This window comes from Chryseobacterium arthrosphaerae (assembly GCF_001684965.1).
Classification (GTDB): domain Bacteria; phylum Bacteroidota; class Bacteroidia; order Flavobacteriales; family Weeksellaceae; genus Chryseobacterium; species Chryseobacterium arthrosphaerae.
Genome location: NZ_MAYG01000023.1, coordinates 345639 through 400016, shown reverse-complemented (window position 1 = coordinate 400016; position 54378 = coordinate 345639). Strand labels below are relative to the sequence as shown.

Genomic DNA, 54378 nt, shown 5'->3' with positions numbered 1-54378 from the left:
CTCCCGCTAGCGTTCATCCTGAGCCAGGATCAAACTCTCCATTGTATGTTTGTCTGACTCACTCAAAGTTTTTAACGCTTTAGTTTTTCCTTACTTGGTTGTTATATTGTATGTCAATGATCTTTATATCTTCCGCTTTTTAACGTAGCAATCTTTTCTGTCAGTGTCGCTCCGTATTTGCGAGTGCAAAAGTAAAACTTTATTTTGATTTGACCAAATGTTTCTGAAGAAAATTTTAAAGTTTTTTAAGTAACCTTAATTCCTTCCCAAACCTCAATCTTTCTACTCTCCTGCGCTCCCTTAATTGGGACTGCAAAGATACAAACTTTATTTTAACCCGCAACTTTTATCTGATAAAAATTAAAAGTTTTTTTTTCGCCTGTCTCTCTTGAAAAGTATATCGTTTCTGCTTATCTAAAAGCTCTTCTGCGCTTACTGAATGTCTTTCGTTTTTCAGTGGGGCAAAGATAACAACTTATAATAAAGCAAAACAAGTTTATTTAACATAAATTTCATATTCCGGTAGGTTTTTTCGCTAAACGGCTGACAGGGAGGTAGAAAAATTTTAAACAAATGTTTGAGGAAGGGGTGGGAGGGTGAGAGAGGGAGAGAGTTGGAGGGAAAATAAGGGACTGAAAGGGGGTTGGAGTATATATAAGATGGGTAATGAGAGATAGCTGCGGAAGTTCTATTTATATTATATTAGTTTTTGGTTATGTGAAAACTGGGTTGGGATGCCTGCAGCATGACAAAGGGAGTGGATATACTTTGCGTGTGGTGATTTGTGTTTTTAAGTGTTTTTAAGTGTTTTTAAGTTTGGGCTAAAGCCAATGGATGGGAGCTTTTTTATAAGAACGGGCTAAAGCCCGTTCCTATTGAATATTGTATGCCTTATTACTTATTACTTATTACTTATTACTTATTACTTATTACTTATTACTTATTACTTATTACTTATTACAACACCTCCTCCCCTAACCCTGATAGAAACGGTTACCCCGCAGCATAGGCTGGAAAGCTGCCGGATTGATGCCTGGAAGCCAAAGGCGTGAGGAGTATGAGTGGATAGCAGGATGAAGCTCCTGAAAACAAAATTTTTTATTTTCGTACCACTCAAAAAAATCATAAAAAATAAATACTGCAGGATAGTCCTTAATACAGGACTTTTATTGTTTTTCCAATCATCATAACAGACGTAATCGTTATAAAAAAGCAGAAAACATTTTTTTGATTGCTTACATTTGTAACACATTCCGGATGTTATGGAATGAAATGAGTTTACTATATGATTGACAGAAAATATAAAGAAACAGTTCACACTGACCCCAACAATTACGAATATATCACCATAACCCACGATGAGAACAGAGTCAGAATTTATACTTTAAAAAACGGGCTTAAGGTTTTCCTTGCCCAAAATTTTGACGCACCCAGAATTCAGACTTTTATTCCGGTAAGAACGGGAAGCAATAATGATCCGGCCGACAATACAGGATTAGCCCATTACCTGGAACACATGATGTTTAAAGGAACTTCCAGGATCGGAACTCAAAACTGGGAAAAGGAAAAAGAACTTCTGGACCAGATTTCTGCCCTCTACGAAGATCATAAAGCGGAACAGGATCCTGAAAAGAAAAAGGCCATCTATAAAAAGATCGATGAAGTATCCCAGGAAGCCAGCCAATATGCCATCGCCAATGAATATGACAAGGCCATCTCTTCCCTGGGAGCTACCGGAACCAATGCCCACACCTGGTTTGACGAAACGGTATATAAAAATAATATCCCGAACAATGAGCTTGAAAAATGGCTGAAAATAGAGAAAGAAAGATTCTCCGAAATGACCCTCCGGCTTTTCCATACGGAACTGGAGTCTGTTTATGAGGAATTCAACAGGGCACAGGATAATGATACCCGACTTGTAAGCTACGAACTGATGGATGCGCTTTTCCCAACCCATCCTAACGGCCAGCAAACAACCCTCGGGAAGCCGGAACATTTGAAAAATCCTTCCATGAAGGCTATCCATAAATATTTTGATGAATATTATGTTCCTAATAATTATGCAATGGTTCTTGTTGGGGATCTTGATTTTGAAGAGACTATTCAGCTCGTAGATCAGTATTTTGGAGTGTTACCTTATAAAGAGCTTCCCAAAAAGACGCCTGTTATAGAAAAGCCTATTACAGAAATTGTAGAAAGAACGGTAAAAAGTCCTACCACTCCACGGGTTCAGCTGGCATGGAGAACAGATAGCTACGGTACAAAAGAAGCTATGCTGGCTGACGTGGTTGCCAATATCCTCAGTAACAGAGGAGAAGCCGGTTTATTAGACCTTCATATTAACCAGACTCAAAAAATGCTTTGGGCACAGGCTTTTTCTGTAGGGCTTAAACAGTACGGTTATTTTTCTATTGTTGCTGTTCCTAAGGAAACTCAAACCCTGGAAGAAGCAAAGCAGATGGTTCTGGAAGAGATTGAACTGATCAAAAAAGGGGATTTCCCGGACTGGATGCTTCCTGCGATCATCAATGATTTTAAACTTCAGAGAATGAAAGGCCTGGAAACAGCAGAGGGACTGGCTACAACTCTTTATGATTCTTATATAAAAGGAAGAACCTGGGAAGAGGAACTGAATGAAATGGATGAGTATGCCAGCTTTACTAAGGAAGATATCATCCATTTTGCCAATACTTTTTTCAAAGACAATTATGTTGTCGTTAATAAGGAAAAAGGAATCAATGACAGGCTTCTACGGGTTGAAAATCCTGGTATTACTCCTGTAAAGATCAACCGTGATGCCCAGTCTGAGTTTTTAAAGGAGATTTTATCGGATGTCACTGAAGATATAAAGCCTGAATTCATCGACTATCAGAAGGAAATCACAACTGATGAAATTAAAGGAAAGAAGCTAAGTTTTGTAAGAAACAAGTACAACGATATTGCGCAGGTACATTTTATTTTCCCTTTCGGAAGTGATCATGACAGGGATTTAGGAATATCTACCCAACTGTTACAATATCTTGGCACAGACAGTCTTTCTCCTGAGGATCTGAAAAAGGAATTCTTTAAAATCGGGATCAGCAATGATTTTAAAACCAGCAATGACCAGCTGCTGATTTCCCTGAGCGGGCTGGAAGAAAACATAGAGAAAGGAATTGCTCTTCTGCAACACTGGATGCACGCTGTACAGCCGGATCAGAACATCTACAACCAGTTTGTAGGAACTGTCCTGGAGAACCGTCAGGCCATGAAAAAAGATAAAAACCGCATCATGACTGCCCTGACTAATTATACAAAATTGGGCAGTACCTCACGTTTTACGGACGTGATTTCCAAAGAAGAGCTTGAAAGCAGCCAGCCTGAAGTTTTTACCGACAGAATGAAAAGGCTTTTCAAATACCCTTATCAGGTATTTTTCTATGGAAAAGATTTTGAAAATTTTAAAGGTTACATCGGTCAGTATATCGAAACGGAAAGCCTCAGTATTCCTGAACCTAAACAATATCCTGAGCCGGCTACGGGAGGCCATGTTTATTTTACCACTTACGATATGGTTCAGATGGAAATGAGTAAGATAGGAAAAGGAAACGAGGTGAATCCCCAGCATTTTGGAATGATCAACGTCTTTAATGAATATTTCGGCAGAGGATTGTCTTCGATTGTCTTTCAGGAAATGCGTGAAAGTAAGAGCCTTGCCTACTCCGCTTATGTTTCTTATGCAGCCAATGCGGAACTGAAGCATCCTGACTATATCACCACCTACATTGGGACGCAGCCCGACAAGCTGATGATTGCCGTGGATACTCTGAATGAGCTGATGAACGAGCTTCCGGAAGTGACCATTCAGTTTGAGAATGCCAGAAATGCTGCTCTGAAACAGATCGCTTCCACCAGAGTTACCAGAAATAATATATTCTTCAATACTTTACGATTAAAGAAACTGAATATCTACCACGATTTCAGAAAAGATATTTATGAACAGATCCAGAAGCTGACGTTTGAAGATATCAGACAATTTTATGAAACGGAAATCAAATCCGTCCGGTTCAATACGGCCATTATCGGAAAGAAAGAAAATCTGAATATGGAAGCGGTCCAAAAAATGGGAACCTTCAAAGAAGTAGATCTGAAAGATATTTTCGGACACTAGAATAAAAAACGCCTGATCAGTTCAGGCGTTTTTTTATAAGTTTATGTCATCATGCAATCTCCGTCACCATCCTGGTACCGGGGATCAAAATTCTCCGGCAGGCTTTGTAACAGCTGCCTGTGAAAAAGGTATTCTCTTTTAAAATCACGTTTATAGATTTCAGGGAACGCTTTGGATTTTTCTATAGCATTATTAAGCCCGGTCTGATAGCTGGTGAAAGCTTTCACCTTATTTGTAACAATGAAGTAATTTAAAAAACGGACTGCTTTATCCGGTTCAGAATTTGAAAAAAGGTAGGGAATTTTAAGATATCCGTCACGAAGCTGTAATAATAAGCATGTATCAAGCTTGTTATTTTCATCGTAAATCTTTACCCAAAAGTACTGAAAGACCTCAGCAAAACTCGAGAAAAGATATCTGTTGTCTTTTGTCCCTTCCAGAACCCACGGATTGTCTATGAACGTGTTGATGGCTTCTGCATCACGCTGACCAGGGAATTCAGCTATAAAATCAACACTTTCCGGATCAATACGGTCAAGAATTTCATAATGAAAATCCGGTTTTTCTGTTGTAATATTTTTAATTGAAATTAAAGAGTTGGCTGCTGCATCCATCAAATTGAAAAGAGGTTTCAGTTTTTCTGTGCCCGGTTTTTTCTCAGGGATCATTTTTGCAGCATCGGTCCTGAAGTAATACCGTTTTCCTTCTTTCGGAAAGGCATAATCAAAAACACCCATAATATTATAAAGGGCTTCTGCTTCTCTGGTAAATTCCGTGATGGCAATTCTCCCTTCGTAATCTTCAAAAACTTTCTTCAGCAATTTTTTGGCAGGCCTTTCTTTTCTGAACGCAGGGTTTACATATAAAGTACTGAGCCATGCGTAGCTGATCTTTTTACCATTTACATTAAAACAGTCCGGGAAGCATCCTACATAGCCTGCCAGTTTATCTTCAGAGAAGGCAAGAATAAGGAGTGTATCTTCATCTGATGCCTTTGGATTTCTGATCTGGGATAAGGCACGGTGTTTTGTAACCGGAAGAAAATCGTACTGCTGAAAAGCACCGGACAGCACAAAGTCTTCCAGTTCTTTCCTGTTGAATGTTTTCAGCTGTATCATTTTCTTATAATGGTATTTTTATTCATCAGTTTTTTCAGTCTGAAGTAGGCGATTTCTTTTTTCAGTATGGTTTCACCAGTCTCCCCCATTTCCATTGGTATTCTCTGGAAATTTTTCCTTACACTGTCCAGCTTTACCCCGGCACATCCAAAACTACAATAGATTTCTTTATTTTTAAAAAGTTCTTCGAAGAAATCCTGTTTTACCTGGAAATCAGTGAACGGAAAGGCAAAGGTTTCATACAGGAATCCATTTTCTTTTAAATACACAAAAGTCTGATGGGTAGTTTCCATCTGTTCTTTCAGAGAAAGCTCCCCGTATTTCGGATGATCCCAGCTATGGGATGCGATCCCGAATCCTTTATCCGTAAGTATTTTTAATTCTTCAGTACTTAAATAAGGTCTGAATTCTCTCGAATAAGCTTTAAAATCAAATTCAAGTTTTTCAGCAAGAAGATCCAAAATATGTTTTTCCTGATAAGTAACCTTTAAAATCCTTTGTCGAATAGCTTCTGCCGAACTATTATTCTGAAGAGACAGAATATGAGCTATTTCGGGATTTACGATGCTCTTTTTCTCCAGAAGATCAATAAGCAGGCTGGCTTTACACCTGAACATCATGTCTTTATTGTCAATAAAAGCGGGATTTATAAAGTTGCAGGCATAAATTCCTTTACGCTCCAATATAGGCGCTACCGTATCATAAAATTCCCTGAAGCCGTCATCAAAAGTGAGCAAAGCTATTTTTTTTCCTGATCTGAAGTTTCCGGAAGTAAAGTCTTTAAACTCCTGCCAGTCTACAAACTGAAAGTATTTCGAAATATAATCAAGATCATCTTCAAACTGCCTGGTATTTTTATACCGGATCACATGCCTGATATGGGGCAGCTCCTGATCCGAAACCGAGTGATAAAGTGGCAGGCAATACTCCAACGGAAAAGATTTCCCGATATTATCTGTTTCAAAGGCGGTCAATACGTTGATGATCCTATCTTTCATCTCTTAAAAATAAAAAAGAATCTATTCAAAACTCAATTCAAATAGATTCTTAAAGGTATAACTTTTATAAATTATTTTATCACTTTCATTTCATCTACAAGCCATTTGGAATCGGCAAATTTTTCAACGATGAAAAGGATGTATTTTGTATCTACCATGATGTTTCTGCTGAAACGGGGGTCGTAATTGATATCACTCATTGTACCTTCCCACTGTCTGTCGAAGTTAAGACCTACCAGGTTTCCGTTGGCATCAAGAGCCGGACTTCCCGAGTTCCCTCCTGTAGTGTGGTTGGTAGCAGTAAATCCTACCGGAACATCTCCCGTTTTATCTTTATAGATTCCGAAATCTTTTTTGTTATAAAGATCGATCAGCTTTTTAGGAACATCAAATTCGTAATCTCCAGGAACATATTTCTCCATTACTCCTGCCAGGTGGGTCTGGTAACCGTAAGAAACAGCGTCTCTCGGTGTAGAACCTTTCACTTTTCCATAGGTTACACGAAGGGTAGAATTGGCATCCGGGAAGAATTTTCTGTCTTTATCAGTTGCCATCTGCTGTGCCATAAATTTTTTCTGCAAAGCATCAATTTTGGTCTGAAGAGCAGTGTATTGCGGATCAGCAGTTTTCATATATCCTTCTTTCATAGAAACGTACAGCTGATACACAGGATCTTTTTTCAAGGTTTTGATCAACTTATCCTGATTGGAAAAAGCTTTATCAATATCAGCATTCAAAGCAGCTCCGTTTACAGCAGTTCTTCCTGTAATGATAGAGTTCTTAGACATATCCTCCATCAAAGGCATATTGGCAGCCTCATCTTTGTATTTACCGAAACCTGCCGGTAAAAACTGTGGTGCAGTTTTATTCACATATAAAGCCAATAACTTAGCTGTTACCTTTGCATCAAGCTCTGCACTGTAATCTTTATAGAATGAGGTTAACTTTGTTTTTAATTTGCCAAGCTCCTTTTCATCCATTCTGCCTGCTTCCACAGCTGCTACAAAATCATAATAATCACCTGCCAGCTTCAAAGTCTCTGCATTTCTTACCACTTCGGTATAATATGCATTGTTTAAAGCATAAGGAGCCTGCTCGTTGTAGTATTTGTTCAGCTGATCCAAAGTTGTTTTGATCTCAGGATTTTTAGCTACCAGGGATCCTTCATACATTACTTTTTTCTCAACAGCATTGGATTTTTTCAATCCTTCCACTTCGCCGATCCATTTTTTCCAGTAATTGGCTACTGAGGCATATTTTGAAGCATATTTGATACGTGTCTCATTATCCACACGCATTTTTTCGTCCAGAGTTTTCAAAGCAACATCACGTACGGCAATTCTGGCAGGATCAATTTCTTTCATGATCTTTTCTACTGCTATTGCCGGAAGATATTCCGTGGTTCTTCCAGGGAATCCGAATACAAATGTAAAGTCATTTTCATTCTTATCTTTGATAGAAACCGGAAGGTAGTGCTTTGGAACGTAAGGCACATTATCTTTTGAGTACTCTGCAGGTCTGTTGTTTTTATCTGCATAGATTCTGAACATTGAGAAATCTCCCGTATGTCTTGGCCAAACCCAGTTATCTGTATCGCTACCGAATTTCCCGATGCTTTGAGGCGGTGCCCCTACAAGACGGATATCTTTATAAGTTTCGATCGTGTAAGCATAGTACTTGTTTCCATAGTACATAGGTTTTACCATGATTGACTGGTAAGATTCTATTTTCTGAGAGTTTTTATAAACCTCGATATTGTTATTGATCTTTTTAGTAAGCTCAGGCTCCGTAAGGTTATCCGTTCCTTCTAAAATCTGATCTGTTACTTCTTTTATATCTACGATAAAATCTACTTTTACTCCCGGATTAGGAAGTTCTCCCTGCATATTTTTAGCCCAGAAACCATTAGACAGAAGGTCATTCTGTACTGTAGAGTGTGCCTGAATCTGGCCATATCCACAGTGGTGATTGGTCAGCAGCAATCCTTTAGGAGAGATGATCTCTGCGGTACATCCACCGTTAAACTGTACTACCGCATCCTTTATGCTTGGTTTTTGAGGGTTGAAAATATCTTTAGCGGAAATCTTCATTCCCAAATCCTTCATTTCCTTTTCATTCAGCTCTGTAGGAATCCACATTCCTCCATATTGTTGTGCAAATGCCATTGCAGCTGGCAAAAGAAATACAGATAAAAGTATCTTTTTTGTCATAATCAAAATTTTGCCCCAATTTACGAAGAAAAATAGGAATAGACTTCATAAAACGGGTGGAAAAGTTACTGATGGGGATTTTTTTGCCCAACTGATGAAAAGAGATCTGAATTAAAACCGGAGCCCTATAAGTAGTAACCCGAAATCCGCCACTCATTACTCATTACTCCCCCACCCTCTGGCTCGATTTTTGCGTATTGCTAGGTACTTAATAAAAACATCCTTAAATTATTTATTATGATGAAAAACAAAATGCTTATCCTTGGAATTGGAGCTGCCTTATTCCTTGCTTCCTGTACAAAAGACAAAAAAGACGGACAGGTAGGTGAGCCGGCAGATGTTGTAGCAGATTCTACCGCTACTGCGCAACCCACTGCAACTGACAGTACACAGGCAGTAACGAGTGCACAGGGGGATACTTCTGAAAATGCATTAGACTGGAACGGTACTTATGAAGCTACAGTTCCTTGCGCCGACTGCCCGGGAATCAAGACTTCACTGACATTAAACAATGATAAAACCTTCAGCATTACTGAAGAGTATATCGACAGAAAATCAAAAAATGAAGACAAAGGATCTTTTACCTGGGATGCTACAGGAAGTATTATTACTTTAAAAGGTAAAACTGCCAATTACAAATACAAAGTAGGTGAAGGCATGCTGATCCAACTGGATATGGACGGAAAAGAAATCACCGGTCCCAACAAGGATCTGTATGTATTCAAGAAAAAATAGGAAATAAAGGCTTCGGCCTTTATTTTTTTGCAGTAAAGTTAAATGTAACAGATTGGGATCATCTGTTTAAAACTGATAAGCTGTAATTTTCGGGTCATCTACAAGCCGTCTGATGACTTCTTCATGATGAGTATTCTTACCCGTCAGCCGCCAGACAACAGTAAGACTTCCCTGAGAGTACAGCTGCTTAATCATCAGATATTTTAAATGGTGTTCTTTGAAGATATTCTCACAATATCTGATATCTCCCGAACTGATAATCGTAATTCTGTATTCCCTTACTTTATTATAGTTGTCTATAAAATTCTGAAGATACGTTAAAGCGCTTAAAACAATAAGCACCAAAGCGGTTCCCAGCAGGGAAAAGTATACATAGCCTGAGCCTACAGCCATTCCTATTGAAGCGGTTGCCCAGATGGTAGTTGCAGTGGTGATTCCTTCAATTTTATTGTCTCCTTTAAAAATCACTCCCGCTCCCAAAAAACCGATCCCGGTAATAATATTGGCTGCAAGACGGTCCGGATTCTCCACACCTATTTTGATGGAAAGGATTGTAAACAGACAGGCGCCAAAACAAACGAGAATAAAAGTCCTCAGCCCTGCAGACTTATTACGGTACTCCCGCTCAGCACCAATAAACAGCCCCAGTATGACGGAAATAAGGATGAGCAGTAATTCATTTTTTACAAGGTAATGGTCCTGAAGAAAATCCATTTTTTATAATTTAAACACAGAATAAAATTACAATAAAAAATTTTATCCGTAAATTCAGTCATCCAACGCTGTTTGGGGATAAGAAGATTTTATTTGACTGAAAAACTTTCGTAATATTACAGTCTCAATTACATGATACAGGGGTATCAATAAACATAAACATTCAATATATTTTCCAATGGATAAAGAAATTTCACACTTCTGGTTAGGGTATTTTAAAGATGAAGAGGACTTTTACAGTTTCGTAGAAGAGGATGAAAATTATTATATAGACGAAGAAACTGAAGACCAGTATGTTTCAAAATTTGCAGAATCACAGGGGATCAAGTGGTTTGATGATGATTTTATGGAATATGGTTTTGAAGATGAAAATCTGGGACTTTACGAGAAATTTTCTGAATATTCCTATGCAGACGAATGGCTTCCGGTTCTTGAAAGCAGACTTAATGAAATGAATCTGGACACTCCGGTCAATGCCATTATTTTCGCCAGCAGATTTGCTATTCCTAACCCGGTTTCTGTGGATGGGGAAGAAAACAAGCTTTACTATATGGGGGAAATTGAATTCAATACTTAAAATCTGAACTTCAGTTCATTCCTATTATAGCAATGTTTCTTATCTAAAAGCCGAAATTTCATCAGGTTTCTCACAAAATTCATGAAAACATATTCCTCATTACAAATCGGTGATTATCATACTCTTCATTGTGAAGACGATCTTCTGATTAAAAAAATCAATGCTGATAAAATCGTTTGTGCAGTAATGGACGGCTGCTCAACTGCTATGGACAGTCATTTTGCCTCGACACTTTTTGCTAAAATTTTACGAAAAGCAATTGTTGAAGCAGGTTATAAAGAATTATATGAGAAAGAGGTTCAGCGTAATGTAGAAGAAGAACTTAAAGAGATTGTGAGAAGCGTATTCAAAGAACTCCTGTTTATTAAGAATCATCTAATGCTGAATGAGAAAGAACTATTAACAACTTTAATCATTCTAATTTACAATAGAACAGCTGATAAAGGAATCGTTTTAGCAATTGGTGACGGTGTTGTTTGTATTAATGGGAAAATCACTGAATTTGACCGTGATAATAAACCTGATTATTTAGCTTATCATCTTCATGAAGATTTTGACCATTGGTATGACTCACTACAACAGAAAATTTTTTTCGACCGCATGGAGGATATATCTATAGCCACCGATGGAATCCTTTCTTTTTCAAAAATAAAAAAAACAGACTTTGATGGAATCGTCAATTGTATGGAATATTTAATGATCACTCCGTCTGATGATAATACTGAAGAAATGCTTAACAAGAAAATCAAGACCTTAGAACATCAATACGGAGTAAAGCCCACAGATGATCTTGCGATAATACGGTTAATAAAAAAACAAGATATTTAATCTTCTTGCCGCTACATTTTATTAGTACATTATTGGGTAAAAATAAAAACAGGCTGCTTCATATAAGGCAGCCTGTTTTTTTATTTTGATAATGTTCTTATGATTAATGAGCTTCCAGCCAGTTGTCTCCCACTCCTATTTCTACCAGTAACGGGACCTGTGTTTTTAAAGCATTTTCCATTTCTGTTTTAATTAATTTTGAAGCGGCTTCAATTTCATCAGCCGGGGCTTCAAAGACCAGTTCGTCATGTACCTGAAGTAACATTTTGGTTTTCAGCTGCTGTTCTTCAAGTTCTCTGTCGATTTTAATCATGGCAATCTTTACAATATCTGCAGCACTTCCCTGAACCGGGGCGTTGACAGCATTTCGTTCGGCATGGCCTCTTACAACAAAATTATTGGAATTGATATCTTTTAAGTGGCGTTTCCTGCCAAGGATGGTTTCCACATATCCTATCTGCCGTGCTTTATTTACCTGTTCTGCCATATATTCTTTCAGCTTCGGATAGGTTTCAAAATAGGCTTCGATCATTTGTTTGGCTTCTGTACGGGATAATCCGGTCTGCTCTGCCAAAGCAAAAGCTCCCTGTCCGTAGATAATTCCAAAATTTACTGTTTTGGCCTGGCTTCTCTGTGTTTTAGAAACTTCTTCTAAAGGAATTTTAAAGAGTTTGGCTGCAGTAGAAGCGTGAATGTCTTCCCCATCCTGGAAGGCTTTGATCATATTTTCCTCACCCGAGATCTCTGCAATAAGGCGAAGTTCTATCTGGGAATAATCGGCAGAGATAATTTTCTTTCCTTCTCCTGAAACAAAGGCTCCACGGATCTGCTGGCCTCTCAGTGTTCTGATCGGAATATTCTGCAGATTCGGGTTTACACTTGCCAGACGTCCCGTAGCGGCTGTCGTCTGTGAGAAATTGGTGTGTACCCTGTTGTCTTCTTTATCGATCTGTGAAGGTAAAGCATCCACATAGGTAGATTTCAGCTTCTGGTAGGTTCTGTATTCCAGGATATGCTTGATGATCTCATGTTTGGATGCCAGTTTCTGAAGTACATCTTCTGAGGTAGCATATTGGCCTGTTTTCGTTTTTTTAGCTTTTGGATCCAGCTGCATCTTCTCAAACAGGATTTCTCCCAGTTGCTTTGGAGAGTTCATATTGAATTCTTCTCCGGAAAGTTCAAAAATAGTGGCTTCCAGCTGCTTCAGGTCATTTTCAAGATCAATACTTTCCTGAGCCAGCCATTTTTCATCCAGCGATATTCCTGCCAGCTCCATTTTTGCCAGCACTTCCATCAGAGGCATTTCTATATTGAAGAAAAGGTCTTCCAGGTTTTCTTTTTTCAGCTGCGGAGCAAACAATTCATACAGCTGGAAGGTTATATCTGCATCTTCTGCAGCATAATCGGTCTGGGTTCTCAGGTCTGCGTCTCTGAAATTCCCTTGTTTTTTTCCTTTCTTTCCGATGATGGTTTCTATAGATACCGGTTTATAGTTCAGGTATACTTCTGAAAGGTAATCCATACCGTGTCTTCCATCCGGATTCAGCAGGTAATGGGCAATCATTGTATCAAACATGGCACCTTTTACGGTGATGTCATACTGCTTTAATATTTTATAATCGAATTTCAGATTATGAGCGATTTTCAGCAGGTCTTCCTTTTCGAAAAACGGTCTGAAAATTTCCAGTGTCTGTAAAACTTCGCTTCTGTCTTCAGACAAAGGAATGTAATAGGCAAGTCCTTTTTTGTAGGAGAAACTCATTCCTACAAGCTCTGCTTCAAGCTCATTGAGTGAGGTTGTTTCTGTATCAAAACAGACCGCTCTCTGCTTCAGAAGGTTATCAACCAGTTTTTTCTGGGCCTTTGGATTGTTGATGAACTGGTACAGATGATCATTCTGTTCAATGGTAGATTTTGTAGAGGTAGCCTGATCCAGTTCTTCGAAGTTGGCAAAAAGATCAAGCTGCATTACCTGTCCTTTTACTTCTGTTCCCGCCGGAGTCTGCTTCACTTCTACTTCACTTACGATAACGGTTTCTGTGGCAGCCGGAGCAAAAGCTCTGTACAGGTTTTCGTAGAGTCTTCTGAATTCTATTTCATCAAAGACCTCTTTTACTTTTTCAAAGTCCGGAGTTTCAAGATCGTATTGCTCCTGGTGGAATTCTACCGGTGCATCACAGATAATGGTTGCTAATTTTTTGGATAAGATACCGCGTTCTGCGGAAGCTTCTACTTTTTCCTTCAGCTTTCCTTTCAGCTTATCTGTATTGGCGAGTAAGTTTTCTATACTTCCGAATTCTTTAAGGAACTTCATTGCTGTTTTTTCTCCTACTCCTTCCAAACCGGGAATATTATCCACCGCATCTCCCATCATAGCAAGGAAGTCTATGACCTGCTTAGGATCTTCGATCTCATATTTTGCCTTTACCTCTTCTACGCCCAGAATTTCTATATCACCACCCTTTAAGCCCGGTTTATAAATTTTGATTTTGTCTGTCACCAATTGAGCAAAGTCTTTATCCGGTGTCACCATAAAAGTGGTATAGCCTTCTTTTTCCGCTTTACAAGCAATCGTTCCTATGACATCATCCGCCTCATATCCTTCCACTCCAAGAATCGGAATGTGCATGGCTTCAAGGATCCTGTGAATGTATGGAACAGCAATCTTGATGGCTTCAGGAGTTTCACTTCTGTTGGCTTTGTAATCTGAAAAATCATCTGTTCTTACACTGGCCTGCCCTACATCAAAAACAACTGCCAGATGGGTTGGTCTTTCTCTTCTGATCAATTCGATCAAAGAATTGGTAAAACCGAAAATGGCAGAGGTGTCCAGCCCTTTGCTGGTCAATCTCGGATTCCTGATTAATGCGTAATATCCTCTGAAAATCATCGCATAAGCATCGATGAGAAACAGCCTTTTATCTTGTGTTGCGTCCATATTATCTATAATGAACAAATATAAGAAAATAGGAAGATAAGTTGCTAGTTTTGGAGGGGATTCGGAACGGCGAAAGTATGAGGAGTCACGGCGTACGGGAGATTGATTGCGGGATATCCTCGGTATCGGGAGGCAATATTGGGAGATTATTATAAAAAAGAACAGTATACTCTGTGAGCATACTGTTCCGGTAGTTTTTTTAAGTGTAAATAGTTTATTTACCAGCTGCAGGCCATAAACCATCGAAACGTGAGTTTCCATAATCAATTCCTTCTGCACTGATTACGAAGCTGATCAGCATACTGTTGCTGTCGATAGCGTCGAAGTCTACTTCGTGCTGAATCACATATCCGTTTTCCCATTTCAGGGTGATCAGTGTTCCTTCTTCGTGAGATTTGTTGAAAACGATTTCTCCTACTGTAGGCTTATATTTTCCGTTCAGTAAGCTTTCAAGGATGTCTGATTTGTCAGTAGCTTCTACTGTAACTTTGATCAATGCATTGGAAGGATCTGATGCTACACGTCCGGATACGTCTGTAGATCTCGATACGCTGTAGTTCATTTTTAATAATTTCTGTCCTTCGCCGTTGTTGAATTTTAAGATTCCTCTTGAGTTTCTTTCTGCCATGATTGTAAATTTTAATCGTTAATAATATTTTGTTGTTCAATAATTATATAGCAAATATAAAACGGTTGATCCTGATAAAAAAGCTTTTGACATGAAATCTGAAAAATTGTAGTAGTTCTACGATTTCTTGTCGTAATTCTACGACACCGGACTTAAAACAAAATATAAACAATTAATAATAAACGATTTAACAACAATTTAAAAACAGAAACAGAACCTCTATTATTCCACCATCAGGAGAGATATGCGCAGTAAAAAGCTCTTATTATTGGATTTTAAACTGAACAGGATGGGACTTCCAAATGATGTTTAAAGCTGATCACCGGAGTACCAATAAATATTCTGATAATTATTTTTCCTTTCTCTCTTTGAAAACTTCAGTTCACTCTGAATTTCTTTCAAAAACTCTTTCAATTTGGCTCCTTTTTCTTCTTCAAATTGATTTTTATACTCCACGTCATATAAATGGATACTCTTCTTATTTTTCAGAGAGAAAGTAAAGTAGATTTTTGAGCTTTTCAGCTCCGGTGTTTCTGTTTCATAATCATGGGCATACAATCCTGTAATATCAGCTTTAGCATACTTCTGAAGCCTTTTTCCTTTTCTCAGATAAAGATAGTGCTCATCAAATCCTATAGCAACTTCTACAGAAAGTGCTTTCAATAGTACATAACAGGTTCCAAAGTACAGCAATGCAAAGAGGATTATAAAAGATAAATTGAAATCTCCATGTAATAAAAAGTAATATAACGCTCCGTAAAAAGCCAGGGACGGGATGATGATGAATATTGTCCAGATCATGTGAAAGGGCAAAACATTTTTGAAGATGAACTCTTTTCTTTTTTTCATTCTATACATAATATTCCCCAAAAATAAAGCTATTCCTGCTTCGCTTCCAAAGCTGATGCTATTAAATAAAAAATACAGAAGAGTTTGCTCACCTGCTTGATCCAAGTATATACTATTTCTTATATAGTGCGTAGTATTAGGAATAAATACAGTATTAATAACTTAGGTTATAATATATTTATTTGATTTGAGTAAAATACCGATTAATAAGCCAGCTATAACCCTTTTTTTCATTAAACTAAATCATTGTTTAAACATTTTTGCAAACTCATCTTTGGGCATAAAAAATTTCAAATATTGCTCTACAAATATAAAATTCAAAGGATCCGAAACATGAAAAGGATCTGATGTAAAACCTCCCTTCAAATTGTGTATATCTCTTGGAAATACAGGGACAGGATTGTTTTCAGTACCATATTTGGGATCATTAAGCTGATCTTGGTTGATTTGCACAGAGATTTTATCCCCTTCTTCATTATCTCCTAATACCCACCATCTATCATTAGATTTTTTGTCAAAGCCATCAAAAATCAATAGAGCAAAAAACTTTTTATGCCGGCTGTCATAAAAATAATATTTCTTTAAAAAAGCAGATGGGCGGCCTCGTCTGCTTAAGCCAGCAATATATTGTTTATTCTCGGTTTTAGCATTTTGTGGTAAGATGATCATTTCTTTTTTTGAGTGTGATATATAACTGTTTATTTCATTTTCTGAAGGATCATTTCCTCTGAAAAACAAGAAATTAATAAGAATTATAAATAAAGGTATACCTATCAATAGACCAATTACGAAACCCATTTTTTTCATAAAATATTATTTTCTATGTGCAATAACTCCAATATTGTTTTTATTATCTGCTTTATCCATTTCTCTTTGTTTTAGCATTGCCTCAGACTGCAGACTATTCTCATACACATTCACCGACTGCTCTAATGCAAAACCTACCACAGCACCTCCCAAACCAAGTCCTACTCCCTTCAGAGCGTCTTTCCAATTATAATCTAAAAAAGAACGGGAAGCAATGTCTGCAGCCAGTTCACGACTTGCCTGACGGGAAGCATCACCTGCAATACCTGCATTAATAGCATCTGTACTATATTGGGTCATTTCACGGGTTACAGCCTGGTTATGCTGGGTTATTTTATACATTTCACTACCTTCTTCAACGGCATCAGCACCTAATCCGATCCCTTCTTCAATTCCAGTTTCAACAGCTTCGGATTGAAATTTCTCCATATCATAAGTAGAGTTTTCTCCATCCTCAAATTTTATATCACATCCTATAGCGATCAACATTCCCGGGATATTTGCTCCTCCTGTTAAACCGCCAATCAATCCCGCACCAAATTTGCTGAGTGCCTGTGCTGTAATTTCTTTCGCATTATTATTACTGATAAATGTTGCTGCCTCATTGGCAATAGCATCATCTACAATAAGCGTTATCTTACCTCCAACACTGCAAGCCATGAAAGAACTGTTCAATAATGCGTTTTTTTTCTCAAACATTACATTAGTATGGAAGTTCTCCCATTTTGATTCCAATGTTGCATCACAATCATGAGCCTCTCTGTAAAATCCATAAGCCAGAGCCCCCACAGTACCAACTGCGCCAATTACAACACCAGCTGTAGAGGTAGCTGCAACAGCAACTGCGAGTAATGCAGGTGCGGCAAGACCTCCTGTTGCAACACAAAGAAGTATTGCGCCTCCTATTGCTAAACCTGCACATAGCATTGCAAGCCCACCCCATTTTTTAGCTGCCATTTTACATTTAAAAGTTTCACTTATTTTTTTGTCATCAACAGTCAAAAAATAATGAGCCTTATTTGTATTATAAACACTAGGTTCACTTCTGGAAACCCCTATTTTAAGTGGACCAGGAACCTGCATATTAGTACAAACTACATTTACACTTTGAATGATATAGGAATCTGCCATTATTCAATTTTTTGTAATTTATAATTAACCAAAAGTTGTACATTGTTTTTAACCTCTTCGATAACAGTAATATCAGCGTGCTCAAGCCACTCCTGTTCTTCATCATAGACAACCCTTTCCCTGTAACTGATATTATACTCAGAAAATCTGTAATGTATTACAGGTTTATATTTTTCTTCATACTGTTTCTGAATCCGGTCTGAGTGCTGAATTTCTTTACCAATTGAGCTCACTTTTCTAATAAGAATTTTAGATTCAGTTTCTCGTAATAAATCCTGCTTAATATGCAAATCTATGATTTCTCCCAAAAAAAGTTGAGAATAAAACTTTCTTTTATAGGGCTCCAGTTTATCCTCTGCATTCACTAAATGCTTATCAAAAAAAGCATCAAAAAACATTTTCGTTTTTAGATCTTCAATCAGAGTTTCTTGATTTATAATTTGTTTTTCGGCCATATTTATAAAAGATCTGATCGCCTCGGCTGCTTTAGGGTTTCTTACAAATGAATAGCCTTCTTCAAGCTTATGTTTATGTTTCTGCCAATGTTTTATGATATCATCATGATTAATAATCTTTTCAATATTACCGGATTGAATATTGATTTCCAAAATAACACCATTACATTTTATACGATCCAGATCTGCCACTAATAAAACAGCATCCTGATACTGGTTAGGATTCATTACTACTATCTGATCCGTTATACTGACTTCTACAACAGGTATGTTATTGATCTTTCTTTTTTTTACAATATATTCTCTTTTTGTATCAGCTGTATTGGTAGGTATTCCATTAAGTTTTGTAATAACAGTTTGCTCGCATCTGTACCTTGCTGTATCTTCATATTCATCATTAATATTTACAATCCTTTTTTCCCTATTTTTTTCTAATAATAAAAAATTTAACTGTATCGGAATTTCTTTTCCAATAATCATGCTTGTCAGACCGCAATTATCATTATGGAAGTTTATAAGCTCTTTAACTGATAAGTCATGATCATTTGCTATTGATTCTAAAGTATCTCCTTTTTTTATATCATATCTAATAATCTCCATATCATTAATTTATTTCTACAGGCTTTCCTTCGACAACAGTTTTTCCATTAAAAACAGCTTTTGCACTTCCACTTCCTGTAATTGTAGAGGAAGTTTTTCCTTTTATTTCAATGATATCACTTTCAATAATGATTTTGGTACTGGTAATTTCAATATAACTGGTATCAGATACTTTTATCTTAACGGAAGTTTTCCCACTCAGATCAATAACTCCATCACTCCCCATTGTAAGAACACTTTGCTCTTCTCCCACAGTATGGGTACTTTTTGAAGTGACATTAACAGTACTTTTATTTCCAATTTTTACTGTACTGTCGTTTCCGATCTCTTCTTTGCTGTTGTTACTTACTTTTGTATCTATATTTCCTGTTCCGCTCAAAGTAACATGATTTCCGCTTCGGTCTTTAATCTCAATTCCGCATCCGTCATGAAACTGGATAATATTTCCGCTTTTACTGCTTAAGCTCATAATATTATTTCCGGCACCACCACCGCCTCCGATACCTCCATGGTACATTCCCCCCATCACAAACGGGCGGTCAGGATGCTGGTGTACGAAGTTGACGATCACCTGGTCTCCTACTTCCGGTACAGACATGAAGCCACGGTTCTTATTGACTTTATCACTGCTTCCGGCATCAGGTGACATGACACGGATAAATTCTGAGATATCAGGGCCGTTCTGCCAATCAAACTGGACCTGAACTCTTCCCTGGTTTAAAGGATCCGTATTGGAAATTACTTTGGCAAACTGGGCTTCTGCTCTTGGGGTTTCGAATTCCGGCCGTGGGATAAAACCTGTATCGGCGGCAATTGCTTCAAACTGACCGTCATAATATCCTCTTGCATCTACTTCATGGGTAACTTCCAGAATCATCAATTTGGTAAAGTAAGATGTATCACTACTGTCTGCCTTACGCATTTCAATATCAGCGGTACATCCAGGATAGAGGAAAGGTACTGTTGTAGTTCCTGAAGTGATAAAAACTTCTGAGGCCTTACTTCCTGCGGTTCCTTTCTGAGAAGCATCGATATCCATAAAAGATGAAGCTTTGATGGGAGCAACTCTCAAAGAAGGTGTAGTAAAGGTTTTTTCTGAGATTTCATAGGCCCTTCTGGCAATATCAGAGGTATGGTTTATTTTCGAACTTCCGGCAGTAAGCTTTTCATTTTTGCTGCTGTTATAGCCATAAAAAGTCGGGCTTACATGCTGTGCTCTCATTTTAATGGCAATATCACTTACGGTGCTTCCATAAGTAAGTTTTACAGGTTTCTCCTGAGGGGGAAGTTTTCCGAAATGCAGCACTTCACCGTCATAGTAAAACTGCTCACCGTAAGCTTCCGCCATTCTGGCAAGGTAGTTATAATGGGTTTCTTCGTATTGTGAGCTATAGGAAACATTGCCATACTGGGCATCTACCCTGAAGTCAAATTTATTTTGTCCAAGGCCTTCTCTGATGACATGATCTGCAATACTGTTCAGGCTGACCGGCTGGCTTCCTCCAAAGCTCTGAATATGCGGAGCTGCATCCAGAAGTACAGTGGGACTGTATCCTTTAAGAACGATATTCCCAAGACTTCCCTTTTCCTGACTGAAACCAACTTCCGTCACAACTCCTACAAAGTTTCGTTCTGCTCCTTTATCAATATCCTTATATTTGAAGACCACTGTAATTCTCTTTCCTAAAAAGTTCTGAGCATTTTCCAGGTTATGATTTTCAGCACTTCCTAAAGTATCATGGGCAAGTGTCAGATTAAATTCATGATGTTTGCTCGCACTCTGCACCAGTTTGAAATGCTTGAAATGCTTAATCATCTGCCCTTCAATCACGATATCCAGCTTCACCACACGGTTGATACCGGCGATAATACTTTGTGGGATTGCTTCGGCATTATGTATTTTTGAGGTAGGCTGCCTGGCCCACACTTTATTTTCAACGATAGACGGGTTGTTCGGAACAAAAGTCTGGTTCATGAACATATCTGCCCCCTGTTGTTCTGTTTTTACAGTATTTTTTATATGATCTCCCGCTTTATTTAATTTTGCATCTGTTTTTTGGGCAATATTTTCTTTGGCTGCATCCTTCAACTTCTCCTTACTGCCTTTTACAGTAGTCTTCGGGTTCTCTACTTTAATTGTTTTGTCATCCTGAAACATAGCGTTTTGTGTTTAAAATTAACTATTAAATAAACTGCTGATAGTACAGCACACAGAATCAAAAAAATATAGGCTGAAATCTTAGTATTCTATGATTAATTGGGTTAAATCCCGGTACGCTGTACATGGAAAAACAGAACAGCATACTCTTGCAAGCCGCTGTTCTGTACCAATTTTATTTTTACTAAGATGATGAATAGGCTTATTTACCTGCCGAAGGCCATAAACCATCGAAACGTGAGTTTCCATAGTCAATTCCTTCTGCACTGATTACGAAACTGATCAGCATACTGTTGCTGTCGATAGCGTCGAAATCTACTTCGTGCTGGATCACATATCCGTTTTCCCATTTCAGGGTGATCAGTGTTCCTTCTTCGTGAGATTTGTTGAAAACAATTTCTCCTACCGTAGGCTTATATTTTCCGTTCAGTAAGCTTTCAAGAATGTCTGATTTTTCAGTAGCTTCTACTGTAACTTTGATCAATGCATTGGAAGGATCTGATGCTACACGTCCGGATACATCTGTAGATCTCGATACGCTGTAGTTCATTTTTAATAATTTCTGTCCTTCGCCGTTGTTGAATTTTAAGATTCCTCTCGAATTTCTTTCTGCCATGATTTGTAAATTTTAATCGTTAATAATATTTTGTGATTCGGTGATTGTATAGCAAATATAGAGGCTCTTTTTTTCTAAAAAAAACTTTTCACTATAAATCTCAGAAATTGTAGTAGTTCTACGATTTCTTGTCGTAATTCTACGACATTTGACTTAATAAACAAATACAACAGTCTGAAAATCAAAATCTTAAATACAAATTAAAAAATCAAATACTATTATATTTTTCCACTCCAAAGAGAAATATTAATAATTTTTAATAAAAATTAGCAATCTTTTAACAGATGGCTGAATCAAAAAAAATAAACTGTTGTTTGAAAAAATATGGAGTAGCTTAATCCTGAAAATTGAAAAATCAGAAAGCTCTTACCCAAAATAGTACGCGAAAAACTCTCTGAAAATTGAGTAAAAATCTCTTATTTCAAAATATTGCGGGCTTGAACTTTCAATAGCATGGAATTGAGATTTTTTGAAGAGCTTTTTAATTCTTGTCTGGTGGTAATACTGGGAAACGGAAATTACTTTTTTAAAATGCAGACTATCACATATTCTGATGGCATTCTTAACGGTCATTTCAGTATTATTTCCATTATTATCTACAATGATATCTTTTTTTGGAATATTTTTTTTCACCAGATATTCCTCCATTTTGTTTCCTTCCCAATAGCCTTCTTTGCCCAACCCTCCGCTTACGAGAATCTTTTTTACCCGGCCTGAAGTATATAATGTAATACTCTGATCCATCCGGGCTGCCAGTCTATCCGATAAGGTTCCGTCTTCATTCACTTTATTTCCCAAAACTACAGCTACATCGGCTTTTCCCTGCCTGTCAATCAATCCGTCAGCTATGATATAAACACAGTGAATAAAAAACCAGAGAACCGGTAATAAGAAGATATATTTTAATTTATTTTTCATCATGTAGCTTTATAGAATGTAATAGGACCTTCTTAAAAAAAGAAGATCCTACTATTTTGTACGGATAATATGGATTATCTTATTGCTGAACAGCAGCTCCTTCTTTTATGGAACGCATCAGTATTTTATTTTTTCTCAAAAGAAAATCAGGCATCAGATCGGTTGGCAGATAAAGGGTACTTTCTCCTTTTTTCTGCAGTTCTTCTTCAATTCCGGGATTCCATGCCAGAATTTTGTCAACATCTACGTTCAGTTCAGCAGCAACAACCTTCAGATTGAAACCGGCATTGATATCAGTTTCAGAAAGAACCTCATCTGTTACTTTACGGTTCCCGTTTTCAAAGAAAACCTTATGAAGTCTCGAAGAATTGTAATTGCTCAGCACGCTTTGAAGCTCACCTGTGGCATAGCACGCATTCAGATATTTCTTCACGTGATTGATGGTTTCCCCTGGAAGATATTTAGAAAACTCATGGTATTGAGAGGAGCCTGCTGCCTGCATGGCTTTTGCAATATTTCCTTCGCCACAGTTATAAGCAGCCACTACCGTTACCCAATTATTGTATTTTTTGTAAAGATTACTCAGGGAAATCGCAGCGGTCTTGGTACTTTTATAAATATCTGTACGGCCCTGCTCGGTAAGCCCGTATTGGTTCGCATGTGCAGTCATAAACTGCCAGATCCCCACGGCCCCTGCTCCTGAAGTAATATTTTTGTTAAAATGAGATTCTATCAGTGCCAGATTTCTCAGATGCTTTGGAAGCCCCTTCTGAAGAAGCAGCTGCTCTATAAATTCTACAAGATCTTTATTGGCATTAATGATTCCCTTATACTTTTTCACACTGCTTTCTGAGGTATCGGAAGCAGCAAGAAACTGCCCGTTTACAAAGACAGTTGTTCCCATTAGCAGTAAACCTGTAAAGATATTCCTGACAATCGTTTTCATCTTAAATGTATTTAATAAGCAAAAAAGGTAAAAAGGCTCAAGGCAGTTTTTTGCTGTTAAGCCTTTTTACGATATCCTTTAATCTACTTTCCAGCTTAGTTTATCTTCTTCTTTATTCCAGTCTACATGGATGGTCTGGCCGGATTTTACTTCTTCTCTCACAATCATTTTAGAGATTGGTCTGGCAAGCTGTGCACGGATCACTCCCGAGATCTGTCTCGCTCCATATTTACTGCTGAATCCTCCCAATGCAAGGTTTCTCACAGCATCATCACTGATCTGCAGAGCAATTCCCAGTCTCGTCAGCGAGGTATGAAGTGATTTCAGCTGGATATTGAAGATTCTTTCTGCAATAGATTCCGTGATCGGTGCAAAAGGAATGATCTCTGTAATTCTTGCCAGGAATTCCGGTCTGAATCTGCCTGAGTTTGACATGATCTGCATCAGTGACGATGATTCCGGAACTTTGCCTTCTTCAAACTGTTTTACAATTTCTTCACTTCCGATATTGGAGGTAAAGAGAATCAGAGCATTGCTGAAGTCTCCTTCTTTCCCCAGTTTATCATGTACTTTTCCTTCGTCCATAATCTGAAGGAATACATCAAAAACGGAATGGTGGGCTTTTTCAATTTCATCAAATAAAACAACGGTATAAGGCTGTTGTCTGATTTTGTTGACCAGCATCCCTCCTTCTTCATAACCTACATATCCCGGAGGCGCACCATACAATAACGCTGCAGAATGTTCTTCTTTGAATTCTGACATATCGAAACGTACCATGGCCTTTTCATCGTTGAAAAGCAATTCTGCCATAGATTTTGCCAGCTCTGTTTTACCGGTTCCGGTAGGTCCTAAAAGGAAGAATGATCCTATCGGCTGCCCCGGTTTGTTTAATCCGCTTCGGTTTTCTACGATAGCATCGGAAAGGATTTTTAGAGCATGGTCCTGCCCTACTACCCTGTTTAGGAGAAGGGATTCCATATTCAGGAGCTTTTCTTTTTCCTGTGCCTGAATTTTCCCGATCGGGATATTGGTTTTGGCAGCCATTACAGCAGCCAGTTCAAGACGGTCTACTTTTTCTCTTTTCTTTGCTGCATGCTGTAAAAGCTCTGCATAGGTATCTTCAATGATCTTCTGGATCTGATCTACCGGCATAGCGTTGTCCAGGGCAGGTTGTTCACTAAGGGATCCCCAGAGAATAGGGCTTATTTTATCCCTTAATAAATTATACGTCCAGATCAGCTCGTCAGCTTTGTCTTTGCTGTCTGCATATTCTTCTTTTAAGATGGCATCATAGCTTTCTTTCCAGCTGTCCAGTTCTTTTTCTGAAAGCTCATCAAGCATTTTGATGGCAGCCATCGTTCTGTCTAACAAGTCAATAGCCGCATCCGGTAATTTCTTACCTTTTGCATATCTTTTTGCCAGACGTACGCATTCCGGAAGGGCTGTTTTTTCCACCTCGATGCCATGGTGTTTTTTGTAGCCTTCAAGGAGTACGTCAATCATTTTCACACAGGTCTTTTCATCCGGCTCATTAACGGTTAATACCTCGAAACGACGGTTGAAAGCCTGTTCCGGCTCAATAATTTTTCTGTATTCTTCCTGGGTAGTTGCTCCGATTACGGTAATTTCTCCTCTTGCCAATTCAGGTTTCAAAAGGTTGGCTACGTTTCCGATGCTTCCTTTCGGGTCTAAAAGGGTGTGGATCTCATCAATGAAAAGGATTGCTTTTTCAATTTTTTTACATTCATTGATCACTTTCTTCAGACGGTCTTCAATTTCACCTTTGTAAGAGGTTCCTGCAAGCAATGCTCCGGTATCCAGCTCTAAAAGGGTTCCGTTTTTAAGCATCTCCGGAACGTTCCCTTTTGTAATTTCAATGGCAAAACCTTCTACCAATGCTGTTTTTCCTACTCCCGGCTCTCCGATAATGATTACATTCGGTTTGCTTCTCCGGCAAAGGATCTCCACCAGCATTCTCAATTCTTTGTCTCTACCGATGATATTTTCAAGTTCTCCTTTTCTTGCCTGTGCTGTTCTGTCTACACAATAGCTTTTAATAGAAGGAAAGGAGGAATCTGTATAATCTGATCCGTTGGAAAATATTGATGAGAAATCTCCATCTTCTGAAACGGTAAACGGTGTATCTTTTCTGTACAGGTTAAAGATTTCATGTTCTCTGAGCGGAAGTGATTTCAGCTGCTGAAGAGAGAATACCACCTGAGGTTTTACAATGGCTGTCAGAATACAGATGGGGGTAATCTCATCCAGTCCCAGTTTCAGACGGATATCATCTGCTTCTTCTATAAGGGTATCTACAGCATCGTCCTGCCCTACTTCATCCGGCAGGTGTGCTGTTTTAGGATATTCTTCAATACGGACGTCTGCCCATTCATAGAAATATCCAGGATCTTTATCTATGCTTTTCAGGAATTCATTAAGGCCGATATCTTTATGCATTAAAGCCTGCAGAATATGCGGACCTCCATACGTTCCATTATAGTTTTCCTTCGCTATCGACTGAGCAATATGAAATAGTTGCTTTACTGTTTCGTTGGTTACTAGTACTCCCATTTATAATTTTTCTTATATTAATATATTTGCGTTCTGTTTTGATCTTGCTTCCGGATCATCTGAAAATGTTCCGGAAATTATTTTTTTAGTGTCTCTAAAATTAAATATTTTATTCTAAATGAGATAAAGATAGTTAATTCTTCTATTAGAGAAGTAACAGAGGGCTTTTTTCTTTTTTAACCGGTTGCCGAGATGATCTATACATCACCCATTTCAGGATCTTACTGATCTTAAATATTCAAAAAGTACAATAAAATTAAACTTACCCACTGCAATCCTATATATAGAAAATCATGGCTGAAGGCTCTGCCAGCTCATGCAATTTTTCAATAAGGGTTGTTTTAATGATATCATAGAAATTGGCATGCTCATCTCCCAGGTTCAGTTCATCAAATTTTATTTTATTCAGAGCATAGCCCAGAATACGTTTGAGGATTTTATTTTCTGAGCTGCTCCTGAATTCGTTAAGAAGTTTCATTTTGGCCAGCGCAAAATCTGCACTGGTACGAACTACAGCTGGCTGATTGGTTTTGAATTTATCCAGCACCTTATCAATAAAAGGAATCAGAATTGTTTTCGTATGGTCTTTGAGCAGCCTACTGATGATTCCTGCCATCGCATATTTGGTAGCAAAAATGGCAATTACAAACGGTGCGATAATGATCAGCAGATAGAAAAGTCCTGCCGATACAGGTTTAGCCATAACTGTAGCCACTATAAATGCCAGAGCTCCACTGTGGCCCAGTGATGAGCCTAAACTTTCTGCCAGAATATAAATTCCCAGTACGAGGACAGTAATAGTCGAAATTATGCCTATAGCATAGATCTTAAACAGACTGAAGATGAATACAGCAGATAGCTTTGAGAAATATTTCAGGTGATCGGTGATTCTGTTCATTGATGGTGTTGAAGTTGTCAGGTTATTGTTTTGCTTTTCAAGGTAAGAAAAATTACTCTATTTTTAAAAGTAAAAGGGATGACCGTCTCCGTTGTAGGCATCCTTATACCGTATATATGCATCAGCGTCTGTTTCTTTAACTTCGCCTGTTTCTGAATTCACCCAGATTCCACCGGTATAGGCCTCAGGGATTTTCGGCCGGAATATGGATGTAAATACATAATTCCCATCAATAACAAAAAAAAGCCAGCCTTCCGGAGGTTCTCCTTTATCCATAGCATATTTCTTCTGAATATCCCATGCCTGCTTAAGTTTTACAGTTGCTCCTGCTTCAAATTTTTTGAACTCATCACTATTATAGGTTATTATATGATGTTTATCTGCATAGCTGCAATGGATCAATAAACTTGAGATAAAAAAGGTTATGATGATGTATTTTATTGTGTTCATTTTATAGGTGGGTATTGTTTATCTTTTACTTCTTTCTCAATAAATAAAAACAGTACATCATTTTCTTTGAATTCCGGAGAAAATTGTTTTGGTAAAATATTAATAAAAGTATTTTTCTATGATAATTTTTTTATCCTTATCAATACTTTCTTTTTTTATAATACGCCCTACATCGTCAAGAGAAAATTTTATAGATTCTGTTTGAAGAACTTCTTTTTCCTGAGATAATTTTCCGTTTTCAACCCTGTTGGAGAAACCAAAATTATTTATCAATACATTGATTTGTTTTTCCAGATAAGTATAATTCCTGTCTGTTTCAGCAAACGGAATTTCAGAAGGATCACTAATTTTTTCCCAAGCTAATTTTCTTTGTTGCTCAATGTTGATCGCCTGCCATTTTTTGTTGACCAAAACAGATGTATTGGTAATTTTGTATTCAAGTTGTTTTTCATTTGTAAGCTGATCATTGGTGTAAGAATATGTTTTTTTGAAAAAAAGGTTGATTAATTTATTAGAATCACTTTTATCTATCTCGGCAGAATATTCAATGACATTTATAATTCTTCCCTTAGAATCATATGTAAATTCTTCTACCTGATTCTGATCATCAGTATATTTTTTTACCAGCTGTCCGGAAGAGTTGTATTGGTATTTGAATACTATTTTTTCACCCTGGCTATCCCATTCTTCCGAGACAATATTTCCTTCATTATTGTAATTATATTTAATTTGCTTATCTGGTGTCTGAGTCTCTATTAAATTACCATTACTGTCGTAGGTATTCCTGATGGTTGTTTTATTATTTTGTTGAACCTTCAATAACTGTCCAAATTTGTTATACTCATAAGAAATGTCATTTGTTTTCATAGTATTACCAACCGGATATTCAATGTTTTTCTTTAATAATAGACCCGTATCACTTGTGACGTTTTCTGTTTTAAAAGTTCCGGTTGCTGTTCCGGTTTCTCCCGTTGAAAATGTTTGATACTTCTCTACTTTTGCAGGTAAAAAATAAAGCATATTATTTATTTTGATGAGTCCTTCGCTGTAGACTTCCGGAAAATAAACATTATAGACAGATCGTTTCAAATCTATCATTAAGATTTTATTTCCGTCAGGCTTGTAAAAAGAAACTTTATCATTAATCTTTTCAAAAGCGGTTTTATGATTTGCAAACTCCTCTACAGAATTAAATTTTTCAACGGGTTCATTACTTTCCAATGATTTTGATTTATTTGGATGACAAGTTATCGCCATACCCGTAAGCATCCATATTTTAAAGATGATCAATATACTCTTATTTAATTTCATTTAATATAACTTAGAGGATTCCTTTATAAATTCTCTATTTCAAAATAATCAAAATAATTAATTTCAGAATCCTTTTTGTTAGAATCTCCTACTACAAATTTTTGTTGAATCGTTTTATTAGTATTTTTTATTTCTACATATAGTTCTCTATTTCTGTAATCTGAATTATTTCCAAAAATGAATTTACTATTATAACAGTCTGAAAAGAAAAATTTAGCTGGTATTGCCATAAAGACATCCATTGAATTAAAAATTTTAAAATTATCCAGTTCTGTAGTAATTTTTAAATATTTACTTTCAACAGTATAGTTTAAAATATACATCTTATTTTTAAAATATATAATAGATTTTTCAGGAAAGTGTGGTTGAAAAAATGTTTTTATTGAATCATATTTTTGCACCTGATAATATTCGTCTTCTTTAATTCTTTTGGGATTAAAATATGATACATACTCTACTAAATTATTATCTTCATTGAATTTCTCTTTTGACCAAAGCATACCTTTCGACTGATTAAACACTTCCTTATAGTATCCATCTTTATAGCTAGCAAAAATGGTGGAACCTTTTTTTGATGAAACTTTATAGAAACCATTCAGGAATTTTCCATCCTTAGAAAATCGTTGATTACAGTAACTATTTTCTCTTTTTACATCATCAATAGTTTTATACTTTGAAAAATCTTGCGCTGTAGCACAACTATTTGAAGTCAATATAAATAAAATCAAAATTATAAAGAAATTATTACTCATATTATTTTATAACTTTCTTGATTAAAAATTTACTATTCTGTAATTCCTTCCATTGCCAATACCATAAACTTTTAGGTTCAAAATTAGGATTATGAGTATTATTAGAATCATAATCGTAATCCATGAAATTTTCTTGTGTAGCTGAAATATCCACATCAATATATTTATTTTCATTGGCTTGTCTCTTTGTTTTAAGTTCATTTATATCACTTTGTAATGAAGCAACTGGATCTATACCCTGAGACTGTGATTGAGAGACAGCTCCTTCAGAATTAGCTAATAATTTTAAAGAACTAAACATTGAGCTTATATGAAGATAATATTTTTCTTTACTTCCCCCAAAATTTGCTGAAATTTGTTCTGGCTTCTGCACAATTGGATAATGTAAATTTTTCTCCATTATCCGTGTAAACCTTGTTTGCGCATTAACAGCGCTATTATTTAATACTTGTGGAGAATTATTTTGTTGTTTTTCTTTTAGTAATTTTTCCTTTTGTATTATATCAGCATCAAGCGTTTTATTACTCCTATATTCTTTATCCCTTAATTCAAAAGTATGATCTAGCCCTAATGAATGGGCTATTTCATGAGCAAAGGTTCCAAATTTCCTTTCTTTCACATGTTTATTAAATACAAAAGCTACATTATCTGCTCCTAAAGTATATCCATAATAGCTAAAACCACCAATATCCAATGTTTCTTGATTTTTATCTATAAAAACATAGATTGTATCATTTCTTCTTTCTTTTCCCCCTATCTTTTGATTACCAGTTAAAGTATTAAGATATGCTTGATATTTTTCTTCATAAATTTTAAACAATTCTTGATCAGTATTATTTACTGTATCACTACAATAATATGTATTTTTCTTATATTTATTATAATTTTTATTTAGTGCATTATAAAGATTTTTAATTGCCTTATCTAACTCACGTTCTTCCTTAGTTTCTTTAGTATCATCTATTGCTTTGTCTTGATGTTTACCTTCAAAATAAGGAATAGTTATACTATTGCTATATACTCCTTCTCCAGCATTCCTTTTTATCTCTCCTTTATCTATTACAAAAATATCTTCTACTGTACCTTTTATATAGATAAGAGATTGATTTAAAGAGTTAGTATTAAGATAAGTAATTACATCTTTTATAAGATTTTGAAATTCCTTTTTTTCAGCTTCTCTTTTTTGCAATTTTTTTTCATTATTTGTGACCTGTTCTTCTTCTATTACGGTAATAAATTTAGTATTGGCAATATAGACAACATTATTTTTTATAATTTTCAATTTGCCAACAACAATACCATATTGATCGTTTTGCTTTATCTCTATCTTGGCATCTTTTTCTAAAACACCTACACATGAAACAGTAATGATTATAGTACCATTTATCGATGTTTCCTTCGTAACAGAATCATTATTATCGATTTTAATATTGAGATTATCAGAAGAGATAAATATCTTAGCGTTTCCATTAGAAGTTTTCCCAGGTAAAACTTTTAAAACAAGTACTGCACTTGTTACAGGATTGTAATTAGAATCAATTTCAGAAATAGATTGTAAATTCTGTTTTGGGGGCCATAAAGAGATCCATGGTGTATAATATTTTATACCATTAAAATGCATAACATCAAAACCACTTACGGACTGTTTGCCTTTCCCACTTGTATTTTCATTATACCTATCAAAACCAAATGTTCCTTTATAATCAGAATCCTTTTTTCCAAAATTATCTGGATTTTGGCTATTTGATCTAAATATATCAACATAGAAATCTAAATCCTCTGCTCCAATTATTGGTGCTTGCCCATTAGTAGCATACAAAACACCATTTTTTAAACCATTCTGTCCAAATGGACCATTTACAGAGATATTATTTATATTATCTTTTGCATAAACTTTGCAGCTTCCACCAGTAATTTCAATATAATCTCCTCCTATATAAGACTCTTTACACACACTCATGATTAATGGTTTTTAGATATTTCTCCTGAATTATTTTGTATCTCTTTTTCAGAATGCTGCTCATAAGAACCTGTACTTTGAGCTGTTATTTTTCCATTGCTTACCCGAAGCCTGTCTTTTTCTGTATGAGATTCTTTATTTCCTGTAATAAATTCTACCATTTTACCTACAACATTCGTCATAAAGTTAGTTCCCACAGAAATATTTTTCATCATCCCTACACTTTCAGTATGATTCATGGTAATACTGTCAGATTTATTCATCCCTACACTTGTATTCATATTCTCCCCCACATTAATATTCATATTCTTACAGTTCAGGGTCATGGTTTCCGGGGCTGTGATGGTGATATTGCTTCCTGTAGTATCCAGATGGATCTCATTGCCGCTTTTATCTGTGATGATAATGCTTTCATCTTCTGTAAAGACTACTTTGTGCCCGCTCCTGGTCTGGATAGATTTTACACGGTTATCGATTCCGCCTCCAAGGCCGATTCCGCCGTGGAACATTCCGCCCATGACAAAAGGTCTGTCAGGATGATTGTGTACAAAATTGACCATAACCTGATCTCCTACTTCGGGAATGGCTACATAACCGCGGTTTTGGGTAATTCTGTCTGTTCCTCCGGCATCCGGGCTCATAACCCGTACAAAATGCGTCGTATCATTCATCTGCCAGTCGAATCTTACCTGTACCCTTCCCTGTCCTTCAGGGTCTGCATTGGCTACCACGGTTGCGATCTGAGGTTGTGCGACAGGAACTGTAAATTCAGGTTTGGGTAAAAATCCTGTGTCGGCTGCAATGGATTCAAAACTTCCGGTATAGTGACCGATGGTATCAATTTCGTGAACGGCATCCGTAATCATCACTTTGGTAAAATAAGAGGTTTCATTGCTGTCAGGTTTTCTCATATAAACATCTGCAACGCAACCGGGGTGCAGAAACGGAACTGTTGTAGAACCGGAAACTGAGAATACACTTACAGCTTCACTTCCTGCAGTGCTTCTCTGGGAATGTTCTACGTCCAGATGGGTAGATGCTTTGATGGGTGCTACCTGAAGTGCCGGCGTTTTATATATATTTTCATTATGGCTGTATGCTGTTTGGGCAAGATCCCCCAAATGTTTTACAGGTGTTTCCCCTGAAGTCAGTTTTTCATTTTTGCTGCTGTTGTAACCGTAATATTGTGGTTTTGTATGAACAGCCTTCAGCTCTACCCTGATATCATTCGCATTGCTTCCGTAGACCAGTTTGATCGGCTTATTCTGAGGCGGAAGTTTCCCGAAGTGCAATACTTCACCATCATAATAAAACTGCTCGCCATAGGCTTCTGCCATCCTTGCGAGATAATTGTAATGCGTTTCATTATACTGGCTGCTGTAGATGATCTGAGAATAGTCATTCGTATCCACTCTTATATCAAAACGCCCTTTATCAATTCCCTGTCTGATTACTTCTTCCGCAATGATTCCCATATTAACAGCCTGTCCGCCGCCAAAACTCTGGATATGCGGAGCTCCATCCAGCAAAATAGTAGGACTGTATCCTGAAATTACAATATTCCCAAGGCTCATCTTTTCCTGGCTGAAACCTACTTTGGTAATGATTCCCACAAAATTCCTTTCCGGACTGTTTTCAATATCTTTATAGGCAATCACTGCTGTGAGCCGCTTCCCAAGGAATTTATTCGCTTCTTCAAGAGTATGACTTTGTCTGTCTCCCAACGCATCATGGGCTAAAATAAGATTGAATTCGTGGTGGTGATTTGCTTTTTGCTTAAGGGTGAAATGTTTATAGTATTTAATAATCTTACCTTCCACCACCAGCGACAGCTTTACCAGCCGGTTGATTCCTGTATGATGGTTCTCAGATATGGCATCTGCATTTTGAGCAGGCCGGAAAGATGGTCCCTTCGTTGACAATTCGGTTTTCATATGCTTTGTGTTTGATTTGGTGAGTATTAAAGATAATAATATTTTGCGAAACAGCTATTTCTTAAGTTTAAATAAAGAAAAATTTCAGGCAAAAAAGACTGTCTTTAACAAGGACAGTCTTTTTCTTATGAATGTTGATAATGTGTATAATTTTCAGATGTATCATCAGCTTATTTACCAGCTGCAGGCCATAAACCATCGAAACGTGAGTTTCCATAGTCAATTCCTTCTGCACTGATTACGAAACTGATCAACATACTGTTGCTGTCAATAGCGTCAAAGTCTACTTCGTGCTGGATCACATATCCGTTTTCCCATTTCAGGGTGATCAGTGTTCCTTCTTCGTGAGATTTGTTGAAAACAATCTCTCCTACCGTAGGCTTATATTTTCCGTTCAGTAAGCTTTCAAGGATGTCTGATTTGTCAGTAGCTTCTACTGTAACTTTGATCAATGCATTGGAAGGATCTGATGCTACACGTCCGGATACGTCTGTAGATCTCGATACGCTGTAGTTCATTTTTAATAATTTCTGTCCTTCGCCGTTGTTGAATTTTAAGATTCCTCTCGAATTTCTTTCTGCCATGATTTGTAAATTTTAATCGTTAATAATATTTTGTGATTCGGTGATTGTATAGCAAATATAGAGGCTCTTTTTTTCTAAAAAAAACTTTTCACCATAAATCTGAAAAATTGTAGTAGTTCTACGATTTCTTGTCGTAATTCTACGATATTTGATTTACAAACTACTATGCAACTCCTGTCAATAAGGCATTTTAAATTATTTCCCGATTTTAAGAAAAATATAATTTTTACACTATAAAGAGAAATAACAGAGTAAAAATCAAACCAAAAAGTGAACATTGAGAAAGGAAAACTGAGAGTGCAATAAGATAATTCCGGATAGAAAATTCATGTCTATTATTTAAAGTAATTTCTGATTTCAGTTTTTCATCAACAAAAAAAGCAGAAGTACAAACTCCTGCTTTTGATATTATAAAAACTAACAATTAATGTTTAGTATACTCCGGCTGTTCTCTTGGGATCCTTGTTGGGGTAAAGTATTCATTAAGCCAGTAGAATGTCTGTCCGTTCTGCTGAATTTTTACTGCAGGATTATTTCTGTTGGCAAGCATTCTGTCTGCCAGATTTTTATAATGCTGGAAATAATTTCTTACGGTCTCACTAGGAACTACTTTTGATTTTTTCCATCCCTTCAGCTTATATTTCGCCATCAGTTCTTCTTCTGAAAGGTCGAATCCTGTACTCATTCCAATTGCATAGGACATTGGCAGCTCATAAAGCTCTCCTTTATCCAGGAATTTAATGGTAGGATTGTACTTCTTCAGCAGTTTCACATATTCCTTCACGGCTTTTGCCTGGTTAAAGTTCGGACGATCTGCTTCGGTATTCTTATATACTTCTGTGTAGAAAGCTTTCAGATTATCATATTCTGTTTCAGAAATCAGGATCCCTTTTTCTATGGCTGGCTCATAATCTTTCAGATCTTTTGGAATGTATCCTTTTACCAGGAACGGATTTCCGTAGTTGATCAGCTGTGCAGCAATTCCTGCAGATACAGGATTGGTAAGCCCCGGATACAGATACTTGTACTTCAGATCAACATCTGTTTTACCCGCTCCTACAGAAGAGTGGAAATAGTTATTAAGTGATTTATCAATATTCTGGTTATCTACCGTTACCTGTGCAATAAGGCTGTCTACAGATTTTTTCAGGAATCCAGGCGTTGCAACATCACCTTTTTTAGGGAAGATTACAAAGCCCTGAGACATACTTTGCTTAGGATAGGCCAGCGAGAAGAATCCTTCGTCGCCTTCTACCAGGCTGAAGTTATTTTTGGTAAGAACATCATACTGGTCAGTGATCTTCTGTTTTTTAAGTTCAGCAATATTTTTTGCGGTGTTAGTTACCACATTTTCTGCCATCAATACAAAATCGTTGTAGTTATCTGAAGATCTTGCATTGGTCTGGAACATAATCAGTCTTGCCTGAGCCTGTGTAAGGGAACTTATCACGCTGTACATATTCCCGCTCTGGCTGGCAGAGGTCCCTACAGTCACTACGATATTGGTTTCATCAGGAACATTTGAAAGAAGGTTTCCGGCTGCAGAAAGAGCCTCACCTACCGGCTGGTAGCCGCTGTTACTCGCACAGTTCATTTCATTACTCTTCTCAGTGATAAACGTCGTAATTTTGCTGTAATCAGTGCTCAGGTTAGAAACGGAAACATTATTTCCGCAAGGATTATTTTTATATAAAACCACCCCATATTTTACAGTACTGAAATAAGACGGTTTTTCAAATCTAAGCTGAAGATCCTGTAATAATGATTTTACAATGGAAGCATACGGTGCATTGGCAGCACTGATATCCAATGCAAAAACAATATTCATTTTCTTATCTCTTTCCGTAATCTCCTTATAACGGTCGAAATAAATTTCCTCACCCAAAACGTTGAATACGTAATTCTTGCTGTAATCTAAAATATTGGTAAAATATTTCGTCTTGAGATCAGGAGTAGGGGTTCCTTCCAATGGTAAAGTTACCGGGAAAATATTTTCTAGCGGAGGTCTTTTATTGACATCTGTAAGAAGAATTGCCGTTTTGTTTTCTGCATCTGATGCTGATCCGCCCGGATACCCTTCATGGATTCCTAAACCGGTATCACTGATTCCTGTTGTATTTTTCAGCTTTATGGCAGAGCGCTCACCCCATGTGGAGATCACATTGGAACTTACCCAACCGTAAAGGCTGGTGCCAATGCTGTCTATATCAATAGTGGGTTTCTTCCCTACCAGGAATCTCTTGTTATTTTCAGCCTGTTTGTAAACATATACCATCTGTCCGTTAGGAATTTTCACATTGGCTGTTTCAATAAGGCTTGGTGAGTTGAACACCATGATCGAGTCATTTTTATAGTACCTTTCAGCACTTCTGATGACTTCGCTGTTGTTCGGCACTACCGCTACTCTTACGGGATATCCTGTTCTTTCGCTTTTCAGGGAATTGTTCCACAGAAGCAGGTCGGATTCAGGAATCCAGCCATATGTTTTAATGGATTTTGATGAAACTTTTTTCATTAAAGCATCAGGAACATATTCTGCTACTTTTACCATTCCGTCCCTGTGTTTCAGCACCATCAGAGGCTCCAGGAATTTCACTTCTTTGTATGACTTTTCATCATCTTTATCCAGATAAGCCGTATTTCTTGAACGGTCTGAAACCACAATCCAAGGCACTGACTTTTTAGGAAATCCGTTGACTACGGGAGAGCCGTCTACCATACTGTATTGAGAAGGCTCGGGGGTTTTCTTAGACGGAAGCTTTACCTGGCAACTCGTCAATAATACTGATAACCCTATATAATATGCTGCTAGAGGAAATTTATTTTTCATCCTATTTTATCTTTTTATGATTGGCGCATCCGGAATTCCGGACGGTATTATTTGCTTTGGTTGATATCTACTTTCGTTACGCAATTCTGCTTATCATCGAAATTCACTTTTACAGTCTGAATTACGGTATTCTTGTCAAACTGAAGGCCTGCACAATACATATAAAAATTGTTTACCTTGCTGTCATTTACTTTCACCACTGTATTTTCATTGTTACACAGATAAGTTTTCAGCAGGTAGTTGTAGTGCATATTGAAGCTGTTTCCGTTAGCAATCTGCTGCAGGTGGTATTTGAAATCATCATCTATTTTGGCATAAGAATCTTCTACAGATACCTCTTCTTCCGCAAGGGCATTATAAGCAGGAAGAATTTTGATGCGGTGGTAGACAGGGTTTTCATTTTCTTCGGTAAGCAGGGTTACCAGATAATCTCCCGGCTGTTTATAAGAATAAATAGCAAATTTTTCTTTGGCATCCGTACCTCCTGTTTCCCCGAATTTCCATGCAAACGATTTAGCTTCTGAAACGGCGCGGAAAGACACATTTTCATTCTGCATAGCCTGAGCCGGCGCCTCAATCGTTGTTTTGATCTGTGCCGTATCTTTGGCTTTCTGGATGCTTCTTGCGTTTACCATTACCGGGAAAGACTTCGTATACTTGTTGTCTATGATCAAACTTACCTGGTAATATCCGGGTTTATTGTAGAAGTGTATACCATTGCTTTTATCAGAAGTTGTACCGTCTCCGAAATTCCATCTTTTGGTTTTTGCAAATTGGGTTTTATCTTCAAATAAAAGGGTATCTCCTACTGCCAGAGAGTTAGGGTAAACCACTCCAACAATATCATCGGCAGAGTGAATCACTTTTTTCTGCAGCCACAAAGCAACCAGTGCCGCAATGAGCAATGTTGCTATAACACCAATAATAATGTTCTTCTTGTTCTTTTGAAAATAATTCATAGTTAATAATTGTGATGTGTTTTATTTTTAGTTCCTAGTATTTCCATGCTTTCCCTACTGCGTTCTTGCCTTCAGGTCTTTTTCGCGTTCGTAAATTTTGTTCTGTTTATCTTTAAATCCGATTCTACAGTCTTCCACCTGCTTTTCAAAGATCTTAATATCTTCTGTGGTTGTTGCAATTACCTTTTTGTCTTCAAAATACATTTTGTAAAATTTGGCAATCTGAGGATAGGCGTCCTTTCGAATATCGATGACGTTATTGTTGCTGAAATAGCTGTTAAGATCATTCACTCCCAACTGGATATTATTTTCAGCAAAAGGCTGCGGGCCGTCAGTCGTAAGTTTGGTGATCATAGTATAAGTGCTGTCCATGATCGGTAAAATAACTTTTTGGTGCTGTTCAAATTCAGCTTTCTGTTCCAGGTTCTGGATTCCTCTTACATCTTCATCAGAAAAAGGAGATACAAATCCTTTCAGAAAAATGATGCCCAAAAATATCATGGCAGTGATCAGCATCAGTATTAAATAAAAAAACTGATAATGCCTTTCCTTTTTAGATAATGTGATTTGTCCTTGCATATCTTTTCTTTTTATCTTCTTCTTTTACTTCCTGTAAAATTTCTTGTAGGATCCTTTCTAAGCTCGCTGTTGGCTCTGTCTATTTTGTTCATACAGTCTTCAAGATCCCTTTTCGCAAATTTTTTGCGGGATTCCACAACCATGATGTCTGCTTTTAATTTCAGCATGGGTTCTATCTGTTTCATCAGTACAGCATAATGTTTAAAATTCTGAACACTGTCTGCTTTCATAATATTTTTAACGTCTCTTACGTTATCCATAATACTGGTTCTGAGAAAAACCTCATTTTCCACCTTATTAAGACTAAGCTGGGCCATTTTATCATAGATTTCGTCAACTTGATTTTTCAGCACGTCGCTCCGGAGCATCAGTTCTTTGTAGGCTTCAGAGTCCTTGCTGATCCCTTCCCGCTGTATGTCGTAGCTCTTAAAGAAGAGAAACAGACATGCGAATGATACTACTGACAAAATAGCAAAAGACAGAATAAACTTCCAAATGCCTATTCTGACGTCAGATTTGTTTAATTTTTTTTCCCTGTTCGAAGACATAATTTGCGATTTGTTTGGCCTGTGAAAATATAAAAAAAAAATTTTATGCACAATACGTAATTTCCCCAGGCCGGTTTCGTGAAAACCCTGATTAAATTAATATTAATTTCCTCTTTAATAAGTTTTTCATAAATTAGGCCTCGGAATTTTAAATATCATTCGCCAAATCGATATTGAAAAATGAGTAAAATATTATCTAATACCGTGCGTTTCTCAATTGCAGACAGTGATTTTTATTTTAAGAAAATAATGATCAAAACACTGATGGAGAATCCTTTTTATATGCTTCTGAACGACTGTAATAATGGGCATGAACTTGTGAACAGAATCTACAGAAGACAGGAAGATGTGTTCATCATCGAATTGTTTATGCCGGTATTAAGCGGAATTGAAGCTATCAAATACATCAGAAAAAATAATTCTGAAACACCTATTATCACGTATTCCGGCACCTACCAGGAAGACATGGCAGATATTCTGGCCAAAATACCCAATATCTATTATTGTGAGAAAAAGAGCACCATCATTAAAGATATTATCAAAGGCAGCATAGCTTCTGAAGAGTTTGATTACCAAGCCTACTCCAAAGAATGGGAACAGCAGCCCCTTGCAGTGCAGGAGTATATGGACAGGCAGAAAAAGGGACAGGAAGAGCTTTCCCCGGCCGAAATACAGCTGATGAGATTCTGCTATGAAGGGTTCAGCAACAAAGAAATTGCGGAAAAACTTAATCTGAGTACAAGAACTATTGACACTTACATCAACCGTCTTACAGAAAAGCTTGGCCTGAAAACAAAACTTCACCTGATCCGTTTCTGTGTGGAAAACGGATACTATAATTCAAGTATGTAGGCCCCACTTCCCCTGAATAATAACTGTAGCAAAAATAAGTTTTCAAGACAACAAATCATTGTCTGACAGTTATTAAGAAAAATTATTTCAGTGGATTTTCTGTAGAATTCCGGCTTATGACAGAGCTATATTATTAAATTATTAAATTCTCCTGAGACCTCCTTAATATAGTGTATACATTAAGATCTCAACTGTCTGAATAAAAATATTTTGCCACTAATTTGCTAGTATTCAATTTTTTTAACTAAATTTGCACACCTAAAATTTAAAATTAAAATAAGGAAATGACAAAGGCAGAATTGGTAAACACCATCTCAAATAAGTTGGGAACAGAAAAGAATGAAACACAGAAAGTTGTAGAAGCTTTTATGCAGGAGATCAGAACTTCTATGTATAATGGGGATAACGTTTATCTGAGAGGTTTTGGATCTTTTATCATTAAAACAAGAGCTGCTAAAACAGGAAGAAATATTTCTAAGAATACTGCAATTGAGATTCCTGCTCATAACATTCCTGCTTTCAAACCTTCAAAGTCTTTTGTAGAGAAAGTAAAAACTAAAGTTGCAGTAAAATAAGAACATTAACTGAATATTAACTAGTTACTAAAAAATTAAAATTATGCCAAGCGGAAAGAAAAGAAAAAGACACAAGGTTGCGACTCACAAAAGAAAGAAAAGAAGAAGAGCGAACAGACATAAGAAAAAATAATCTCTTCTTCTCGAGATTTACAATATAATAATATAGTTGGTGGTTTTATATTTTTAAAGTTCACCGACTATATTTTTGTTTGCAACTATAAGATTCTGCGGAAAACGGAAGATTTCAAATATTATTTTAATAAAAATATACAGGTTTTCATTCTAAATCCTTATATTTATTAGATGAATTATTCGAGAAAAAACATCCACTTCCTATAATCTTAAACAATTTTATCTTATAACAAAATGAAGAAAGAACTAATAGTTTCGCATGAAGATGATCTTACAAAGATTGCACTGCTGGAAGACGGAAGACTATGTGAACTTCATGAGCAAGAAGACAAAAGCGATTTTATAGTTGGAGATCTGTTTATAGGAAAAGTAAAAAAACTGGCACCCAATCTGAATGCTGCATTCGTCAACATCGGATATGATAAAGATGCATTCCTGCATTATCAGGACCTGGGGCCCCAATATCTTACATACAGAAAGTTTTTAAAAGATACTATTTCTAAAAAACAAAGCACTTCAAGCTTAAAAAATTTCGAGATACAACCCGAAATAGACAAAAACGGAACAGTAGATAAAGTGATCGCCAAAGACGATCTGGTTCTGTTACAGATTACTAAAGAACCTATATCTACAAAAGGCCCAAGAATTTCTACCCAGATCTCTCTGACAGGACGTTTTCTGGTACTGATTCCTTTCGACAACAAGGTTTCAATATCCAAAAAAATCAGAAGTTCTGAAGAAAAAGAAAGACTGAGAACCCTGATTGACAGCATTAAACCTGAAGGTTTCGGGGTCATCATCAGAACAGTGGCCGAAGGAAAAAAAGTAGCCGACCTTCACAATGATATGAACCAGCTGGTTCAGAAATGGGAAAGCACTTTTAAAAACATCCAGAGAAATAAGGTTCCATCTAAAGTTTTAAGCGAAGAAGACAAGGCTTCAGCTATTTTAAGAGACAATTTTAACCAGGACTTCGTCAATATCATCTGTGATGACGAGCAGATGGTAGGTGAAATGAAAAATTACATTGAAGTAATTGCTCCTGAAAAGAAAAATATTGTCCAGTTTTATGATTCTCATATTCCTCTTCTGGAATATTACAATGTTGAAAAACAACTTAAACAGAGCTTTGGAAAACACGTTAATATTCCAAGTTCTAAAGGCGCTTATCTTGTTATTGAGCACACAGAAGCTCTTCACGTCGTAGACGTTAATTCCGGGAATAATATTACCACCGGAACCGCTGTCAATAAAGAACACGCACTGAAAGTGAACAAAATGGCAGCTACCGAGATCGCAAGGCAGCTTCGCCTCCGTGATATGGGAGGAATCATTGTGATTGACTTCATCGACATGCCGAATTCTGAACATAGAAGAGATCTCTATGAACATCTAAAAGAGGAAATGAAGCGCGACAAGGCTCGCCATAAAATACTTCCTCCAAGTAAATTTGGACTGATCCAGATCACCAGACAAAGAAACCGTCCGGAAAAGCAGATCGAAACCAAAGAAGAAAACCCGAACAAAGACGGAGAAATTGTAGCTCCGATCGTAATCGTGGAAAGAATGGGTGAAACTTTAAGAAACATCCTGCAGAAAGAAAAAGGAAAAATCTACCTGCACGTACACCCTTTCGTAGAAGCCTATTTAACCAAAGGCATCAAAAGCATCCAGATGAAATGGTTTATCAAATACAAAAAGTGGGTAACCATTGTACCAAGGGATTCTTTTAAATATTTAGAATACAAAATCTACAATTCCAAAAAAGAAGAATTGATAGAATTCTCTAATTAAGACAAAATTCAAACCTCCGGCTGTACCGGAGGTTTTTTTATGATGCAGAAAAAACATAGGTTCAGGCTAAAGCCAACGGAACTTTGGGTTTATTTTAATTTGACCGGGCTAAAATTCCTATCGATGAGGCCAAAACAATATTGAGGTTTAACAGCAAGATCATTTAATCATTTAATCATTTAATCATTTAATCATTTAATCATTTAATCATTTAATCATTTAATCATTTAATCATTTAATCTTTTAATCTTTTAATCTTTTAATCTTTTAATCTTTTAATCTTTTAATCTTTTAACTTTATAACATGAAAAATCACCATTACAAAATTACCACTCAGTGGACAGGAAATAAGGGAACTGGAACCACCGGTTACAGGGATTATGAAAGAAGCCATACTATTTCGGCAGAGCATAAAGCTGTCATTCAGGGATCTTCTGATCCTTCATTCCGTGGGGACAGAACCAAACATAATCCTGAAGAGCTGTTTCTTTCTTCGCTTTCATCATGCCATATGCTATGGTATCTGCACTTCTGCTCAGAAGCCGGGATTATCGTTACAGAATATACGGATGAAGCAACGGGCATTATGGAAGAAACAACCAATGGAAGCGGGCATTTCACTGAAGCAGTCCTGCATCCTGCTGTCACAGTAACAGAAGAATCAATGATTGAAAGAGCAAAAGAACTTCATCATAAAGCTAACGAATATTGTTTCATCGCCAATTCTGTTAATTTTCCGGTGAAACATATTGCTACTGTAACGGTTAAATAATACTGTTTTTCCCAACCCGCTCTTGAGAAAATATCGATATGCTTTGCATACAGGTTATTGTGATCATCAGTCTTTATCATACAGTTTTCCTGCTTATCGGCATAGGTTAATTAATGTTAAGTCTCCCGTTTCTTCAAGATATATTGTTAAATTTGAGCTATGGAAAATTTTGGAAAAGATTTATTACGGAAAATAAAAAGTATAGAACTTCCCGGGGAACATGCCCATGGAATATTTTCCCCTCCCTACCGTCCTGTTTTCACCTACGATGAAGTGCTGGCCAAAAATCCCAAATTTGCTGCCGTCAATATTGTTTTGTACCTGAAGGATAACGAGTGGTATTTTCCATTGATCCAGAGAACCATCAATGAACACGACAGGCACAGCGGACAGATTTCTTTACCGGGCGGAAAACGTGAGGAAATGGACCGGGACTTTGCTGAGACGGCTATTCGTGAAACTTCTGAAGAAATAGGCATTGATAAACATTATGTACGGATCATCAGGGAAATGTCTCCCATCTATATTCCGCCGAGCAACTTTTATGTATATCCCTATATTTCATATACCAGAAAGAATCCCGCATTTATTTTACAGCAGAGTGAAGCGGTGGAAGTTATCGAATTTCCCATTACTTCATTTCTAAGCCTTTCAGACACTCCTGAAATTATGGCACTTCCGAGTGCGGGCGGAAAAGAAGTTCCTGTCATCAACTTTAACGGATACATTATCTGGGGTGCTACAGCGATGATATTAAGTGAATTCAGCCAGTTGCTGAAAAAAATGTAACTTTGCACTACCGTGTTTAATTGAAAAATGGCGAAGAAAAATATTTTCACCGATGCATTCGGTACCCCTTATTTTTTGAAAAGGTTTATTATTTTTATCTTGGGAGTTGTATCCTACAGAAGGTTTAATGGCTTTAATAAACTGAAAATTACCGGCACAGAGCATCTTGTGGATCTTCCGGATTCCAATGTATTGTTTGTGTCTAATCATCAGACTTATTTTGCAGATGTTGCTGCCATGTACCATGCTTTCTGTGCCGTAAACAACGGATATTTAAATACCATTAAAAATCCGATCTATCTTTTGAATCCCAAGATTGATTTTTACTATGTTGCAGCTGAAGAAACCATGAATAAAGGTATTCTTCCTAAAATTTTTAAGATTGCAGGTGCTGTAACGGTAAAAAGAACCTGGAGAGCTGAAGGGAAAACCGTCAACAGGATGGTAGATATGAGTGAAGTAGACAATATCATGAAGGCACTGGATAATGGCTGGGTGGCTACTTTCCCGCAGGGAACAACATCCGCTTTTGCACAGGGACGAAGAGGAACCGCTAAACTGGTAAAAAATCAGCGTCCTATCGTAATCCCTATCAAGATCAACGGATTCAGAAGAGCTTTTGATAAAAAAGGACTTCGGGTAAAGGTTACCGGTGTAAAACCTACCATGGAGTTTAAGGCCCCCCTGGATATCGACTACGATAATGAAAAAGCACCGGAAATTTTACTGAAGATCATGACTGCCATTGAGCAGACTGAAGACTTCAACCTATTACACAGTTATGATGAAGAACTTAAAGCTAAAAAATTAGAACAAAAGGACTCAAATAATTAAAGTAAATAAGAAAATTATGAACAGAATACTTGGAATCTTATTCGCAGTCATAGTATTAGTTTCATGCAACAGCCAGAAAGTATATTCGGATTTTGATATCAGCTATGCAAAAAGCGGAGGCTATGCCCCTGTCTATGAAAACCTGCTTATAAAAGGAAATAATGCCCATTATTCTTTTGAAGGCCAGGGAAAAAAATACAAACAGGATTTTAAAATTTCAGATGAAGATTTAAAGAAACTGGATCAGACTCTTTCTCAGAATAATTTCAGAAGAATTCAGGAAGACCATAAAAAATTGTACGACAATATTTCTACGTCTGTCAACATCAAGAAAGGTCCTAATGAAGGCAGTAAATCAGATGCCAGCATGATCACTCCAAATTATCAGACGAATTGGAATAATATTCTTGAGGCTTTCCAGCAGATCATTAATACTAATGTTAAAAAACAGTAAATACAATTGAAAACCCACTTCATTGCCATTGGCGGCAGCGCCATGCACAATCTTGCCATCGCATTAAAAGATAAAGGATACCAGGTTACCGGTTCAGATGATGCGATCTTTGAACCATCAAAATCAAGACTGGAGAAAAAGGGAATACTGCCTCAGGAAATGGGCTGGTTCCCGGAAAAAATAACTCCGGATATTGATGCTGTCATTCTTGGGATGCACGCCCATCAGGATAACCCTGAGCTGGCAAGAGCAAAGGAACTGGGTCTGAAAATATATTCGTATCCTGAATTCCTGTACGAGCAGTCTAAAAATAAAACAAGAGTTGTCATTGCAGGATCTCACGGGAAAACAACGATTACTTCAATGATCCTTCATGTCCTGAATTTCCACAGCAAAGATGTGGATTTTATGGTAGGAGCACAACTGGAAGGTTTCGACTGTATGGTAAAGCTTACTCAGGACAATGACTTTATGGTGCTGGAAGGAGACGAATACCTTTCCTCCCCTATTGACCTGCGTTCAAAATTCTTACTATACCAACCGAATATTGCTTTGATGAGCGGTATTGCATGGGACCATATCAATGTTTTCAAAACGTTTGATGATTATATTGAGCAGTTCAGGAAGTTTGTGGCAAGCATTACTGCCGGAGGCGTTCTTGTCTATAATGAAGAAGACCCCGAGGTAGTGAAGGTAGTGGAAAATGCAGAAAACTACTTCAGGAAGATCCCTTATAAAACTCCGGAATATGAGATCAATAACGGGAAAGTATATTTAAAAACCGAAATGGGAGATGTTCCTCTTTCTGTTTTCGGTGCCCACAACCTGCTGAACCTTGAAGGAGCCAGACATATCTGCCAGCAGCTGGGAATCATGGATGAGGATTTCTACGAAGCGATCATGAGTTTCAAAGGAGCTTCCAAACGTCTTGAAAAAGTGGAAAGAGAAGATAAAGGAACCCTTTATAAAGATTTTGCCCATGCACCGAGTAAAGTAAAAGCTGCTGTAAAAGCTTTCAAAGAACAGTTTAAGAATGAAAAGAAATACGGATTCCTGGAACTTCATACCTATTCAAGTTTAAATCCTGCTTTCCTTGAACAGTATGATCACGCTATGGACGGTTTGGATGAAGCTGTTGTTTTCTATTCCGAAGATGCCCTGAAGATCAAAAGAATGGAACCTATCTCTCCTGAATTCATCAAAGAGAAATTCAAAAATGAAAGCTTAAGGGTATTCACCAATGCAGAAGATCTTCACGCCTATTGGAATACTCTGGATAAAACAGATGGAGTCTATCTGATGATGAGCTCCGGAAACTTCGGAGGGCTGGATCTGACGAAATAACCAATCTGAACGATAAGCCGGTTGAATTTTAAAATCGGATAATTGCTTCTATACAATACCTAAACTCCTCTCAGTTAGCTCTGGAAGGAGTTTTTTTAACCATTCTATGCCCGTAAATAAGCTGTATCGTTCACCTGCTATGTCAAAACTTATAGCATTTCAACAATCATCCTATGTCATAACTATTGATATGATAAGGTCTCATTTATCATGCTATTGACACAATCAATTTACCATACATAATTCAAATACATTTTATGATTTTAATAAAAAACCAATTATAGATTAAAAATATTCACATATAAACAAATATGAATACAGAAAGTATTTTAAATTAAATTCACAAACATTTAAAAATCAAATAGTTACAGTATTTATCATAAGATATTTTTTATATATTTGGTACAATAAACAAAACATAAAATGAAAAAAACGATTCTACTTTTTATTATACCCTGCGCTTTAAATGCACAAGTTGGTATTAATACAACCGCTCCTACAAAATCACTCGACATCAACGGAGAATTACGGATCCGCACTTTACCCATAGGCGTAGCGGCTGATGATATTCTCTCTACAGACACAAATGGAAATGTAAGAAAGATATCCAGAAGTGATCTCGGCAGTGGGTCATCAGGATTTAACAGTACCATATTAGGTTATGATCCCAAACCGGTTGCTACAAGGCCTCAACCACCCGGATCAGTACCGGGAGGAGGAACAGCGGCAGAACTGGGATGTAAAAAATGGTCAGTGAATAATCATACATATTGTGCCTATCAAATTTCACAGCCTATCAACTGGTTTAACGCATTCAGCTTCGGAAAACAAATGGGAGGTTATCTGGTAACCATGACTAATGATGCGGAAAGGGCCTGGGTAAATACTAATATCGTAAACTCAGGAACAGGATATAACCTGGCCAATAACATATGGATTGGTTTCAATAAAATCAAGAGACCCGGAAATCCGGATCAGCTTCAATGGATTACCGGAGAAGAATTCAAAATCAACTGGTCTACCAATCCTGCAACAACAGAAAACTGGTTTAATACCGGAGAACCCAATAACTCTAACGGAGTTGAAGGAGCCACCCATATATTTACAAGTTCAGCCAATGCTGAAAGAAGATGGAATGATCTTGACGGTACACTGACTGCCAATTCCAATGTTTCTATGAACCAACTCATCATTGAGTTTAATGAATAATAAAAAGGAAACACATGAAGAAATCAATTTTAGCATTCATTGTCTTACCGTATTTCATAGGAGCTCAGGTGGGGATCAATACAACTACTCCCACAAAATCGCTCGATAATAACGGAGAATTAAGGATCCGTACTCTACCACAGGGAGCTGGCAATGACGATATACTTTCTGCTGATACTAACGGAAATGTAAGAAAGATTTCCAGAAGTGATCTCGGTAGCGGATCATCAGGATTTAACAGCACCATATTAGGTTATGATCCCAAACCGGTAGCTACAAGGCCTCAACCGCCCGGTCCAGTACCGGGAGGAGGAACAGCGGCAGAACTGGGATGTAAAAAATGGTCTGTAAATAATCACACCTACTGTGCATACCAGCTTACACAGGGAATCAACTGGTTCAATGCGTTCAGCTTTGGAAAACAAATGGGAGGTTATCTGGTAACAATGCCCAGCGATGCTGAAAGAATCTGGGTGGCAACCAATATAGTAGCTTCAGGAACCGGATATAATCTGGGGAACAATATATGGATCGGCTTTAATAAGATTCAGAGACCCGGCAACCCGGACAGGCTTCAATGGATTACGGGAGAAGAGTTCAGAATGAACTGGTCTACCAACCCGGCCACTACGGAAAACTGGTTTGCGCCAGGAGAGCCTAACAATTCAGGAGGAACTGAGGGTTCTACTCATATTTATAATACTTCCGGCAATACAGAAAGAAGATGGAACGATTTAAGTGGCTCTACCACAACCTTTACCGGCTCGGCCATGAACCAGCTTATCATTGAATTCAACGAATAAAAATGGCTGTCTCACTTTTGGGACAGCTTTTTTCTATTTTCTAAAGTAATTTTACCCCAATCGTTAATATGATCAAGCAGAGGGATAAATGTCAAACCCAGATCAGATAAACTGTATATCACTTTTACCGGAGGCTTGGTTCCAAACACGGTTCTTGTTATCAGCTGATCCCTTTCCAGTTGTCTCAATTGGATACTTAAGGTTGTTTCTGTAATAAAAGAAAGCTCTTTCTTCAGCTCACCAAATCTTCTATCTCCATTTTTTAAATGGCAGAGAATAACTCCTTTCCATCTTCCTCCAATGAGATCCATAACAAAGCTTACTGCACAGGGATAAGATTTTTGATCAACATTAATATAGGAGGTTTCACATTCTTTTTTCATTTTTTTTAATAGTATCTATATTGATAGTTATTTTATACTAATGGTACAGGACCTATTTTTACACAATATTAATCAGAATAAAAGAAATAGAAAAATGTACCAACTAGCACAAATTAATATTGCCAGAATGATCGGAGCTAATATTGAAGATCCCATAATGACTGAGTTTGTGAGCCATCTTGATTCGGTCAACCAATTGGCCGAAGAAAGTGATGGATTTATCTGGAGACTGAAAGATGATGACAACAATGCTACAGGATTTAATCCATTACATGATGAACAGGTCATGATCAACTTATCTGTATGGAAAAACATAGAATCCCTGGAATATTACACTTATAAAACATTTCATGTTGATTTTTTAAGAAGAAGAAAGGAATGGTTTCAAAAATATGGAAAAGCCTACTATGCATTGTGGTGGATTAAAAATGATGAATACCCGGATATAGACGAAGCTTTGAAACGTTTAGAATATTTGCAGGAAAATGGTCCTTCACCCTATGCATTTAACTTCCAGTCTGTTTTTCAAAAGCCCTAGTTGAAGATGTAATGCGTACCAGAACTTTTATACGCTAAACAGCTTCCACCTGTTCAATGAGGTTTCTCAGGATATCTGTGGCAGAACGTTCACTGTAATCGTGAATAGACTGTCCGGTCCAGATTCCCACAAAATCTGCATTCTGCTGAAGTTTGGCGGCTTTACGCAGTTCATTTGTCAGTTTATTTTGATAGGGATAGGGTAAAATATATCCTGAGTTTTCAACCGTTTCTATATATTTATTCCTGATCCCTCTGGCAAATCGTCCTGAAAAACTTCTTGTCAGCATAATATCTTCTTCTTTTACCTTTTTAAGCCTTTCTTTTTCAAAAGGTCTCAAGGCACTTTCTTCAGATGCCAGCAGCAGGCTTCCCACCTGAAAGCCCTTTGCTCCCAGGTCTTTTGCTGCATGTACCGTTCCGGCGTTGTAAAGACCTCCAGCATAGATCAAGGGTACTTTCACGTGATCATATACCTGAGATAACAAAGACAGTCCTCCGATCTGTGGAATATGGTCTGCATCAAAGGCTCCCCGGTGGCCACCTGCTTCAATCCCCTGTACACAGATGATATCTGTTCCCGACCTTTCCAGAATCAGAGCCTCCTCTACTGAAGTACAGGTTCCGATAAGAACTGTACCGTTTGCTTTTAATTTTTGGATACTTTCGTCATCCAGGCTTCCGAAAATAAAACTTAAAATTTTACAGTTTTCCTGAATAATGGGATCTATCAGATCATGGTAGCTTTTCACCTGAATGGCACCAAGTTCAGGAAGAGTTACGTGGATATTATTTTCCCTTGCTAAATCTTCTATAAACTTTTTTGTTTTATGATATTTGTCCCGCAGTGCATCTGTCACTTCAGGAATACGATGGGCAAAAATGTTGACAGCAAAAGGCCTGTCTGTTAACTTCCGGGTTTCCCTGATAAGTTCGACAGACTGATCTGCAGAAAGGTCAGCCAGCGCCAGCGATCCCAGACAGTCGGCTTTCCCGGCTGCTGCAACCATTTGTGGCGTGCTCATTCCAAACATGGGAGCCTGAACGACAGGGTATTTAACACCTAATTTTTTACTGATTGTATCCGGCCAGAACATAAGAATTATTTTAAATAAAATTTACGAATAAAACAGGAATAAAGGTTAGAGATCTTTCATGATATTACTCATTTAGGATCCAGGCTTCATATTTTTCTTCCACCCATTTTTTCATGTACTCATTAAATTCAAACAAAAACAATTCAACCTCTGTTTCAAAATACTCTACAGGCAGTCCTTCTTTGATATTAACTTCAATACCCTCATCCACATTGATCAGAAACTGCTGTGAGCCGATGTCAGAAATATCATAATCACTAAAATTATAATTCTGCTTCAGGCTTTTAAAATCTGAATCCAATAATATTTCCAGATAATCCAATATCTTTTCAGGCACCCTACCCTTTTCCTGAAACAGATCAGAATTATTCTTTGCCCTGTCTTCATGTTCAGCAACGCTCATCTGAAGGAGATAATTGAAATCATCATCAATCAAAAATTCAATAACTAAAAGCCTGTAACTAAACCCTTCATACTTTGAAAAAGAAAAAATATAGCCACTCTTTAAAGTGACTATTTTTTTATCTTCATCAAATCTTTTGGAATAGATCCAATCCACATTTGCCATTAAATATCTGCTACAGATTTCAGCATTTTCTGCTCCCATTCCGGATCTTTCGGATCAAAGAATAATCTTTTTCCTGTATCTAAAGAACGAACAACGTTCATTTCATCTTCTGTCAGTTCAAAATCAAATACATTAAAATTTTCTTCAATTCTTGACGGTGTTACAGATTTCGGGATCACAACAAACCCTTCCTGCAAATGCCATCTTAAAATGACCTGAGCAACAGTTTTACCATATTTCTCTGCAACCGCTTTCAGATCTGCATTGTTCAAAAGATCTGCATTACCGTTTCCAAGCGGGCTCCATGGCTGTGTTACAATATTATTTTCCCTGTCATAAACCTGTAATTCTTTCTGCTGGAATACAGGATGCAGCTCAATCTGATTGATAACCGGTAAAACCGTTGAGTGGGCCTTCAGCTCTTCCAGTTTCTCAACAGTAAAATTACAAACACCTATGGCTTTTATTTTCCCTTGCTGATAAAGTTCTTCCAATGCTTTCCAGGTGCCCAGGAAATCTCCATACGGCCAGTGGATCAGGTACATATCCAGATAATCCGTCTGCAACCTGTCTAATGTTCTCTGAAAAGCACTTTTAGCTTTTTCATACCCATGATCCTGAACCCATACTTTTGAAGTAATGAACAGTTCATCCCTGTTTACTCCACTGTTTTTCACAGCAGCGCCTACAGCAGTTTCATTCTGATAGATAGCCGCCGTATCAATCATTCTGTATCCTGTCTGAATAGCTTTGATGACAGCATTTTCACATTCTTTCAGATCATCCATCTGCCATACTCCAAATCCTAAAGCCGGAATATCTACCCCGTTATTTAAAGTGACCACAGGTTGCCCTGCATAGGTTTTCTTTTGCATAATCTCTTGATTTTTGATTTTAATATAAAGTGATTAAACAAATTTGCGATAAAAAATCGGGATTTAGACTTACCAATTTTACTGTTTCTGTTAAAAAATGGTATTGAGCAAGTCTTGACAGACGGAAGGATCTTTATGTTTAAATCTGCATGTAAATATTAAACCCAGCAGCTACATAGGTTTTTAAGATGGATATAAACCTTTCTAATGGCAAACAAACCATGTCTTATCTGGCTTCCAGTCGCTATTTTCCTTATTTTTGTATAAATTCAGAATTATGACACATCATATCAGACCAGCCAACACCGGAGATTATCCTGCTATTATGGAAATCTGGGAATCTGCTGTAAAGGCTACCCATGATTTTCTGTCAGAAGAAGATTTCAACTATTTCAAAGAAGCTATTCCAAGAGATTATCTTCCCAACCTGGAAGTGTATTTAATTACAGAAAATGAGGAAGCCAAAGGTTTCGCTTCAGTAGTGGAAGGCAACCTGGAAATGCTGTTCATTCATAACGACATGCGTGGGAAAGGCTATGGAAAGGAACTTTATCAATTTATGAAAGAAAAAACAGGACTTACCAAAGTAGATGTCAATGAACAGAATCCGCAGGCAATCGGCTTTTATGAAAAAATGGGATTCAAAAAAGTGGGAAGGTCAGAAAAAGATGGCTCAGGAAAAGATTATCCGCTTATTCATATGAGTCTGTAAATGGAAGAATTCACGTTTTATAAGATCAGTCCGGATTCGGAAATCCCGTATAGCTTATTATTACTGGCGGATGAAACTGTCGAAGCGATTAATCAGTATATTTTCAGTTCCGATATTTATCTTTTGTCCTCAGGAGATGAAGATATCGCTGTGATGGCATTGTACAAAAACAGCGCTACTGAACTGGAAATAAAAAATATGGCTGTTATTGAAAACTACAGAAGCAAAGGAATCGGCAGTCTTCTCATCAGCAAGGCAAAGGAAATTGCCAGAGAAAATGGTTATAAAACCTTAGCGGTAGGAACTTCAGATACAGGTTTCCAGCAGATCAGGTTTTATGAGAGAAATAATTTTATTAAAACAGGGATGCGTAAAGATTTCTTTATTGAAAATTACCCATCCCCGATTTATGAAAACGGTTTACAGATGCGGGATATGGTTTTACTTACCCATCACCTTACGGAATAGACCTTTAATATGTTCTATTTCCGTTTGATAGTTCGTTTTTTTTCTACATCCGAAATAAAGGGTATTTTCAAGTTTTTTCTTTCCTTCCCAGATCAGCTGTATCTCACCGCTCTCAATGGCATTTTTGCATAGGAAATCGGGAACAACAGCAAGTCCGGTTCCTCCCTTCAGACAACGGACGATGGAATTCAGGTTGGGAACGATATAATTGGGACGGAAATTCGGTTTGTGCCCGAAATTCAGAGTCCAGTATTGGAAAAGGTGTTCCATATCTCCGGTGGTTCCGTACCATTTCTCATTCTTCAGCCACGCTTCGATCTGTTCTGCATCTTTTGTTTTCAGCACTTTATTGAAAGCAGTTTTATCAACATCTCTTCCTCCGACCAAAACGATCTGCTCAGACGAGAATGCTTCATGTTCTATGTTGGGAGAAGATCCTTTTTTCGGGGTGATAATAAGATCAAGAATTCCTTTATCCAGCTGATCCAGCATTTCCGGATATTCTCCAAAGCTGATGATCAGATTAAAAGGTAATGTAGAAACATATTGCTCCAGCGTAGTCTGAAACGTTTCAAAACACATTCCGACACTAATGGTTGGGGTATGTTTCTCTGTAGATTTCTGAAAGTTTTTCTCCACATCCTCCAATCTGGTAAGAGGCTCTGCGACGGCATTAAACAATACTTTTCCTCTTTCTGTAGGAATCATTTTTCTGCCGGTCCTGTCGAATAATTTATACCCTACATACGCTTCCAGCGAACTTAAATGTAAACTTACTCCCGGCTGTGAAATGAATAAAGCATCAGCAGCTCCGGTAAGCGTCCCGGTTTTATAGATCGCCTTAAAAGTACGGTACCATTCTAAATTGACCATGACTTATTTATTAATATTCTGATACAAAATTACAAAATAATTATAATATTAATACATTTTCATTCTTTAAAAACGAAGCATAATAATCAGGAATCCCGCTTTCCCGTATCTGACGCACTGTTTTCTCCACCGGATAGGCCAGCTGTATAATTTCAGGGGTTATTTTCTCTTCATCCATCGTAAGAAGCAGATAGGAAGCCAGCCTGTTTTCTTCTTTAGAGCGGCCCACAGAGCCACAATTGACAGCCCATCTGCTATTTTCAAACTGTTTTGTAAAGGATATATGAGTATGCCCCATAGCGATCAGATCTGCCCCGGAGTCATCCAGCATACTGATAAAAACCTCATCTTTTTCGGAGTCATATAAGTAAGTATCATTGCTTTCCAGACTGGAATGAACCAATTGAATATCCCAATGTTTATTCCCTATTTTGTAGTTTAATTTCAAATGGAAAGGAAGTACAGAAAGAAATTTTTTGTTTTCTTCTATAATATGCTTTTTTGAATGGTCTATAGCGATAAACCTCGCCTCTGTTTCTTCTTCAG

At 37.2% G+C, this 54378-nt stretch carries 49 protein-coding genes (1 of these 49 cut by a window edge); 17 read left to right on the top strand and 32 right to left on the bottom strand.

From position 1 onward, the window contains the following. Positions 1 to 1285: 1285 nt before the first annotated feature. A complete protein-coding gene (locus tag BBI00_RS20975) occupies positions 1286 to 4153 on the top strand; it encodes a M16 family metallopeptidase (protein WP_065400773.1) in 2868 nt (955 codons plus the stop codon). Positions 4154 to 4194: 41 nt separating this feature from the next. Here the strand turns inward: BBI00_RS20975 and BBI00_RS20970 are convergent, their stop codons facing one another. The 3 genes from BBI00_RS20970 to BBI00_RS20960 all read right to left on the bottom strand — a co-directional run bounded on the left by BBI00_RS20970 (position 4195) and on the right by BBI00_RS20960 (position 8479). Beyond that, positions 4195 to 5271, bottom strand: coding sequence for a GNAT family N-acetyltransferase (locus tag BBI00_RS20970; RefSeq protein WP_065400772.1), 1077 nt, complete (start codon positions 5269 to 5271; stop codon positions 4195 to 4197). Further along, complete coding sequence (locus BBI00_RS20965) at positions 5268 to 6269, bottom strand: polysaccharide deacetylase family protein (RefSeq protein WP_065400771.1); 1002 nt, start codon at positions 6267 to 6269, stop codon at positions 5268 to 5270. Before BBI00_RS20965 ends, BBI00_RS20970 begins: the two co-directional genes overlap by 4 nt. A 71-nt stretch (positions 6270 to 6340) precedes the next feature. After that, the gene (locus tag BBI00_RS20960; RefSeq protein ID WP_083988607.1) at positions 6341 to 8479 is read right to left on the bottom strand and encodes a S46 family peptidase; all 2139 of its coding nucleotides are present in this window, start codon (positions 8477 to 8479) and stop codon (positions 6341 to 6343) included. A gap of 237 nt (positions 8480 to 8716) precedes the next feature. Between BBI00_RS20960 and BBI00_RS20955 the strand changes: the two genes are divergently transcribed. Continuing rightward, complete coding sequence (locus tag BBI00_RS20955) at positions 8717 to 9214, top strand: copper resistance protein NlpE (RefSeq protein WP_065400770.1); 498 nt, start codon at positions 8717 to 8719, stop codon at positions 9212 to 9214. A 66-nt stretch (positions 9215 to 9280) separates the two neighbouring features. Here BBI00_RS20955 and BBI00_RS20950 read toward each other — a convergent pair whose 3' ends face one another. Next, entirely contained in the window at positions 9281 to 9928 is a 648-nt protein-coding gene (locus tag BBI00_RS20950; protein WP_065400769.1) for an MgtC/SapB family protein, read from the bottom strand. A gap of 178 nt (positions 9929 to 10106) precedes the next feature. Here BBI00_RS20950 and BBI00_RS20945 point away from each other — a divergent pair, with 178 nt between their 5' ends. Both BBI00_RS20945 and BBI00_RS20940 read left to right on the top strand, forming a co-directional pair. Next, entirely contained in the window at positions 10107 to 10505 is a 399-nt protein-coding gene (locus tag BBI00_RS20945; RefSeq protein WP_065400768.1) for an immunity 22 family protein, read from the top strand. Positions 10506 to 10586: 81 nt separating this feature from the next. Then, the gene (locus BBI00_RS20940; protein WP_065400767.1) at positions 10587 to 11333 is read left to right on the top strand and encodes a protein phosphatase 2C domain-containing protein; all 747 of its coding nucleotides are present in this window, start codon (positions 10587 to 10589) and stop codon (positions 11331 to 11333) included. Between the two features lie 103 nt (positions 11334 to 11436). On the opposite strand, the gene polA is transcribed toward BBI00_RS20940, so the two are convergent. From polA to tssO, 22 genes are all read right to left on the bottom strand, one after another. Next, the gene (gene polA, locus BBI00_RS20935; protein WP_065400766.1) at positions 11437 to 14271 is read right to left on the bottom strand and encodes a DNA polymerase I; all 2835 of its coding nucleotides are present in this window, start codon (positions 14269 to 14271) and stop codon (positions 11437 to 11439) included. A gap of 214 nt (positions 14272 to 14485) precedes the next feature. Then, on the bottom strand, positions 14486 to 14899 hold the full coding sequence (gene tssD, locus BBI00_RS20930; protein WP_065400753.1) for a type VI secretion system tube protein TssD: 414 nt from the start codon (positions 14897 to 14899) through the stop codon (positions 14486 to 14488). Positions 14900 to 15208: 309 nt separating this feature from the next. Continuing rightward, the gene (locus BBI00_RS20925; RefSeq protein WP_083988605.1) at positions 15209 to 15748 is read right to left on the bottom strand and encodes a hypothetical protein; all 540 of its coding nucleotides are present in this window, start codon (positions 15746 to 15748) and stop codon (positions 15209 to 15211) included. 243 nt (positions 15749 to 15991) lie between these two features. Further along, positions 15992 to 16555 carry a hypothetical protein gene (locus BBI00_RS20920; protein WP_065400765.1) on the bottom strand — a complete coding sequence of 188 codons (564 nt, stop codon included), beginning with the start codon at positions 16553 to 16555 and terminating at the stop codon, positions 15992 to 15994. A gap of 6 nt (positions 16556 to 16561) precedes the next feature. Next, positions 16562 to 17686 carry a PAAR-like protein gene (locus tag BBI00_RS20915; RefSeq protein WP_065400764.1) on the bottom strand — a complete coding sequence of 375 codons (1125 nt, stop codon included), beginning with the start codon at positions 17684 to 17686 and terminating at the stop codon, positions 16562 to 16564. Continuing rightward, a complete protein-coding gene (locus tag BBI00_RS20910; protein WP_065400763.1) occupies positions 17686 to 18741 on the bottom strand; it encodes a LysM peptidoglycan-binding domain-containing protein in 1056 nt (351 codons plus the stop codon). Before BBI00_RS20910 ends, BBI00_RS20915 begins: the two co-directional genes overlap by 1 nt. A 4-nt stretch (positions 18742 to 18745) precedes the next feature. Continuing rightward, positions 18746 to 20899, bottom strand: a complete 2154-nt coding sequence (locus BBI00_RS20905) for a type VI secretion system Vgr family protein (protein WP_065400762.1) — start codon at positions 20897 to 20899, stop codon at positions 18746 to 18748. Between the two features lie 202 nt (positions 20900 to 21101). Next, positions 21102 to 21515: a type VI secretion system tube protein TssD gene (gene tssD, locus BBI00_RS20900; RefSeq protein ID WP_065400761.1), complete on the bottom strand. Its 414-nt coding sequence runs from the start codon at positions 21513 to 21515 to the stop codon at positions 21102 to 21104. 366 nt (positions 21516 to 21881) lie between these two features. Further along, on the bottom strand, positions 21882 to 22436 hold the full coding sequence (locus BBI00_RS20895) for a YdcF family protein (RefSeq protein WP_228394806.1): 555 nt from the start codon (positions 22434 to 22436) through the stop codon (positions 21882 to 21884). Positions 22437 to 22512: 76 nt separating this feature from the next. Further along, the gene (locus BBI00_RS20890) at positions 22513 to 23379 is read right to left on the bottom strand and encodes a lytic transglycosylase domain-containing protein (RefSeq protein ID WP_083988604.1); all 867 of its coding nucleotides are present in this window, start codon (positions 23377 to 23379) and stop codon (positions 22513 to 22515) included. 78 nt (positions 23380 to 23457) lie between these two features. Beyond that, positions 23458 to 25953, bottom strand: a complete 2496-nt coding sequence (locus BBI00_RS20885) for an ATP-dependent Clp protease ATP-binding subunit (RefSeq protein ID WP_065400760.1) — start codon at positions 25951 to 25953, stop codon at positions 23458 to 23460. Positions 25954 to 26230: 277 nt separating this feature from the next. Next, positions 26231 to 26851 (bottom strand): hypothetical protein, encoded by a 621-nt coding sequence (locus BBI00_RS20880; protein ID WP_065400759.1) that lies wholly within the window; start codon positions 26849 to 26851, stop codon positions 26231 to 26233. A gap of 63 nt (positions 26852 to 26914) precedes the next feature. Beyond that, positions 26915 to 27301 (bottom strand): hypothetical protein, encoded by a 387-nt coding sequence (locus BBI00_RS20875; RefSeq protein WP_123902328.1) that lies wholly within the window; start codon positions 27299 to 27301, stop codon positions 26915 to 26917. Positions 27302 to 27400: 99 nt separating this feature from the next. Continuing rightward, positions 27401 to 28612: an RHS repeat domain-containing protein gene (locus BBI00_RS20870; protein WP_065400757.1), complete on the bottom strand. Its 1212-nt coding sequence runs from the start codon at positions 28610 to 28612 to the stop codon at positions 27401 to 27403. A 23-nt stretch (positions 28613 to 28635) separates the two neighbouring features. Beyond that, a complete protein-coding gene (locus BBI00_RS20865) occupies positions 28636 to 29364 on the bottom strand; it encodes a hypothetical protein (protein WP_065400756.1) in 729 nt (242 codons plus the stop codon). Position 29365: 1 nt separating this feature from the next. After that, positions 29366 to 31324 (bottom strand): M12 family metallo-peptidase, encoded by a 1959-nt coding sequence (locus BBI00_RS20860; RefSeq protein WP_065400755.1) that lies wholly within the window; start codon positions 31322 to 31324, stop codon positions 29366 to 29368. Positions 31325 to 31326: 2 nt separating this feature from the next. Further along, on the bottom strand, positions 31327 to 33258 hold the full coding sequence (locus BBI00_RS20855; protein WP_065400754.1) for a type VI secretion system Vgr family protein: 1932 nt from the start codon (positions 33256 to 33258) through the stop codon (positions 31327 to 31329). Between the two features lie 170 nt (positions 33259 to 33428). Next, complete coding sequence (tssD, locus tag BBI00_RS20850) at positions 33429 to 33842, bottom strand: type VI secretion system tube protein TssD (RefSeq protein ID WP_065400753.1); 414 nt, start codon at positions 33840 to 33842, stop codon at positions 33429 to 33431. Positions 33843 to 34266: 424 nt separating this feature from the next. Further along, complete coding sequence (tssR, locus tag BBI00_RS20845) at positions 34267 to 36672, bottom strand: type VI secretion system protein TssR domain-containing protein (protein ID WP_065400752.1); 2406 nt, start codon at positions 36670 to 36672, stop codon at positions 34267 to 34269. Positions 36673 to 36719: 47 nt separating this feature from the next. After that, complete coding sequence (locus BBI00_RS20840; RefSeq protein WP_065400751.1) at positions 36720 to 37631, bottom strand: PKD domain-containing protein; 912 nt, start codon at positions 37629 to 37631, stop codon at positions 36720 to 36722. A 54-nt stretch (positions 37632 to 37685) separates the two neighbouring features. Further along, positions 37686 to 38210, bottom strand: a complete 525-nt coding sequence (locus tag BBI00_RS20835; protein ID WP_065400750.1) for a type VI secretion system transmembrane protein TssO — start codon at positions 38208 to 38210, stop codon at positions 37686 to 37688. An 11-nt stretch (positions 38211 to 38221) separates the two neighbouring features. Next, complete coding sequence (gene tssO, locus BBI00_RS20830; protein ID WP_065400749.1) at positions 38222 to 38758, bottom strand: type VI secretion system TssO; 537 nt, start codon at positions 38756 to 38758, stop codon at positions 38222 to 38224. 180 nt (positions 38759 to 38938) lie between these two features. Here tssO and BBI00_RS20825 point away from each other — a divergent pair, with 180 nt between their 5' ends. From BBI00_RS20825 to BBI00_RS20780, 10 genes are all read left to right on the top strand, one after another. Further along, a complete protein-coding gene (locus BBI00_RS20825) occupies positions 38939 to 39610 on the top strand; it encodes a response regulator transcription factor (RefSeq protein ID WP_065400748.1) in 672 nt (223 codons plus the stop codon). Positions 39611 to 39894: 284 nt separating this feature from the next. Next, positions 39895 to 40185: an HU family DNA-binding protein gene (locus tag BBI00_RS20820; protein WP_002984212.1), complete on the top strand. Its 291-nt coding sequence runs from the start codon at positions 39895 to 39897 to the stop codon at positions 40183 to 40185. Between the two features lie 369 nt (positions 40186 to 40554). Then, positions 40555 to 42114 carry an Rne/Rng family ribonuclease gene (locus tag BBI00_RS20815; protein WP_065400747.1) on the top strand — a complete coding sequence of 520 codons (1560 nt, stop codon included), beginning with the start codon at positions 40555 to 40557 and terminating at the stop codon, positions 42112 to 42114. Positions 42115 to 42418: 304 nt separating this feature from the next. Beyond that, complete coding sequence (locus BBI00_RS20810) at positions 42419 to 42886, top strand: OsmC family protein (RefSeq protein WP_065400746.1); 468 nt, start codon at positions 42419 to 42421, stop codon at positions 42884 to 42886. A 159-nt stretch (positions 42887 to 43045) separates the two neighbouring features. Further along, positions 43046 to 43675 carry an NUDIX hydrolase gene (locus BBI00_RS20805; RefSeq protein ID WP_065400745.1) on the top strand — a complete coding sequence of 210 codons (630 nt, stop codon included), beginning with the start codon at positions 43046 to 43048 and terminating at the stop codon, positions 43673 to 43675. 27 nt (positions 43676 to 43702) lie between these two features. Then, positions 43703 to 44509, top strand: coding sequence for a lysophospholipid acyltransferase family protein (locus BBI00_RS20800; RefSeq protein ID WP_047098495.1), 807 nt, complete (start codon positions 43703 to 43705; stop codon positions 44507 to 44509). Positions 44510 to 44525: 16 nt separating this feature from the next. Then, complete coding sequence (locus tag BBI00_RS20795) at positions 44526 to 44963, top strand: hypothetical protein (RefSeq protein WP_065400744.1); 438 nt, start codon at positions 44526 to 44528, stop codon at positions 44961 to 44963. Positions 44964 to 44969: 6 nt separating this feature from the next. After that, positions 44970 to 46307 carry a UDP-N-acetylmuramate--L-alanine ligase gene (locus tag BBI00_RS20790; RefSeq protein WP_065400743.1) on the top strand — a complete coding sequence of 446 codons (1338 nt, stop codon included), beginning with the start codon at positions 44970 to 44972 and terminating at the stop codon, positions 46305 to 46307. A 423-nt stretch (positions 46308 to 46730) separates the two neighbouring features. Next, positions 46731 to 47516 carry a C-type lectin domain-containing protein gene (locus BBI00_RS20785; protein WP_065400742.1) on the top strand — a complete coding sequence of 262 codons (786 nt, stop codon included), beginning with the start codon at positions 46731 to 46733 and terminating at the stop codon, positions 47514 to 47516. 14 nt (positions 47517 to 47530) lie between these two features. Further along, on the top strand, positions 47531 to 48319 hold the full coding sequence (locus BBI00_RS20780) for a C-type lectin domain-containing protein (RefSeq protein WP_065400741.1): 789 nt from the start codon (positions 47531 to 47533) through the stop codon (positions 48317 to 48319). An 11-nt stretch (positions 48320 to 48330) separates the two neighbouring features. Here the strand turns inward: BBI00_RS20780 and BBI00_RS20775 are convergent, their stop codons facing one another. Beyond that, entirely contained in the window at positions 48331 to 48702 is a 372-nt protein-coding gene (locus tag BBI00_RS20775; RefSeq protein WP_065400740.1) for a winged helix-turn-helix transcriptional regulator, read from the bottom strand. A 94-nt stretch (positions 48703 to 48796) separates the two neighbouring features. On the opposite strand from BBI00_RS20775, the gene BBI00_RS20770 reads away from it, so the two are divergent. After that, positions 48797 to 49240, top strand: coding sequence for a DUF3291 domain-containing protein (locus BBI00_RS20770; protein WP_065400797.1), 444 nt, complete (start codon positions 48797 to 48799; stop codon positions 49238 to 49240). Between the two features lie 34 nt (positions 49241 to 49274). On the opposite strand, the gene BBI00_RS20765 is transcribed toward BBI00_RS20770, so the two are convergent. The 3 genes from BBI00_RS20765 to BBI00_RS20755 form a co-directional block, all read right to left on the bottom strand. Further along, positions 49275 to 50336: an NAD(P)H-dependent flavin oxidoreductase gene (locus BBI00_RS20765; RefSeq protein WP_065400739.1), complete on the bottom strand. Its 1062-nt coding sequence runs from the start codon at positions 50334 to 50336 to the stop codon at positions 49275 to 49277. Positions 50337 to 50400: 64 nt separating this feature from the next. Further along, on the bottom strand, positions 50401 to 50904 hold the full coding sequence (locus tag BBI00_RS20760; protein WP_165602570.1) for a hypothetical protein: 504 nt from the start codon (positions 50902 to 50904) through the stop codon (positions 50401 to 50403). Then, the gene (locus BBI00_RS20755; RefSeq protein WP_065400737.1) at positions 50904 to 51779 is read right to left on the bottom strand and encodes an aldo/keto reductase; all 876 of its coding nucleotides are present in this window, start codon (positions 51777 to 51779) and stop codon (positions 50904 to 50906) included. The genes BBI00_RS20760 and BBI00_RS20755 overlap by 1 nt, the downstream gene beginning before the upstream one ends. Before the next feature lie 277 nt (positions 51780 to 52056). On the opposite strand from BBI00_RS20755, the gene BBI00_RS20750 reads away from it, so the two are divergent. Further along, positions 52057 to 52491: a GNAT family N-acetyltransferase gene (locus tag BBI00_RS20750; RefSeq protein ID WP_065400736.1), complete on the top strand. Its 435-nt coding sequence runs from the start codon at positions 52057 to 52059 to the stop codon at positions 52489 to 52491. Beyond that, complete coding sequence (locus BBI00_RS20745) at positions 52492 to 52959, top strand: GNAT family N-acetyltransferase (protein WP_065400735.1); 468 nt, start codon at positions 52492 to 52494, stop codon at positions 52957 to 52959. Here BBI00_RS20745 and BBI00_RS20740 read toward each other — a convergent pair. Further along, positions 52933 to 53832, bottom strand: coding sequence for a LysR family transcriptional regulator (locus tag BBI00_RS20740; RefSeq protein WP_065400734.1), 900 nt, complete (start codon positions 53830 to 53832; stop codon positions 52933 to 52935). The two genes, BBI00_RS20745 and BBI00_RS20740, sit on opposite strands and share 27 nt — an antisense overlap. Before the next feature lie 40 nt (positions 53833 to 53872). Beyond that, on the bottom strand, positions 53873 to 54378 hold the 3' portion of the coding sequence (locus tag BBI00_RS20735; protein WP_065400733.1) for a metallophosphoesterase family protein. It continues 241 nt past the right edge of the window; only the last 506 of its 747 coding nucleotides appear in the window; its start codon lies beyond the right edge, outside the window — the gene reads right to left on this strand; the stop codon is at positions 53873 to 53875.

Coding starts and splice junctions, on each gene's coding strand:
- BBI00_RS20975 (WP_065400773.1), top strand. CDS start 1,286: ATGATTGACAGAAAATATAAAGAAACAGTTCACACTGACCCCAACAAT.
- BBI00_RS20970 (WP_065400772.1), bottom strand. CDS start 5,271: ATGATACAGCTGAAAACATTCAACAGGAAAGAACTGGAAGACTTTGTG.
- BBI00_RS20965 (WP_065400771.1), bottom strand. CDS start 6,269: ATGAAAGATAGGATCATCAACGTATTGACCGCCTTTGAAACAGATAAT.
- BBI00_RS20960 (WP_083988607.1), bottom strand. CDS start 8,479: ATGACAAAAAAGATACTTTTATCTGTATTTCTTTTGCCAGCTGCAATG.
- BBI00_RS20955 (WP_065400770.1), top strand. CDS start 8,717: ATGATGAAAAACAAAATGCTTATCCTTGGAATTGGAGCTGCCTTATTC.
- BBI00_RS20950 (WP_065400769.1), bottom strand. CDS start 9,928: ATGGATTTTCTTCAGGACCATTACCTTGTAAAAAATGAATTACTGCTC.
- BBI00_RS20945 (WP_065400768.1), top strand. CDS start 10,107: ATGGATAAAGAAATTTCACACTTCTGGTTAGGGTATTTTAAAGATGAA.
- BBI00_RS20940 (WP_065400767.1), top strand. CDS start 10,587: ATGAAAACATATTCCTCATTACAAATCGGTGATTATCATACTCTTCAT.
- polA (WP_065400766.1), bottom strand. CDS start 14,271: ATGGACGCAACACAAGATAAAAGGCTGTTTCTCATCGATGCTTATGCG.
- tssD (WP_065400753.1), bottom strand. CDS start 14,899: ATGGCAGAAAGAAACTCAAGAGGAATCTTAAAATTCAACAACGGCGAA.
- BBI00_RS20925 (WP_083988605.1), bottom strand. CDS start 15,748: ATGAAAAAAAGAAAAGAGTTCATCTTCAAAAATGTTTTGCCCTTTCAC.
- BBI00_RS20920 (WP_065400765.1), bottom strand. CDS start 16,555: ATGAAAAAAATGGGTTTCGTAATTGGTCTATTGATAGGTATACCTTTA.
- BBI00_RS20915 (WP_065400764.1), bottom strand. CDS start 17,686: ATGGCAGATTCCTATATCATTCAAAGTGTAAATGTAGTTTGTACTAAT.
- BBI00_RS20910 (WP_065400763.1), bottom strand. CDS start 18,741: ATGGAGATTATTAGATATGATATAAAAAAAGGAGATACTTTAGAATCA.
- BBI00_RS20905 (WP_065400762.1), bottom strand. CDS start 20,899: ATGTTTCAGGATGACAAAACAATTAAAGTAGAGAACCCGAAGACTACT.
- tssD (WP_065400761.1), bottom strand. CDS start 21,515: ATGGCAGAAAGAAATTCGAGAGGAATCTTAAAATTCAACAACGGCGAA.
- BBI00_RS20895 (WP_228394806.1), bottom strand. CDS start 22,436: ATGATGAAAAATAAATTAAAATATATCTTCTTATTACCGGTTCTCTGG.
- BBI00_RS20890 (WP_083988604.1), bottom strand. CDS start 23,379: ATGAAAACGATTGTCAGGAATATCTTTACAGGTTTACTGCTAATGGGA.
- BBI00_RS20885 (WP_065400760.1), bottom strand. CDS start 25,953: ATGGGAGTACTAGTAACCAACGAAACAGTAAAGCAACTATTTCATATT.
- BBI00_RS20880 (WP_065400759.1), bottom strand. CDS start 26,851: ATGAACAGAATCACCGATCACCTGAAATATTTCTCAAAGCTATCTGCT.
- BBI00_RS20875 (WP_123902328.1), bottom strand. CDS start 27,301: ATGAACACAATAAAATACATCATCATAACCTTTTTTATCTCAAGTTTA.
- BBI00_RS20870 (WP_065400757.1), bottom strand. CDS start 28,612: ATGAAATTAAATAAGAGTATATTGATCATCTTTAAAATATGGATGCTT.
- BBI00_RS20865 (WP_065400756.1), bottom strand. CDS start 29,364: ATGAGTAATAATTTCTTTATAATTTTGATTTTATTTATATTGACTTCA.
- BBI00_RS20860 (WP_065400755.1), bottom strand. CDS start 31,324: ATGAGTGTGTGTAAAGAGTCTTATATAGGAGGAGATTATATTGAAATT.
- BBI00_RS20855 (WP_065400754.1), bottom strand. CDS start 33,258: ATGAAAACCGAATTGTCAACGAAGGGACCATCTTTCCGGCCTGCTCAA.
- tssD (WP_065400753.1), bottom strand. CDS start 33,842: ATGGCAGAAAGAAATTCGAGAGGAATCTTAAAATTCAACAACGGCGAA.
- tssR (WP_065400752.1), bottom strand. CDS start 36,672: ATGAAAAATAAATTTCCTCTAGCAGCATATTATATAGGGTTATCAGTA.
- BBI00_RS20840 (WP_065400751.1), bottom strand. CDS start 37,631: ATGAATTATTTTCAAAAGAACAAGAAGAACATTATTATTGGTGTTATA.
- BBI00_RS20835 (WP_065400750.1), bottom strand. CDS start 38,210: ATGCAAGGACAAATCACATTATCTAAAAAGGAAAGGCATTATCAGTTT.
- tssO (WP_065400749.1), bottom strand. CDS start 38,758: ATGTCTTCGAACAGGGAAAAAAAATTAAACAAATCTGACGTCAGAATA.
- BBI00_RS20825 (WP_065400748.1), top strand. CDS start 38,939: ATGAGTAAAATATTATCTAATACCGTGCGTTTCTCAATTGCAGACAGT.
- BBI00_RS20820 (WP_002984212.1), top strand. CDS start 39,895: ATGACAAAGGCAGAATTGGTAAACACCATCTCAAATAAGTTGGGAACA.
- BBI00_RS20815 (WP_065400747.1), top strand. CDS start 40,555: ATGAAGAAAGAACTAATAGTTTCGCATGAAGATGATCTTACAAAGATT.
- BBI00_RS20810 (WP_065400746.1), top strand. CDS start 42,419: ATGAAAAATCACCATTACAAAATTACCACTCAGTGGACAGGAAATAAG.
- BBI00_RS20805 (WP_065400745.1), top strand. CDS start 43,046: ATGGAAAATTTTGGAAAAGATTTATTACGGAAAATAAAAAGTATAGAA.
- BBI00_RS20800 (WP_047098495.1), top strand. CDS start 43,703: ATGGCGAAGAAAAATATTTTCACCGATGCATTCGGTACCCCTTATTTT.
- BBI00_RS20795 (WP_065400744.1), top strand. CDS start 44,526: ATGAACAGAATACTTGGAATCTTATTCGCAGTCATAGTATTAGTTTCA.
- BBI00_RS20785 (WP_065400742.1), top strand. CDS start 46,731: ATGAAAAAAACGATTCTACTTTTTATTATACCCTGCGCTTTAAATGCA.
- BBI00_RS20780 (WP_065400741.1), top strand. CDS start 47,531: ATGAAGAAATCAATTTTAGCATTCATTGTCTTACCGTATTTCATAGGA.
- BBI00_RS20775 (WP_065400740.1), bottom strand. CDS start 48,702: ATGAAAAAAGAATGTGAAACCTCCTATATTAATGTTGATCAAAAATCT.
- BBI00_RS20770 (WP_065400797.1), top strand. CDS start 48,797: ATGTACCAACTAGCACAAATTAATATTGCCAGAATGATCGGAGCTAAT.
- BBI00_RS20765 (WP_065400739.1), bottom strand. CDS start 50,336: ATGTTCTGGCCGGATACAATCAGTAAAAAATTAGGTGTTAAATACCCT.
- BBI00_RS20760 (WP_165602570.1), bottom strand. CDS start 50,904: ATGGCAAATGTGGATTGGATCTATTCCAAAAGATTTGATGAAGATAAA.
- BBI00_RS20755 (WP_065400737.1), bottom strand. CDS start 51,779: ATGCAAAAGAAAACCTATGCAGGGCAACCTGTGGTCACTTTAAATAAC.
- BBI00_RS20750 (WP_065400736.1), top strand. CDS start 52,057: ATGACACATCATATCAGACCAGCCAACACCGGAGATTATCCTGCTATT.
- BBI00_RS20745 (WP_065400735.1), top strand. CDS start 52,492: ATGGAAGAATTCACGTTTTATAAGATCAGTCCGGATTCGGAAATCCCG.
- BBI00_RS20740 (WP_065400734.1), bottom strand. CDS start 53,832: ATGGTCAATTTAGAATGGTACCGTACTTTTAAGGCGATCTATAAAACC.